49 protein-coding genes and 2 pseudogenes (1 of these 51 cut by a window edge) are annotated in these 57671 nt (G+C 61.0%); 11 read left to right on the top strand and 40 right to left on the bottom strand.

Annotated features, from left to right (window positions below):
• Positions 1–1195, top strand: the 3' portion of a protein-coding gene (locus BISU_RS02610) for an O-acetylhomoserine aminocarboxypropyltransferase/cysteine synthase family protein (protein ID WP_024462767.1). 116 nt of this gene lie to the left of the window's left edge; the window shows 1195 of its 1311 coding nt (coding positions 117–1311); the start codon falls outside the window, past its left edge; its stop codon occupies positions 1193–1195.
• Positions 1196–1372: 177 nt separating this feature from the next.
• Here the strand turns inward: BISU_RS02610 and BISU_RS02615 are convergent, their stop codons facing one another.
• The 4 genes from BISU_RS02615 to BISU_RS02630 form a co-directional block, all read right to left on the bottom strand.
• A complete protein-coding gene (locus BISU_RS02615; RefSeq protein ID WP_024462766.1) occupies positions 1373–2200 on the bottom strand; it encodes an ABC transporter ATP-binding protein in 828 nt (275 codons plus the stop codon).
• A complete protein-coding gene (locus BISU_RS02620) occupies positions 2197–3312 on the bottom strand; it encodes an ABC transporter permease (RefSeq protein ID WP_202805547.1) in 1116 nt (371 codons plus the stop codon). Before BISU_RS02620 ends, BISU_RS02615 begins: the two co-directional genes overlap by 4 nt.
• Before the next feature lie 183 nt (positions 3313–3495).
• On the bottom strand, positions 3496–4557 hold the full coding sequence (locus BISU_RS02625; protein WP_024462764.1) for an ABC transporter substrate-binding protein: 1062 nt from the start codon (positions 4555–4557) through the stop codon (positions 3496–3498).
• 381 nt (positions 4558–4938) lie between these two features.
• Positions 4939–5841 carry an SPFH domain-containing protein gene (locus BISU_RS02630; RefSeq protein WP_024462763.1) on the bottom strand — a complete coding sequence of 301 codons (903 nt, stop codon included), beginning with the start codon at positions 5839–5841 and terminating at the stop codon, positions 4939–4941.
• A 137-nt stretch (positions 5842–5978) separates the two neighbouring features.
• Here BISU_RS02630 and BISU_RS02635 point away from each other — a divergent pair, with 137 nt between their 5' ends.
• Genes BISU_RS02635 through BISU_RS13415 form a run of 3 tightly spaced genes read left to right on the top strand, consistent with a single transcriptional unit; the run spans position 5979 to position 6514 of the window.
• Positions 5979–6242, top strand: coding sequence for a type II toxin-antitoxin system RelB/DinJ family antitoxin (locus BISU_RS02635; protein ID WP_024462762.1), 264 nt, complete (start codon positions 5979–5981; stop codon positions 6240–6242).
• The gene (locus tag BISU_RS13410) at positions 6235–6414 is read left to right on the top strand and encodes a type II toxin-antitoxin system RelE/ParE family toxin (RefSeq protein WP_202805548.1); all 180 of its coding nucleotides are present in this window, start codon (positions 6235–6237) and stop codon (positions 6412–6414) included. The genes BISU_RS02635 and BISU_RS13410 overlap by 8 nt, the downstream gene beginning before the upstream one ends.
• Before the next feature lie 25 nt (positions 6415–6439).
• Positions 6440–6514: a hypothetical protein gene (locus BISU_RS13415; RefSeq protein ID WP_319020720.1), complete on the top strand. Its 75-nt coding sequence runs from the start codon at positions 6440–6442 to the stop codon at positions 6512–6514.
• Between the two features lie 136 nt (positions 6515–6650).
• On the opposite strand, the gene BISU_RS02645 is transcribed toward BISU_RS13415, so the two are convergent.
• The 9 genes from BISU_RS02645 to BISU_RS02685 form a co-directional block, all read right to left on the bottom strand.
• On the bottom strand, positions 6651–7010 hold the full coding sequence (locus BISU_RS02645) for a fluoride efflux transporter FluC (RefSeq protein ID WP_024462761.1): 360 nt from the start codon (positions 7008–7010) through the stop codon (positions 6651–6653).
• Entirely contained in the window at positions 7007–7657 is a 651-nt protein-coding gene (locus BISU_RS11925) for a fluoride efflux transporter FluC (protein WP_024462760.1), read from the bottom strand. Before BISU_RS11925 ends, BISU_RS02645 begins: the two co-directional genes overlap by 4 nt.
• Complete coding sequence (locus tag BISU_RS11465) at positions 7654–8310, bottom strand: universal stress protein (protein ID WP_024462759.1); 657 nt, start codon at positions 8308–8310, stop codon at positions 7654–7656. Before BISU_RS11465 ends, BISU_RS11925 begins: the two co-directional genes overlap by 4 nt.
• Positions 8311–8939: 629 nt before the next feature.
• Positions 8940–10346, bottom strand: a complete 1407-nt coding sequence (locus tag BISU_RS02660; protein ID WP_024462758.1) for an O-acetylhomoserine aminocarboxypropyltransferase/cysteine synthase family protein — start codon at positions 10344–10346, stop codon at positions 8940–8942.
• 227 nt (positions 10347–10573) lie between these two features.
• The gene (locus BISU_RS02665; RefSeq protein WP_024462757.1) at positions 10574–11311 is read right to left on the bottom strand and encodes an SDR family oxidoreductase; all 738 of its coding nucleotides are present in this window, start codon (positions 11309–11311) and stop codon (positions 10574–10576) included.
• Entirely contained in the window at positions 11308–13113 is a 1806-nt protein-coding gene (locus BISU_RS02670) for an ATP-binding cassette domain-containing protein (protein WP_024462756.1), read from the bottom strand. Before BISU_RS02670 ends, BISU_RS02665 begins: the two co-directional genes overlap by 4 nt.
• A gap of 6 nt (positions 13114–13119) precedes the next feature.
• On the bottom strand, positions 13120–14934 hold the full coding sequence (locus BISU_RS02675; RefSeq protein ID WP_024462755.1) for an ABC transporter permease: 1815 nt from the start codon (positions 14932–14934) through the stop codon (positions 13120–13122).
• Between the two features lie 212 nt (positions 14935–15146).
• Positions 15147–16322 carry an ABC transporter substrate-binding protein gene (locus tag BISU_RS02680; RefSeq protein WP_024462754.1) on the bottom strand — a complete coding sequence of 392 codons (1176 nt, stop codon included), beginning with the start codon at positions 16320–16322 and terminating at the stop codon, positions 15147–15149.
• Between the two features lie 107 nt (positions 16323–16429).
• The gene (locus BISU_RS02685; protein ID WP_024462753.1) at positions 16430–17482 is read right to left on the bottom strand and encodes a uroporphyrinogen decarboxylase family protein; all 1053 of its coding nucleotides are present in this window, start codon (positions 17480–17482) and stop codon (positions 16430–16432) included.
• A gap of 450 nt (positions 17483–17932) precedes the next feature.
• Between BISU_RS02685 and BISU_RS02690 the strand changes: the two genes are divergently transcribed.
• The 3 genes from BISU_RS02690 to BISU_RS02700 all read left to right on the top strand — a co-directional run bounded on the left by BISU_RS02690 (position 17933) and on the right by BISU_RS02700 (position 19902).
• Positions 17933–18757: a pyrroline-5-carboxylate reductase family protein gene (locus tag BISU_RS02690; RefSeq protein WP_024462752.1), complete on the top strand. Its 825-nt coding sequence runs from the start codon at positions 17933–17935 to the stop codon at positions 18755–18757.
• Positions 18754–19587, top strand: coding sequence for a VOC family protein (locus BISU_RS02695; protein ID WP_024462751.1), 834 nt, complete (start codon positions 18754–18756; stop codon positions 19585–19587). The genes BISU_RS02690 and BISU_RS02695 overlap by 4 nt, the downstream gene beginning before the upstream one ends.
• Positions 19588–19713: 126 nt before the next feature.
• On the top strand, positions 19714–19902 hold the full coding sequence (locus BISU_RS02700; RefSeq protein ID WP_024462750.1) for a hypothetical protein: 189 nt from the start codon (positions 19714–19716) through the stop codon (positions 19900–19902).
• A 48-nt stretch (positions 19903–19950) separates the two neighbouring features.
• On the opposite strand, the gene BISU_RS02705 is transcribed toward BISU_RS02700, so the two are convergent.
• From BISU_RS02705 to BISU_RS02720, 4 genes are all read right to left on the bottom strand, one after another.
• Positions 19951–21129: an ABC transporter substrate-binding protein gene (locus tag BISU_RS02705; RefSeq protein ID WP_024462749.1), complete on the bottom strand. Its 1179-nt coding sequence runs from the start codon at positions 21127–21129 to the stop codon at positions 19951–19953.
• Between the two features lie 208 nt (positions 21130–21337).
• Entirely contained in the window at positions 21338–22369 is a 1032-nt protein-coding gene (locus BISU_RS02710) for a uroporphyrinogen decarboxylase family protein (RefSeq protein WP_024462748.1), read from the bottom strand.
• Between the two features lie 240 nt (positions 22370–22609).
• Positions 22610–23779, bottom strand: a complete 1170-nt coding sequence (locus tag BISU_RS02715) for an amidohydrolase (protein WP_024462747.1) — start codon at positions 23777–23779, stop codon at positions 22610–22612.
• 280 nt (positions 23780–24059) lie between these two features.
• A complete protein-coding gene (locus BISU_RS02720) occupies positions 24060–25295 on the bottom strand; it encodes a trans-sulfuration enzyme family protein (RefSeq protein ID WP_024462746.1) in 1236 nt (411 codons plus the stop codon).
• Positions 25296–25784: 489 nt separating this feature from the next.
• Between BISU_RS02720 and BISU_RS02725 the strand changes: the two genes are divergently transcribed.
• Entirely contained in the window at positions 25785–26408 is a 624-nt protein-coding gene (locus BISU_RS02725) for an NAD(P)-dependent oxidoreductase (RefSeq protein ID WP_024462745.1), read from the top strand.
• A gap of 627 nt (positions 26409–27035) precedes the next feature.
• Here BISU_RS02725 and BISU_RS02730 read toward each other — a convergent pair.
• The 23 genes and pseudogenes from BISU_RS02730 to BISU_RS02835 form a co-directional block, all read right to left on the bottom strand.
• Positions 27036–27830: pseudogene (locus BISU_RS02730) on the bottom strand (YihY/virulence factor BrkB family protein); the annotation flags it as partial.
• A gap of 241 nt (positions 27831–28071) precedes the next feature.
• Positions 28072–29379 (bottom strand): MFS transporter, encoded by a 1308-nt coding sequence (locus tag BISU_RS02735; RefSeq protein WP_024462743.1) that lies wholly within the window; start codon positions 29377–29379, stop codon positions 28072–28074.
• A gap of 356 nt (positions 29380–29735) precedes the next feature.
• The gene (locus BISU_RS02740; protein ID WP_024462742.1) at positions 29736–31862 is read right to left on the bottom strand and encodes an elongation factor G; all 2127 of its coding nucleotides are present in this window, start codon (positions 31860–31862) and stop codon (positions 29736–29738) included.
• Between the two features lie 86 nt (positions 31863–31948).
• Positions 31949–32161 carry a hypothetical protein gene (locus BISU_RS02745; RefSeq protein WP_024462741.1) on the bottom strand — a complete coding sequence of 71 codons (213 nt, stop codon included), beginning with the start codon at positions 32159–32161 and terminating at the stop codon, positions 31949–31951.
• Between the two features lie 48 nt (positions 32162–32209).
• A complete protein-coding gene (locus BISU_RS12405) occupies positions 32210–32377 on the bottom strand; it encodes a hypothetical protein (protein ID WP_155803790.1) in 168 nt (55 codons plus the stop codon).
• A 375-nt stretch (positions 32378–32752) separates the two neighbouring features.
• Positions 32753–34227: pseudogene (locus BISU_RS02755) on the bottom strand (gamma-glutamyltransferase family protein).
• Between the two features lie 236 nt (positions 34228–34463).
• Entirely contained in the window at positions 34464–34640 is a 177-nt protein-coding gene (locus tag BISU_RS11930) for a hypothetical protein (protein ID WP_202805552.1), read from the bottom strand.
• 246 nt (positions 34641–34886) lie between these two features.
• On the bottom strand, positions 34887–36197 hold the full coding sequence (gene clpX / locus BISU_RS02760) for an ATP-dependent Clp protease ATP-binding subunit ClpX (protein ID WP_024462740.1): 1311 nt from the start codon (positions 36195–36197) through the stop codon (positions 34887–34889).
• A gap of 311 nt (positions 36198–36508) precedes the next feature.
• A complete protein-coding gene (locus BISU_RS02765) occupies positions 36509–37180 on the bottom strand; it encodes an ATP-dependent Clp protease proteolytic subunit (protein WP_024462739.1) in 672 nt (223 codons plus the stop codon).
• A gap of 1 nt (position 37181) precedes the next feature.
• Positions 37182–37781, bottom strand: a complete 600-nt coding sequence (locus BISU_RS02770) for an ATP-dependent Clp protease proteolytic subunit (RefSeq protein WP_033502454.1) — start codon at positions 37779–37781, stop codon at positions 37182–37184.
• A gap of 94 nt (positions 37782–37875) precedes the next feature.
• On the bottom strand, positions 37876–39237 hold the full coding sequence (locus BISU_RS02775) for a chloride channel protein (protein WP_152599019.1): 1362 nt from the start codon (positions 39235–39237) through the stop codon (positions 37876–37878).
• Positions 39238–39532: 295 nt separating this feature from the next.
• On the bottom strand, positions 39533–40912 hold the full coding sequence (tig, locus tag BISU_RS02780; protein ID WP_024462736.1) for a trigger factor: 1380 nt from the start codon (positions 40910–40912) through the stop codon (positions 39533–39535).
• 51 nt (positions 40913–40963) lie between these two features.
• Positions 40964–42247, bottom strand: coding sequence for an HRDC domain-containing protein (locus tag BISU_RS02785; protein WP_024462735.1), 1284 nt, complete (start codon positions 42245–42247; stop codon positions 40964–40966).
• Positions 42240–42962, bottom strand: coding sequence for a DUF3000 family protein (locus tag BISU_RS02790; protein WP_051245932.1), 723 nt, complete (start codon positions 42960–42962; stop codon positions 42240–42242). Before BISU_RS02790 ends, BISU_RS02785 begins: the two co-directional genes overlap by 8 nt.
• Positions 42963–43250: 288 nt before the next feature.
• Positions 43251–44156 (bottom strand): pyruvate formate-lyase-activating protein, encoded by a 906-nt coding sequence (gene pflA, locus BISU_RS02795; protein ID WP_024462733.1) that lies wholly within the window; start codon positions 44154–44156, stop codon positions 43251–43253.
• A gap of 307 nt (positions 44157–44463) precedes the next feature.
• Positions 44464–46839, bottom strand: a complete 2376-nt coding sequence (gene pflB / locus BISU_RS02800; RefSeq protein ID WP_024462732.1) for a formate C-acetyltransferase — start codon at positions 46837–46839, stop codon at positions 44464–44466.
• Between the two features lie 300 nt (positions 46840–47139).
• Positions 47140–47664, bottom strand: a complete 525-nt coding sequence (locus BISU_RS02805) for an ASCH domain-containing protein (RefSeq protein WP_024462731.1) — start codon at positions 47662–47664, stop codon at positions 47140–47142.
• Positions 47651–47848: a hypothetical protein gene (locus BISU_RS02810; RefSeq protein WP_024462730.1), complete on the bottom strand. Its 198-nt coding sequence runs from the start codon at positions 47846–47848 to the stop codon at positions 47651–47653. The genes BISU_RS02805 and BISU_RS02810 overlap by 14 nt, the downstream gene beginning before the upstream one ends.
• Before the next feature lie 110 nt (positions 47849–47958).
• Positions 47959–49674 (bottom strand): NAD+ synthase, encoded by a 1716-nt coding sequence (locus BISU_RS02815; RefSeq protein ID WP_024462729.1) that lies wholly within the window; start codon positions 49672–49674, stop codon positions 47959–47961.
• Positions 49675–49678: 4 nt separating this feature from the next.
• Positions 49679–50863: a M20 metallopeptidase family protein gene (locus BISU_RS02820; protein ID WP_024462728.1), complete on the bottom strand. Its 1185-nt coding sequence runs from the start codon at positions 50861–50863 to the stop codon at positions 49679–49681.
• A 151-nt stretch (positions 50864–51014) separates the two neighbouring features.
• Positions 51015–51698, bottom strand: a complete 684-nt coding sequence (locus tag BISU_RS02825) for a methionine ABC transporter permease (protein WP_024462727.1) — start codon at positions 51696–51698, stop codon at positions 51015–51017.
• 32 nt (positions 51699–51730) lie between these two features.
• Positions 51731–53008, bottom strand: a complete 1278-nt coding sequence (locus BISU_RS02830; RefSeq protein ID WP_024462726.1) for a methionine ABC transporter ATP-binding protein — start codon at positions 53006–53008, stop codon at positions 51731–51733.
• A gap of 190 nt (positions 53009–53198) precedes the next feature.
• Positions 53199–54176 carry a MetQ/NlpA family ABC transporter substrate-binding protein gene (locus BISU_RS02835; protein WP_024462725.1) on the bottom strand — a complete coding sequence of 326 codons (978 nt, stop codon included), beginning with the start codon at positions 54174–54176 and terminating at the stop codon, positions 53199–53201.
• Positions 54177–54704: 528 nt separating this feature from the next.
• Here BISU_RS02835 and BISU_RS02840 point away from each other — a divergent pair.
• The 3 genes from BISU_RS02840 (at position 54705) to BISU_RS02850 (ending at position 57555) form a co-directional block, all read left to right on the top strand.
• Positions 54705–55571 (top strand): Cof-type HAD-IIB family hydrolase, encoded by an 867-nt coding sequence (locus BISU_RS02840; protein ID WP_051245953.1) that lies wholly within the window; start codon positions 54705–54707, stop codon positions 55569–55571.
• Between the two features lie 130 nt (positions 55572–55701).
• Complete coding sequence (locus BISU_RS02845; protein WP_024462723.1) at positions 55702–56238, top strand: peptidylprolyl isomerase; 537 nt, start codon at positions 55702–55704, stop codon at positions 56236–56238.
• 282 nt (positions 56239–56520) lie between these two features.
• Positions 56521–57555, top strand: a complete 1035-nt coding sequence (locus BISU_RS02850) for a bile acid:sodium symporter family protein (protein WP_024462722.1) — start codon at positions 56521–56523, stop codon at positions 57553–57555.
• Positions 57556–57671: the final 116 nt, after the last annotated feature.

The following is a 57671-nucleotide window of genomic DNA, read 5'->3' on the forward strand; positions in this document are numbered from 1 at the left end:
CCAGCGAGGCCATAACGTCGCCAACGGCGACGAACCAGGGTACCTGTATTCGCGGGTGGCCAACCCCACGCTTACAGTGCTTGAGCAGCGCGTCGCGCAGCTCGACGGGGCGGCGGAGGCTGTGGCGGTGGCCTCCGGCATGGCGGCGATCACCTACGCGCTGCTGAACGCCGCCGAAGGAGGCGGCCGCATCATCGCACCGTACGACGTATACGGCGGCACCTTCGATTCGCTGCGCACGCTGCTGCCCAAGTTCGGCGTGACCACGACATTCGTGGAGGACATCAATGATCTGACTCATGTGGAGTCGCTGATTCGCGACGACGACAGCGTGAAGGCAGTCTTCGCGGAATCGGTGTCCAATCCGACCACGCATGTCACCGACGTCGACGCCCTCGCCGAACTGTCACACCGCCACGGCATTCCGCTCATCATCGACAACACGCTCCCCACGCCATACCTGTACCACCCCATCGAGCACGGCGCCGACATAGTCGTGTACTCGGCTACAAAGGCGCTGGGCGGTCACGGCAACGCGATAGGCGGCCTGGTGACATCCGGCGACCGCTTCGACTGGTCCACGCAACGCTACCCGCAGTTCAGCGAACCGGAATGGGTGCTCGGCGAAGCCGCAGGGCGTGCGCCTCGCAGCTTCGTCGAAGCGGCCGGGCCGCTCGCATTCATCAGGCGGCTGCGTTTGAAATATCTGCGTCTGACCGGCGCCGTGCTCGGGCCATTCGAGGCGTATCTGCAATTGCTTGGTTTGGAGACGCTGCAGGAGCGCGTATCCAAGGAAACCGCCTCGGCCCTCGAAGTGGCCAAGTTCCTCGACGCGCAGCCGCATGTGACCGCCGTCCACTATGCCGGGCTTCCAGGCAGCGAGCAGCGCGGGCTGGTGCCGCGAGACTACCCGCGCGGCGTGGGTTCGGTCCTGTCCTTCGAACTCGAAGGAGGAGCCGAGCAGACTGCCGCATTCATCAACCATGTGCGGCTGTTCCGTTATCTGGCGAATATCGGGGACGTGCGCTCGCTGATCGTCGATCCGGCGAACACCACCCACCGCGAATTCACCCAGGAAGCCCGTGCGATCGTGGGCGTGAACGCCTCGACCATCCGCCTTTCGATTGGGTTGGAAAGCCCTAAGGACCTGATTGCGGATCTCTCCCAGGCCTTCGAAGCAGTGTATCCGCGCTAGCGGAGCAATTGCGCATATCAAGGCGGCTGCATCGTTGGATGCAGCCGCCTTGATCGAATAGTCAGCAAGCGTTAGTCAACAAGCAACGATGCGGTGGCTTGCCCCAAAATCCGTAGCCAAATCCTTGGGGCAAGCCACCGCATTGTTATTTCGCGCGGCTTGTCTTTTCTATTTCTTCTATTGCTCTTCTCCCGAATGATTTTCGGCGGTCTTTTGCGTTTCGAAGTGCAGTTTGGTCAGCAGCAGCTTGCGATATGCCGCGAAATCGTCGGACACCCGATCGCGGTGCGCAAGATCGATAGGCACGATCTCCTTGATTCTCCCGGGCCGAGGCGTCATGATCACCACGCGATTGCCGAGATAGATCGCCTCGTCGACATCATGCGTGACCAGAATCATCGTCATATGGTACAGCTCCCACAAATCCAGCAGCGTATCCTGCAAATCGGCTCGGGTGAACGAATCCAAGGCACCCATCGGCTCATCGAGCAGCAGCACTTTCGGCCGGTCGATCAAAGCGCGGGCGATGGCCACGCGCTGCGCCATGCCGCCGGAGATCTGATGCGGGTAGGACTGCTCGAATCCCGTCAGGCCGACTTTGCCAAGGTACTCGGCGACTTCTCCCTTGCGCCCGCTGTAGACGCCTTGCGCCTTGAGCCCAAAGGCCACGTTCTCCTCGACGGTCAGCCAAGGAAACAGGCTGCCTTGCTGGAAGACGTATCCGCGTTCGGGATTCGGACCTTCGATGGGATGCCCCTTGAAGGTGACCGAGCCTCGCTGCGGCGCGTCCAAACCGGAAATCAGCCGCAGCAGCGTCGTCTTTCCGCAGCCCGAAGGGCCTATCACCGAGACCAGTTCCCCGGGGCGAATCTCAAGATTGATGTCGGACAGCGCCGTAACGGCCACGCCGTCAGGACCGACGAAATCGCGTCCGACGTGATTGATGCCAATCAGCGATTGCTCATGCACGAGATCATGCGCCTGTATGTCGCGTTCATCACTCATTTCACCAGCCCCTTCTGCCAGCGCAGCGCCCGGCCGCGCACCAGTTCGATCAGTTTCATAATCAGCGAGAACAGCACGGCCATGACCACGATCGCCGCCAGGATCTTGTTGTACGCCGACCAGACTTTTGCCTGATCGACGTAATATCCAAGCCCGCCGGGCTGCCCCATCATCTCGGAAATCACCAACGTCAGGAACGAGAGGCTGTTGGCCATGCCGATGCCCGTGAAGATGCTGGACATCGCATGCGGCACAGCGACGTGGAAGAGAATATAGGGCGTGCGTGCGCCGAGGGTGCGCGACGCCTCGATCAGCATTTTCGGCGTGCTCTGGATGCCTTGCGCGGTCAGAAACGCGACCGGGAACCACGAGCAGATCACCAGCAGGAACACGGCTGCGATGAACGGCGTGGGCATCAGCGTCAATGCGAAGGGCATCCACGCCACGGCGGGGATGACGCCGGTGATCTTCAGCAGCGGAAAGACCCAGTAATAGGCTCTGGCGAACCATCCGATCAGCACGCCCGTCGCCACTCCTAGGATGACGCCGACTATGAACCCTGTGCAGAAGAGCCGCAGCGAATAGAACGTGTTGATGGCTATGTAACCGCCTTCAGTCAGAAATGCTTCGAGCACTTGGGAAGGGCCTGGGAAGAATGGCTGCGGCAGCACTTGCAGCTTGGTGCCGGTGATATCCCAGAGGGCGAGCGCCAAGCCCATGGCGAAGCGGAATTGCGCCCGGCTGCGGAAACGACGCACGGTCTCAGGCTTTCTGCCATTGAGAACGCCTGCGATGGCGTATGCAGCGGCCAGCACGATGAGCAGCATGCGATACGCCTCTTCGCCATTCAGCAGGACGATCCACAGCCTGCCTTCTTCGAAGGTGACGGCCGCCCGCTGCGGGAAAGCGGCATTGACTGCTAAGGCGATGATGAAACCGGCGATGGTGAACAGCACCATCAGCGGATATGGCGGCGCGACGCTGAAACGGGGCAAGGCATCAGCGGGCGTCCTGCTCTTAGACCTCGATCCCTCCCCCGCCTCAGGACTGATCGCCAAATCAGGATACGCCGCCGCTGGCGTCGATGCGCTCCTGTCGGAAAACTTATCCATGAAACTCTTTTCCTATGAAAGGGGGCACGAACGAAAAGCATATTCGGTCTGCCGACTGCGCCCCTGAATGATTATGAACGAGAATGCGTTTCCCGGTCTCTTTGCGGTTTCCTTTGGAACTGGGTCAACCGCACCGGGCGGCAAGGCGCGTATCTTCGTCTCGCCGCCCGGCAAACGGTCTGCTCACTGATCGATATGCTTGTATATCCTCGTGGAGAACGCCGCAGGGTCGTTGGTCTTCAGGAAGCCGATCTTCTTCAGTCCTTCAGAGAAGTAGCTGACATCGCTTTGGATACGCTGATCCTCATTCGGCTGCACGGCATAGTCGTAGTCCTTGAACAGCTGCACGGCCAGCTTCTGATCGGTTATCGTCGAGTACTTCTTCTCGGTGATGATCTTGGCGGCTTCCTGCGGATGCTGCGCTATGAAATCGCGCGCATTGTTCAGCGCACGCAGGATGGCGCTCATCTTCTGCGGATTGTCGGCGATGACCTTGTTGGACCCGTACAGGAAGCAGCAGAAGCGCTTCGCGAATTTCGGATTCTTGCCAAGGTCGAAGATGATGTCGACGGTGCCCTTCTGCTCCTGGATGGTCGGCAGCGGATCCCACAGAGCGGCCGCGTCAATCTGACCGTTCTGCAAGGCCTGGAACTCAAGATTTGCATCATCGAAGGGCAGATACTTCACGTCGCCGTTCTTCTGATCGACATTGAGCCCGGCATCGCCCAGCCATAGGTTGGAGGCCATGTACGGCGTTCCGCCTATTTCGTCAACGCCGATGGTCTTGCCTTTGAGATCCTGCGGGTTCTTGATTGCGGAACCCTTCTTCACCGCGATTTTGATGCAGCCCTTGTGCAGCGCGCCCACGACGCTGGTTTTCACGCCCTGCTCAATGGACGGGAAGAACTGGAAATCGCCGTTGGTCACTGGAAATCGCCCGGTATCCAAGCCGATCTTACGTGTTTCGGTATCGGCCGTCACGAGCTTGGGATTGATTCCCTCCTTCTGGAAATATCCCCTTTCGACAGCGATGGCGATAGGCGAGCTGCACAACGACCCGGACTTCGGGAACTCCACGGTGCCGTATTTGTATGTGGCCGTCTTCGCGGATGCCGACTTGTCGTCGGACGCTCCGGAGGCTCCGGTCTGCCCGGTAGTGATGCTGCAGCCAGCCGCAGGCATCAGCATCAGCAGCGCACCAAAGATCGCGACGCCCTTCATGATATGTCGATATTCGGTTAACATATGCCTTCCCCTTCCCTCAGGATGCTTAGGTCTGCGCGAATATGCAAAACGACCAGACCGGCATGCTGATGGTGATGAATACGAGATTCTCTCTGTTATGTCAAGACCGGGATGATCGGCTTTCGCAGCGCTTGTGCATTGTTCCGTTGAAGTTGTGCAAGCCGATCCCCTCGGACTTGCTGCCAGCATAGCGACTGTTTCACGTGCGCATGGCGACGTTGCTATAGCGGTTGCTTATGAACGGATATCAACCTGCGACTTCGCCGTCTTCCGGCTGCTTTTGCACACTATGCAAAAAGGCGGCTGCATCGTTGGATGCAGCCGCCTTGATCGAACAGTCAGCAGAACCGGAATCGGCAGAAAGACTCTGCCGCCTGCCTACTATTTTTGTGTCTCGTTGACGGTGAGCATGGCGTTGGCGACCTGGTCGTACATGGTCTGGTAGCCGGCTGGCGTGGAGGCCGGCAGCACGACAGTTTTCGCGTTGTTCGACTCGCTCAGGTTGCGCAGCACGTCAAGATACTGGTTGAAAAGAACCACGTTGTTCACATCGGAGATATTCATGCCGACCGACTGCAGGCTCTTGATCTGGTCGACGATGCCGTTGGCGATCTCGCGGCGGTAGTTGGCTTGGCCCTCGCCCTGCAGCCTGGTTCTTTCGGCCTCGGCGGTGGCCTGCGTTTCGATCTGGATGCGTTGCGCGTCGGCCCGGTTGCGCGTGGCTTCCTTCTCGCGCTGGGCGGCGTTGATCGAATCCATGGCGGCTTTCACCGCATTGCTTGGGTCGATGGCGGTGATCAGCGTCTTGACGACAGTGAAGCCGTAGCGCACCATCTCGGCGCCCACGGTCTTCTGCACGTCGGCGGCGATATCATCCTTGCGAGCGAAGGCGTCGTCAAGCGTGAGAGCCGGGATGGCGGAGCGCAGCGCATCCTCCATGTAGGAGCGCAGCTGGCCCGAGGGGTCGCGCAGCTCGTAGAAGGCCGTCGCCACGTTCTCGGGATTCACCCGGAACTGCGTGGACGCCACGACCGTGACGAACACGTTGTCGAGCGTCTTGGTCTCAAGCTTCACATTGAGCTGATTGACGCGCATATTCGTCTTCATGGCGATGCGGTCCACCAGCGGAATCTTGACATGGATGCCGGCGAACTGCACCTTGTGCAGCTTGCCGAAACGCTCGATGATGTATGCCTGCTGCTGCGGCACGACATACAGCGCCGACACCAGCAGGATGACGACAAGCACCAGAATGATGATGAGAAATACGAATTGGCCGATCATGGCTACCCCCTTTGGGTTTTGCGGCAGGGCTGCCATCGCCCCGAGGCTTTGTTCCATCGTAGCAGTCGGGTGGCATGTTATAAAAGTTGCATATTCACCTTATTAATGAGTAAAATAGCCTCATCAAGGAGGCAAATATGCAGCAATTATCTCGTACTCGTATACAAATCAGCACGAAGACAACACTTAAAGAACAAGCCGATCAGCTTTTTGATTCGCTGGGAATCGACATCGGTACAGCAGTGAACCTTTTTCTTGCGCAATCAGTACGCGAAGGCGGCCTGCCGTTCCGCCCGACGACAGTGACTCCATTTGAGCAATCGGTACTGGATGCCGCCGCGGAGACGCCGGTTTACGTCAACAATCTGGATGAGATGAAGGAAATAATCCGCAATGCTTAGGCTGGCCTACTCACCTGCGTTTCTGCGCGATGTACGCCGTTTGAAACGCAAGCATTACGACCTGACGAAGATGGATGCTGCACTAGATGCGTTGATGGCGCAAAACGTCGATTTGCTCACGACACGATACCGAGATCATGCACTTAAGGGAAATTTGAAAGGGATTTCGTGAGTTGCATATCGAAGGAGGCTGGCTGTTGGTCTACAAAGTGACCAAAACAACGCTGACATTAACTCTTATTCGCACTGGAAGCCATGACACGGTTCTTTAGCCGAGATAGATTACTTTTTGTCACGTATCGGCCTCTTGCACAACACAAAAGACCTTCGCATAACCAATCAATTCAGGCGGGTTGCTCCTGCTGCGGCTCGCACAAACTGCAGCAGGAGCAACCCGCCTGTCACCGCCTACCCGATCACAAAGCCCAGCAGGGTTGCGGCCAAGCTGAGCACGAGCATGCCGCCGGTGTGCTGCAGGGCGCGCACGGGCTCATGCGCCTTGATGAGGCGCACGCCTTCGACGCTTGCGGTGCTGAAGGTCGAATAACCGCCCAGGAACCCTGAGGCAAGCAGCAGGCGCACGGTGTCGGAGCCGATGTGCGAGGTCACCCAGCCGGTGAGGATGCCCATGAGCAGGCAAGCGGTGATGTTAACGACGATGGTGCCCAAGGGGATGGTCAGGCGGTTGCGTTTGTTCACCCACGTATCGACGAGGAAACGGCTGGCAGCGCCAAGGCCGCCAAGCAATGCTGCGAGGACCAGCATCATGACCGCCCTCCTTTCTGCGCGTTCGCGCGAGCAGCAGCATGTCCAGCATCCGGAGCGCCGCTGTTCCCCGCATTGCCGCTCGATACATTGTCGTTCGACGCAGAGCCATTCCCTGCCGATCCTGTCGCATTAGGCCCGTCGTCGGCACCATGCGCTGTTGCATCGACTGTCGGCGTCGAAGCGCCAATTGTCTGGGCCACTGACTGGGCAGCAGGCAAGGATGCCGCGCGAGCGTTGCGTCGGTTTCCGAGCCGTTCTCCCGCGCTGATGCCCAGTCCGGCGCAGAACAATCCCACTACCACGCTGATGACGAGATAGCCCAAGGCCAGGGCGACGGCGTGGCCGGTTATGCGGGTATCGGTTTCCAGGATGAACGTGCTGTAGGTGGTGTACCCGCCGATGACGCCAGTACCCAGGCCGAGTCGCCAGATTCGTCTTGCGCCGATGTCTTCGCCCGTAGTGGCCAGATACTCCAGCAGACAGCCGAGGATGAACGACCCGGTCAGGTTGATGAGCAAGGTCATCCACGGCCACGACGCATCCGGGGCCTGCAGTTTGCTTAAGGAGATGCGGATGAGGGAGCCGACGCTGCCGCCTGCGAAAACGGCGGCGACGGATTGCAGCAGTACTCTAGTGCGTGAGTTCACTCGTCCTCCCCGACTCGCTGCTTGCCGTCGTTGCCGGTTTGCGCGAAGATTCCCGCAACGGCGCCATCAGCATCAACTCCAACGCTGCCAGCACCAGCTCCGCCGTCATACTTCCCCAGCGGTATCACCACGACTGGGATGCTTTGGCTGTGTTCAAGGCGCACGGAAATGGAGCCGCGCAGCCACTCTTCGACCGCAGCGACGGGACCATGCTCGCGCGTTCCCACGATGATCGCCTTGGCATCAGCGCGCCTCGCCTCATCAGACAAGCAACGCATGGGATCGCCGCCAAGACGTTTGAAGGCCACGGGGAATCCGGAGCTTCGCGCCATGCGATCGATGCGCTGCCCCAGCTCGAAGGCCTGCACACGTTGTTCCTCGTCCAAGCTGTCGGGATCAAGCGGCTCCCAGTGGCCATCGACCTGTATCAAGGTGGGATCGACGTAGATGGCGATCAGCCTGTCGAACAGGCCGGTCTTGGCCCAACGCAATGCGGTCCGCATAACCAGGTCAGGCTGGTCGGGCGCGATGCCGACGATCGCCACGCGAAGCGCCCCGGGCCTTCTCTCCCCCTGCGGCTGTTCCCGTTGGGGCGCTGCACCAGAGGGTTCACGCGCAATCGAATCGTCAGCAATGTCAGTAGTTTTCGCCATACCATAGCTCCTTTCAGCAATATGCCTAGCGGCATGGCAAAACGTCACGCCGTTACACGACAGATTGAGTAGGAACCATCAGCACTGTGTTTGTCGGCATTGCATTCATCAACGCCATGCTTGTCAACACTGTGCGGTTCGGACATGCGTCCAGGCGGGGCCCATCACCGTTCTGCCCGACAGCCTACCACTTCTGCGCACGCATTGCATTCGGGAGGACGCGATTGATGGTAAACGTCCAACTCGATGCCACATCACGCAGACCCAGCATGGATAATCACGAATATCACGGAAAACAGTCGTTATCTCACTCACGAGAGGTGCTGTTCATGCCTCGCTAAAATCTATCTGCGTTATCTGTAGCGTTATTCGAAGCTCGCGGAGGTCTATCTGCGTTATGTGAGGCGCTAATCCCACGACGCCCCAAGTATCACTGGCCGAAAATGACGGTTTCTGGCCGCCCGATACTCGACCCTCCAAGAAATAGCGCCACAGATAACGCAGATAGACCTCCGCAGCCAGCAATTAACGCATCACATAAGCGAGATACGTCTTCATGCGTTCGGCAACGTCTGATTCATCGGGCGATCGCGTTCTGCAATGCGCCCGAGTCGCGCAGCCATCCCCGCTCAGTATGCGCCGGCAATCGCCTGGTCAAGGTCGGCAATGAGATCGGCGGGATTCTCAAGGCCGATGGAGATGCGCAGCAGGTTGTCGTTCACGCCGGCCGACAAGCGGTAGCGCTCCGGGACTTCGCGGTGCGTGATGCGGGCCGGGTTGACGATCAGCGAGCGCGAATCGCCGATGTTAGGCACGTAGGAGAACAGCTTGACGCCGTCGACGATGCGGTTCACGTGCGATTCCTCGCCTTCGACCTCGAAGGAGAGCACGGTTCCCACGCCCTGCGGCAGGTATCGCGCGACCAGCTCGTGCTGCGGATCGTCGTCCAGACCGGAATAATTGACACGAACGATATGATCCACGCCGCGCAGATGCTGGGCGATGAGCTTCGCCGTGGCGACCTCCTGGCGCACGCGCTGCGGCAAGGTTTCCAAGCCGACCATCTGCAGATAGGCGTTGAACGGCGAAAGCACTGCGCCGAAGGTGCGCACGTATTTGGTGCGGATGCGCCTGATGAAGGCCGCATTGCCGAAGGCCTCGGCGAAGCTGCGCCATACGCCATTGCGTTCGTCGCTGATCACCAGCTCCTTGCGGGTGAGATGCGAGAAGCGACCGTTGGTCCAATCGAAGTTGCCTGCATCCACAATGACGCCGCCCAGCGCATTGCCATGCCCGGAGATGCCTTTCGTGGTGGAATGCACGACGATGTCGGCGCCGAATTCGATGGGGCGCAGCAGGTAGGGCGTCGGCACGGTGTTGTCAACGATTAGCGCGATGCCATACCGGTGCGCCAAGTCGGCAAGCGGCTTCAAGTCGGTGATTTCAGTAGACGGGTTGGCAACGGTTTCGGCGAAGATGGCCCTAGTGTCCGGACCGATCTTCGATTCGACCTCGGCCAGGTCGTTGATATCGTCCACGAAATCCGTGTGGATGCCGAACTGCGGGAAGAAGGTATCCATCGCATCCACCGAAGCGCCGTACAAATCAGTTGGCGAAATGATGCGCCCGCCGCCTTCGGCCGCGCACAGCAGCGCAAAGGATACCGCGGCCATGCCGGAGCCCACGGCAACCGCGCCGATGCCGCCTTCCAACTGCGCGATGCGCTGCTCCAACGCGTCCACAGTGGGATTGGCGACACGGGAGTAGGAGAAGCCGCTCACCTCACCGGCGGCAATCGCATCAGCATGTGCAGCGGAGCGCAAGGCGTAGGCGACGCTGGGATAGATTGGCGCACTGGCCGCGTCATGATTATCCGAGGTATCGTATCCGCCGTGAACGCTTGCGGTTTCGAAACCCACTGACGACGCAGCTGCCGGGTCTTCCGTCCCAATCTCTGCTACCGTGCCCACCTCGGCGGTCTGCTGCGCGAATTGCCTCCGACATGCATCATCATGCGTCGTCTTCCCTGTTGCCATTGCGAATGCTCCTGTTCCTATGCTGTTCTCTGTCGCGGTCCGGGCTGACGACGCTGCGTGCAGAACGTCATTAACGCACCATACTGAAGGTAACGTATCCGCCCATGGCCGCCACGCGCAGACGTATACCAAAAATCTATAGGCTATCCGCGATTTTTTCTTATATCAGCCTCCGCATCAGCCGCTAACAGCCGGCTTTTGATGAACCGACTTCCTGCAACTGTCCATCAGACGTTGAACTTGGCGGAGACTTCCTGCCTCGGGCGCAGATCCACATTGCTGATATGAACATCGGGAGTGGCATTCGCAACCCAGAGAACGGCATCAGCCACGGTCTGCGGATCGATATAGTCCTGCGGGATAAAATGCACGCCGAGCGCACGATCAATGCCCTCAAGCATCTTGGTGGCGATCTGCCCAGGATAAATCGTGCTCACGCGAATGCGGTGAACAGATTCTTCGAGACGCAGGGTATCGGCATATCCGCGCAGCCCGTGCTTCGAAGCGGCGTATACGGCATGATTGCCGACGGCGCGTTCGCCTGCGCCCGAATTGATAAAGACGATTGTCCCCTGCGCTTCGCGAACCGATTCTATGAGCGACCCCGTCAGCAATGCCGGCGCGACCAGGTTGGTGCCGAGCACCGTGTTCCAGTCGTGCACATCTGCCTGAGCAGCCGGGCCTACTGCTGCAACGGCGGCCGCATGCACTAGCAGATCCAGTCGGGAGTCGAAACGCTCGACGATCTCATGCGCGGCATCGGCTATGGCATCCGAATCGAGCAAGTCAAGCGTCAGCGCACTGACGCCTTCGATGCCATCAAGCTCATCGGCATGTGCCTGCGACCTGACGATGGCGATGACATTCCAGCCCTGCGCGGCGAGCGAGCGCACAAGCCTGCCGCCCACGCCGCCGCCTGCGCCGGTGACCACCGCCGTTCGCTGCCGTGCCTCATGATCGCTCATTTGTTGTTCTCCTTCGCTCCGCCAAGATAGGCTTCCTGAACGCGCGGATCATGAAGCAGCGTCTGCGCCTCGCCATGCAGCCGAATGCTGCCGTTCTGCAACACATAGCCATAATCCGCCACCGAAAGGGCGAGTTCCGCCTGCTGCTCGACGAGCAGCACCGAAACCCCGATTTCATCGCGGAGCTTGACGATCTGCTCCAAGACGTCCTCGACGAGCTTGGGCGAAAGGCCCATGGTGGGTTCGTCCATGCAGATGATCTTCGGCTTGCTCATCAGCGCACGAGCGAAGGCCAGCATCTGCTGCTCGCCACCGGACATGGTGCCCGCCTGCTGAGCACGCCGCTCTTTGAGCCGTGGGAAGCGTTCGTACATCTCTTCAAGGTCCCCGGCGATATCGTCGGAACGAGAACGCGTGTAGGCGCCGGAAAGCAGATTCTCCTGCACGGTCATCGCAGGGAACACCCGCCGAGCCTCGGGAACCGAAGCGATGCCTTCGATGACGCGATGGCGAGTGCTCAGCGAGGTGATGTCGCGCCCCTGATACTGAATCGAGCCGTTCTTGGGGTTCACCAGTCCGAGAATCGTCTTCATCGTGGTCGACTTGCCCGAAGCGTTGCCTCCCAGCAAGGAGACGATGGCCTTCGGCGGAACGTGCAGCGACACCTGCTGCAAGGCGTGCACCTGCCCGTAGAACACGTCGACATCATCCAGATCCAGCAGATCGGGCGTGGCGTTCTGCTCTGTTTCACGGCTTCGCGCGAGAGCATCGCCCTGAGCCGATTCCGTCCCCTCCTCCAGTTCCTCGATGGAGTTCTGCTTTGCGAGCACATCGGCTTGAGCGGTCGAAATCCGCGTTTCACGCCGCTTGCCGAGATACGCCTCGATAACCGCAGGCGTATTGCGCACCTCATCCGGCTCGCCGCTGGCGATGATCTTGCCGCCGTCCATCGCCAGCACCTGGTCGGATATCGCGGTGACCAGCTCAATCTTGTGCTCTACGAGGAGGATGGTATGGCCTTGCGCCTTGAGATACTGCAGCTGCTGGAGCACTTCGGCGGTCTCGGACTGATTCATGCCGGCCGTAGGCTCGTCGAGCAGCAGCAGTTTCGGCTCGCTGATATGCGCACGCGCTATCTCCGTGCGCCTGCGGTTGGCGTACGACAGCGTGTAGGCCAAATCGTTGCGTCTGGTCCCCAAGCGCTCCTTGAAGCGGTCGATCTCGCGCACCACGCGCTCATCGACCTCCTTGTTCTCCCTGGCTATCGCCGGGAACGGCAGCAGCGCGGCGCCGGTTTCGGCCAGCAGCGACAGCCAACGAATGATCGGGAAACGCTGCAGACCTTTGAAAGGCCGCTGGCTGCTGAGCTTCTTGTGATATCCCAGCGCGATGTTCTCGTCGACGCTCAATGCGCCGAACACCCTGCCGTTCTGGAATGTTCTGGCGATGCCGCGCTCGGAGACATTCGCGGATCCGCGGCCGGCGATCGGCTCATCCTCGATGTCGATGAGCCCCGAATCAGGAGTAAGGAATCCGGAGATCAGATTGATGGTGGTCGATTTGCCCGAGCCGTTCGGCCCGATGATGGATATGACCTCGCCCTTGTGCAGGTCGAAGGATACATCGTCCACGGCACGCAGTCCTTGGAAGGATTTCTTCAGTTCCCGCACGCGTAGGATCACCGGAGCCTGCGCCACGGCCCGGCGATGCTCCTGCGGATCGAGAATGACATCGACATCGCGATGAGGGTCCGACACTTTCGTCGCATCGATCGCGTCGCCCTGTTGAATGGATGCAGTCATGAGCAGTCAGCCTTTCCTCGCAAACAGTCCTTGCGGCCTGAAGAGAATGATGAGCACCAGCAGCACTCCGTAAAGCAGCACTCGGGTGTCGGAGGCGAAGCGCAGCAGCTCGGGCGCCCCTATCAGCACCAGCGAGCCAAGCACCGCACCGAGCGGCGAGTTCATGCCGCCCAGCACGATGATGGTCAAAATAAGCACGGACATATTCGCGTTGAAAATCGTCGGATCGATATACGTGTATTGATGAGCCAGCAGCGAACCCGCGATGCCTGCAAAGAACGAGGCCAAGGCATAGGCGAGCGCCTTGTATGCGCCGGTATGCACGCCGAGCACCTCGGAGGCGTCCTGATCGGAGCCTACGCCTTCGAACACCTTGCCCAGATGGGAGGATCGTATGCGCGTCACCACGATCAGCGTCAGCACCAGCAGCACCGCATCCAGCAGATACATCATCTGCGGCGTGTAGAGCGATATGCCGAAAATATTCGGGAAGGGGATGCCCTGTATGCCCAGCGAACCCTTGGTCAGCGGCTCCCATAGGCGGATGATGGCGACCATGACCGCACCGACGCCGATCGTCGCGATCGCCACGTAATGCCCGGAAAGCTTCCAGACCGGGAAGGTCAGTATGCTGGCGGCGATGGCCGCGATGATGCCGGCAAGCAGCAGAGCCGCGAGGAATGGCCAGTGCAGGCGAGTCGTCAGCAGCGCCGAAGCATAGGAGCCGACAGCCAGAGGCCCCGCCATGCCGAGAATCGTCTGGCCGGCGGAGCCGGATATCAACGTAAGTCCGACTGCGGCTATGGCATAGATCGCCACCTGAGTGCCGATTCCGGACAGATAGTCGGACAGGAAGAACGGGGAGGCGAGCAGCAGTGCCGCAAGTCCGACATTGGCCCACCATGGCAAAGTGATCGGTCGGCCGCCGCCCAGGAACGTTCCGGCGAGCGGCTCGTTCTTGACATCGTTCTTCGCGCCGAACAATCCCTGAGGCTTGACGATGAGAATGATCAGCAGCGCCCCGAAGGTGATGAGGTCATGCGCGCCATCGCCCAGCCATGAGATGCCGACCGCTTCGACCAAGCCTAGGACCAAGCCGCCCGCGACCGCTCCGGGAATCGACCCCAGTCCGCCTATGGTGGCGGCGACGAAGGCGGTCATGCCGATGCTGCCGCCGTTCATCGGATTGATATTGCCGTTGAACAACCCGATGAACACGCCGGATATGCCGGCGAGGATGGAGCCGATGACGAATGCGAGGTTACGAATGGATTTGACGGGGATGCCCATCTGCCGCGCCGCCTCCGGATCCTGCGAGGTCGCTCGGATGGCCTGCCCGGATTTGCCGAATTTGAGGAACGCCCATAGCCCCAGCATGGAGACGATGGCAAGCACCACCATGACGATATCCGAAGTGCCGAAGCGCACGCCGAACAGCTGCAGATTGTAGGTCGGCAGCAGCTTGGGGAAAGGACGCGTCTGCGGCCCGAAGATGATCTGCAGGCCGTTGTCGAGAATCTGCCCGATGCCGATCGTGGCAAGCAGCGCGGCAATGGGCTTGCGTCCTTCCAGCGGCGATATCACCGCGAAGTTCATGATAAAGCCAAGCACGGCGGTGACGAGGACCACGGCGAGCAGGGTGGGCACGATGCCCCAGCCAAGCGCCGACCCCAGCCACCATGAGACCATGATGCCGACCGCCACAATCGAGCCTTGCGCGAAGTTGGCGACATTGGTGACGCCGAAGATCAGCGACATGCCCACGGCCACCAAGGCGTAGGCGCTGCCGTGGATCAGCCCAGAAAACAGAATATCAATCATTGTGCAACAATCTTTCCTCACATCGTCAAAGCCTGGCTTGGCGAACGCAGCAGACGACTACTCGCCATGTTCCTGTGTGTGATCCCGTATACGTTCGTATGCGTCATGACGTCGGCTCGGACGACATCCGCCTTTGGCATGCATATGATGCAACGGATGTCATCCGAGCCTGTCGATTTCGGATCGGCGATCAGCCTGACCGACGCCTTCCGCTACTCCTCGTACTGTTCGAAGGCCCCGTTCTTGGCGATGAGTAGAATCGGATCGATGTTATCGGCCCTGCGCGTCTTCTGATCGAACTTGAACGTGCCGCCATTGCCCTGGTACAGCGGGAAGTCCGTCACGGTTTGCAATGCCTTCTGAATGCCGGCGCGGGTCGGCTCGGTTTTGTTGGCCGCATATGCCAGATCGATAATCGCCTGATATGCCGTCACCTCGAAGTTGCCGGGATTGTTGCCGTACGCCGCATTGAAGTCCTTAACGAACTGCTGCGCCTTCTTGTCCTTGGTGCCAGTGGCCGAGAAGCTGCCGGTGATGATCGAGCCTTCGGCGTTCTTGCCAGCCAGGTCGAGGAACTCCTTGGTCTCCTGGCCGCCGAAGTACGGTCCGGTATAGCCCAGCTTGTCACGCAGCGTGTTCAGCACCAGCGCACCATCAGGGCCATAGCCGATATCCACCACCGCGTCGGGCTTGGAATCGCGCGCCGGGATGAGAATCGGCGACAGATCGGTGGAGTCCGCCAGATAGGACGAGCTGTACGCTATCTGCACGCCCTTTTTGTCAGCTTCGGCCTTGAAATACTGGAACGCCTGCTTGCCCCAGTCGTTCTCGATGTAGGTCACCGCGATCTTCTTGTATTTCGTGGCGATGAAGTCGGCAATCTTGGCCTGGTATTTGTCCTGGCCGATCTGCGGCGTCCAGACGTGGTCGCCCGATTCGGTGAAGGTGGGCGAGGAATTGTTGAATCCATAATGGACCAGTCCGGCAGTCTGGAAAGTCGGAGAGGCGGCCGAGGAGGCGGGCGACGCGTAATCGCCCACCACCGCGATAATCGACTTGTCGGCCACGAGCTTGGGTGCCACCGCAGCATCCTGCTTGGGATCGGACTGCGTATCGAAATACTTCAGCCCCAGCTTCCTGCCTTTGATGCCGCCATCGGCGTTGACGTGCTTGACTGCAAGGTCGAAGCCCTGCTCGAACAGCCGTCCGTACTCGGCGTACTGGCCGGTCTTGGGGTAGATCACCCCGATATTCACCGGTCCGGAGCCGCTATTGTCGCTGCTCCCAGAGCTTGAGCTGCCGCCCAGACCGCAGGCGGAAACCCCTACCAGCGTTGCCGCCGCGACGAATGCCGCAAGCGTTGCGCGCAATTTCTTGTTGATGGTCATGATGTTCTCTCTCTTTGTGTTCTATACGATGCCATGCTGCGAGTCAATCCGGAAGTCAGCTCATGGAAAGGATTCGCAGCACGGCAGGAATGAAATTTCGGGCGATCTCAGGCGATGCGCGCATCACTGAGGGCACGCAGGGCATTGTCGTTCGCAGGCGTGGGAACGGTGCAGCTGGGAGCCAGCAGGAACGGCCTGCCCTGATGCTGCGCGACGGTCTGCGTTATCTCCTTGCGCACCTGTTCCTCCTCCCCGGAGCCATTGGCGAACAGCTCCCAGTTCGGGCCGGCCACGGGAACCGCATTGAATGCGGAGTCATCCTTCGGATTACCCGGAAGATAGCGATCCCAATGCAGCAAGTCGACGCCGTCGACATCGAACCATTCGGGATGCGATTCGGCGCGACAGGTGTGCAGCAGCACCACGGCATCCGGATTCTCGTCATGGACCGCATCAATGACGAGGCGATCGTACGGCTCGGAGAACTCGCGATAACGGTCCGCATCGAAATACCCCTCGCTCACCGTGCCGGTCACTGCGTAGAAAATGCCATCCAAGCCCGCGCCGCCCTGTGCTTTGGGCCGCACGAGGCGACGCGCATAGCCCGCGAGCGTGCGTGCGATGTTGCCCAACGCCTGCTTGGCGACTTCTGGCTGGTTCAGCACGGCATCTTCCACGCTGATCTGGGGAGTGGCATAGGCATCGCCCGGGTACAGGGGCAGATCGGCGATCTGCAGCAGCACGGAAAGCGGCGAGAACACGGTCTGCACGACCGCCCTGTCCTCAAGGCCGTCCCGGATGAGCGAAGCTGCATCGAAGGCTTCGGCAAACGACGCGTTCTGCGCCGGATCGAGTTCGGCGATGTCTGCGACGTCTTCGGGAGCGACGATGGCGGAGCTGATCTTCTTAGGCAGCGGCGCGTCCGAAGCATAGTCATGCGAATCGTAGCGCGATCCCCATGCCTCGGCGTAGTAGACGGCTCTGGGATTGATCTTGACCCATTCCCAGTCCCATCGATGCACGAATTCGATATAGGCCTCGGCGAACTCCTGAGCGCCATATTCATGGCCGACCAGGTGCTGCCACCCACCGACGAGGTATGGCGTCTGCGACGCGCCGCGGACTATATCGCGGAACGTCTCACGACGGGTTTTCGACATAATGGACAACCTTCCAAAATTCTCATTCGACTGGATGCAAGCGTCTTCGAACCGCGTGACGCTTTGACGATGTATCTAAGGTAAGCACATGCTCGTTACGTTCGCACCGGGCGCGTCACAGGCGTTCGTTATATCGACTTATCAATCAGAGCAATAACAAGAGCATCATCTTATTATTCGTGCCGCCATCAATGCACCGCACTTTCGTCGCGGCTGGCGGTGCAAGAGCATTCAATGGGGAGCAAAGCGCGGGATACTGCCCATTTTGCACGGGCTATCGGTTATTGGTATGACGCGAAAGGCCATAAAGCGAATGCCGCTGAGGTCGTGCCCGTTACTGTGGAAACACGACGATCGATTCCAAGGAATCGTCGTTTTCGTTTGCACTATGCCTACGCGACGTCCGCACATGCGTGGCTGCCGCAGTATGTTAAGGAAAGGGAGGATGTCTTGGCCAGCAATCTGTACTTCATAGGAGGCGGCAACATGGCGGAGGCCATCATCACCGCGGTAAGAAAACATGATGACCGCTACCCTGTGGACCACATCTATGTCGAAGACATCAGCGAGGCCCGCCTCTCCTATCTTGAAAAGACCTACCAGGTGACCCCGGCCACGCCGCGCGACACGCCTGACAACGTGGACATCGCGGTGATTGCCGTACGCCCGCAAGACGACGTGACTGGCGTGGCCACATCGATCGTCAATCGCTTCGACCAGCGCACGACAAGCGTGGTCTCGATCGTCGCCGGCTACACCATCGCTCAGCTCGAGCGCACGCTGGGCGGCGAGCGCCGCATCACGCGCATCATTCCCAATACGCTGACGACCGTGGATTACGGCTACAGCGGAGTGTCGTCCAACCAGGCAGCGGCCGATGCCCCGGATTCGGTCAGGAAGGGCCTTGACGCCTGGCTGAGCACCTTCGGCAAGCCGCTGCATGTCGAAGAGCGTCTTATCGACGTCATCACCGGATTCTACCCGCCGAACCTCGTCTACCACTTCATCGACGCCTACGTGGACGCCGGCGTGCTGGCCGGACTGCCCCGCGACATATCCAAGGCCATAGCACTGGACACCGTCATCGGCGGCACCGAGCTGCTCAAGCAGCGCGACGTGCTGCCGCAAGTGCTGCTCAACATCAACAACTCCCCCGGCGGCGTCGGCATCACCGAGGCCTACACCCTGAACAAAACGGGATTCGCGGCAGCCATCCAATCGGCCGTGCTCGCCGCCGTGGAGCGCACGACGAAGCTGGGAAAGGAAGCGCAATGAGCGAGCAGACGCTAGCACAGGCGCAAGCGCCGGAATTCATCTGGGATCATACCGTCACCGTGGTCAACGACCTGAACGAGGTCGAGCGCACCTTCGCCGACCACGGGCTGACCGCCGCGTATGGCGGCAAGCATGTCGGGCACGGAACGGAAAACGCGCTGGCCTACTTCGGCGTGAACTATGTAGAGTTTCTCGCACTCTACAATGCTCACGAGGCCGCTGCGGAAAGCCCCGAGCAAGGCCTGCTGTTCCGCGAGGCCGCACAGCTGCTTCCCGGCCGGGAGCGCTTCTATCGACCGGGCCTGCGCGTGCACGGCATCGAGCAGGTGGCGCAGCATCTCCATAGCAAGGGAATCGTCACCGGTCCGGTGATTCCGGGGAACCGGACGACATCCGACGGCCAGGAAATACGCTGGAAGCTGCTGTGGATACTCTCCGACACGCAGGCAAGCGTTCCCGGACCACGCTATCCGTTCATCCTCGACTGGCTGGAAGACGAGGAGACGCATCGCGAGACGCTGGAGCACAGCGGTCTGTTGCATCGTCACCCGCTCGGCGAAGTGTTTACGCAACGTGCGGTGTTCACAGTCAGCGAGCCTGAGGCTGTGGCCGCCCGCTGGTCCGAGGTCTTCGGCTTCGCCAAGCACAGCGGCAACGGCTACATTGATCTCGATGTGGCGGAAGGCCGGCAGTGGCGTTTCGTCAAAGGCACTGACAAGGATCCGGATACCGGCGACGACATCAATGAAATCACCGAGCTGCGCTACCAGGTGCCGCAAGGCGCTTCCTTCGACATCGCGCTAGGTTCGGCAAGGTTCGCAAGCCTGTAAATCATGCTGCGGCATCGCATGAGGCTGCCGATTAGGCGCGGTCGGATCGCATGAATCCGACCGCGCCTAACGCTATCCAGATGTTGGTCATCTGTCTATTCGCATCTCTGCATCGTTGGAGGAATCATGGGGATCATCGACAATATTCTGCGCCTCGTGGGATGGAGCGATAGCGCATCATCTCAGCCAGACGAACCGTGCGGGCAGCCCTATATCACGGTGCTGCCCGCCGTCCCCGGCGATCTTTCGCAGCCCGTCACCGTGCTTCGGCGTACGTACGAACGCAAAAAGCGGAGCATGATCAACAGCTGCTGACCATGCTCCGCTCGATGTCCGGGCGATATCAAATATGCTCTTCCTGCATCACCCGTTGTACTGCTCGAATTTACCGTCTCGCGCGATTTCGAGAATCGGCTTGATATTGGCGGCCCTGCGCGTCTTCTGATCGAACTTGAACGTGCCGCCATTGCCTTCATACAGCGGGAAGTCGGTCACGGTCTGCAAGGCCTTCTGGATGCCGGCGCGGGTCGGCTCGGTTTTGTTGGCCGCATATGCCAGATCGGTGATCGCCTGGTAGGCACGCACCTCGAAACTGCCAGGATTCTCACCATACTTCGCCTTGAAGTCCTTGACGAACCGCTGCGCCTTTTTATCCTTGGTCCCTGTGGCCGAGAAATTGCCGGTGATGATCGTGCCTTCGGCGTTCTTGCCCGCAATCTCAAAGAATTCCGGCACCTCCTGTCCCCCGAAAAAGGGGCCGGTGAAGCCGAGCTTGTCGCGCAGCGTGTTAACCACCAGCGCGCCATCAGGGCCATAGCCCAAATCCACCACTGCATCGGGCTTGGCATCACGCGCCGGGATGAGAATCGGCGACAGATCGGTGGAATCCGCCAGATACGACGAGCTGTACACGATCTGCGTGCCGTTCTTCGCCGCCTGGGCCTTGAAGAACTCGAAGGCCTGCTTGCCCCAGTCGTTCTCGATATACACCACGGAGATCTTCTTGGCCTTTTTCGCGACGATGTTCGCATTCGCCTTTTGCAGCGTATCGATGCCGATTGCCGGGGTCCAGATATGGTCTCCGGTATCGGTGAAGGTCAGCGCGGAATTCGTGAACCCGTAATGGACCAATCCAGCGGCTTGGAACGTCGGCGAAGCGGCGGAAGAAGCAGCAGATGCGTAATCGCCCACCACCGCGACAATCGACTTGTCGGCCACGAGCTTGGGTGCGACCGCGGCATCCTGCTTGGGATCGGACTGCGTATCGAAGTACTTCAGCCCCAGCTTCCTGCCCTTGACTCCACCGTTCGCGTTCACCTGCGCCACAGCGAGGTCGAAGCCGCGCTGGAACATCTGCCCGTATTCGGCATATTGGCCGGTCTTGGGGTAGATCACCCCGATATTCACCGGACTGGAATTGCTTGTGCTGCTGCTTCCCGATGACGCATTTGCGCCGAGGCCGCATCCTGCGGTGCCCAACGATACGCCGAGCACCGTCACGATGGCGGCGGACAGGGTTGCAATCCTTCTTCTTGCGTTCATAGCGATTCTCTCCTCGTATATTTCCGCGTATGGTTGCCTGTGCGATATCTCACAGTGCCCTCACCATAATTCGCCTTCTCAGAACCCACACCGTAGCGGTAACAGGGGTTAGCTATGACGCATTATCATTGCCAATGATTGCCTTGGCTCTTGTACGTGCCATCACAATTTGCTATATCGCCCGTGCAATGGCAGCGCCACGCGCACATCACGCCTGACGCAGTAATCTCAGGTTCTCGTCTCCGGGATTCGGCGGAATCGTGCAGCTCGGCGCCAGGAGGAAGGGCTTGCCTGCACGGGCTTCAGTGGTGACAGTCAGCTGCCTGCTCAGCTCCTGAAGATCTCCGTCTTTGCCAATCAGCGCGGCATCCGGTCCGCTCACCGGAACGGAACCGTAAGCGTCAGTGACCGGCGGGTTGCCTTCTACGAAGGAATCCCATTGCAAGAGGTCGATTGGGTAATCCGCGAACCACTCAGGGTTCGAATACTCCTTGCAGGTGTGCAGCAGCTTCACCGAGGAATCGGCAGCCTGCAGCACAATGCGGTCATACGGCTCGGAGAACTCCGTGAAGTGCTCATGGTCGAAGTACTGGCGGCTCGCCGTTCCCGTCACTGCATAGAAGATGCCGTCAGCACCAGCCCCGCCCTGCTCGACCGGCGCAACAAGCTGTTTCACATAATCCGCCAAGGTCCGAGCAATGGCATTCAAAGCCCGCTTCGCCTCGTCGGGGCGCTCATAAAGCAGCTCATCGCGACTGAGCGTCGGCTCATGTCCATAAATCGCACGATGGTTGATGCGCGGCAATGCGGCAAGTCCCAGCAATACGGTCAATGGAGAGAACACGGTCTGCAGAACGACACGATCAGGAAAAGCCTGATGCACACCACGAACGATACCGGTCTCTTCGCTCAGCGCCGCAGAGGTCTCAGGATCGACGTAGTCGACGTTGCGCAGGTCATCGAGTTGCTTTACGGGCGGGGTGATTAGTTTCGGCGAGCGCCCGTTGCCGTAATCGTCATGGTCGAAGACGCCTCCCCATGCCTCGGTGTAGTAGGCGCTGCGCGGGTTGATCTTGATCCAATCCCAATCCCATTTCGTCACGAAATCGGCGTGCGCGCGTACCTGCTCCTCGACACCGTATTCGTGATGAACGAAGTGCTGCCACGCCGAAGTCAGATGAGGCACCGTCCCCTCACCGGCAAGGATGTCATGAAAAGCCTGTTTCCTGTCAAGAGCCATGAGGTTCTCCTTAATTGTTTGTTTGGCGCTGCAATCGCTTGGTCAACCAGCTATTATGAGGGTGCAGTGTCGTAATTCTGTTATGAATTTTTTGACCAAATATGTACTGCATGGGGCTTTTCGAGTCGTTCTGTCTGCGTGTCGATTTCGTCATGCAACGGAGACGCTTTATGGCTGCGGCGGGTGGAATGCCCGCAGCAATGCCGGCATTTGCACATGCCGCAGCGCAGCCATCAACGCTCACAGCTCCTTCAACGTGCGCAGCGCCACCGTGGCCAGCAGGTCCGCGCCACTCGCCAGCGCATCGAGCTTGGGGAAGAACGTCGGGCCGTGCATGGGGCGGTCAGCATTGCCGACGCCGATGTGAATGAAAGCGCCGGGCGCCTGCTGCAGATAGTACGAGAAGTCCTCGCCGCCCAGCGACGGGTGCGGAGCGGCAACCGTGAAGCCCACGTCGGTCGCGGTCGATGCGGCGAGCGCCGACCAGTGCGGGTCGTTCATCACGGACGGCGAGCCATATTCCCATTCGAAATCCGCTGTGACGCCGTATGCGGCGGCGACGCCATCGACGACTGCCTGCAGCCGATCATGAATCACTGTCCGGTCTTCGGGGAACGCGGTGCGTGCGGTGCCTTCAAGGAACGCCTGCGCCGGAACGACGTTCCATGTGCTTCCCGCCTCGACATGGGTGACGGTAACCACGCGCGGATGCGCCGGATCCACATCCTGGCCGGCGATGGACTGGATGCCCTCGATGATGGCGACAGCCGGGCGAATCGGGTTGAGACCGCCTTCCGGATGCGCGGCATGCGTGCCTCGGCCGTGCACGGTGATGCGGAACTTGTCGACTGCGCCGCTGTCCGGCCCCGAGCCGATGATGACGGTTCCCGGCTCAGCCTCGTTGGTGTCATGCGTGCCGTAGAACGCCTCCACGTCGGCGAGCACGCCGGTGTCAAGCACGGCGACGGAGCCGGTGGGCGTGTCCTTGTCGGCCGCGACTTCCTCTGCCGGCTGCAGAATCACCTTGATCGTGCCGGCGAAGTCCTTGCGCCGCTCGTTGATGATGAGCGCCGCGCCGATTGCGGTCGTCATGTTGTAGTCGTGTCCGCACCCGTGCAGATAGCCCTCATTGAGCGAAGCGTAGGGCAAGCCGGTCTGCTCGGCGATGGGCAGGGCATCGATGTCGCCGCGCACCGCCACGACATGGCCTTCCCCCGCGCCCGCGCCTTCGCCCTGAATCACGGCGACCAGACCGGTTTTCAGCCCGGAATCCAAAATCTCGATGCCGTGCTCATCGAATATCTGCCGTATCCGCCCGGTGGTCTCGAACTCCCGATACGAGGGTTCGGGATGCTGATGGAACCACTTCGCATATGATTCCAGTTCCTGCTGCAGATCGCGCTGAGACATGAGCAGCTGCCTTCCTATGTTTTCCAAATGCACGGTTTTCCAAATGCACGGTTTTCCGAGTGCACGATACCGCCGTGCCGAGTGATGCGGCATTGAGCGCTGTGTTGAATGCCATCGTGCTGCAACACGCACGCCATCCATATCATTCTGCATCGATTTCGTATCGAGACACCGAACGAAATTCATGCACGCTGTCGTAACGCTGATTCATGACGTCGGCACATATCGCATACCTCGTGCGTCCCCTCTGCGCACGATTTCCGCTTTACGTACGTACCCCTTACGCAAACGCGCCGGATCGCAGCTGGCTTTCGACGTCTTCGGCCGGAAGCTCCTCATACGCCTTATCGAAGGCCTGACCGAGGTCCTCGACGAGATCGCTGACGTCTTCGATGCCGACGGACAGGCGAATCAGCTCGTCGGTGATGCCGACTTTGAGGCGCTCCTCGCGCGGCAGCTCGAAATGCGTCATGCGACAGGGAAGCTCAGCAAGGCTTTCGACCGCGCCCAAGCTGACGGCGAGTCGGAAGACGTGCAGGTTGTCGAGCACGGTCGACGGATCGACGCCCGGCACCACTTCGAAGGACAGCACGCCGCCGAAGCCGCGCAGTCCCTTGGCTGCCGCGTTCTCCCCGCTGCCCGGAAGGCCTGGGTAGTTGACTTTGCGCACCAGCGGATGGGCCAGCAGATACTGCGCGATGGCCAGAGCATTGTCCTGCTGGCGCTCCATGCGCAGCGACAGGGTCTGCATGCCGCGGCGCACCGCATCGCATTCGGCCGGGGCGAGCACGCCGCCGATGCGGTTCTGCGCGAAGTAGATGCGCTGCGCGAAATCCTCATCCTTTGCCACGACGAGGCCGGCGATCACATCAGAATGGCCCGCGAGATACTTGGTCGCCGAATGAATCACGACATCCGCGCCCAGATCCAACGGCTGTTGCAAATACGGCGTGACGAAAGTGTTGTCCACAATGACATGAGTGCCATGGCGCTGCGCGATCCGCGCGATGGCTTGCACATCGTTGACCTGCAGCAGCGGGTTGGTCAGCGTCTCGAAGTACACGGCCTTCGCCGGCGTGGCCTGTTTACCGCCATCATTGCCATCGCCATCATTGCCTGCGATGATCCGTTCCAACGACTCAAGATCGGCGGTGTCAGCTGCCTCGATGCACAATCCCCAACGACTGAAAAACTCATTGAACAGCGAGTAGCTTCCTCCATAGATGTTCTTGCCCACGACGATGCGATCCCCCGGCGAGAAGGTCGAGAGCACCGCGTGAATCGCCGCCAGCCCGGAGGCAAAGGCGAAGCCGCGCACCCCGTGCTCAAGCTGCGCGATCTGGCCTTCGAGGAAATCTCGGGTCGGATTGCCGCTGCGGGCGTAGTCCCAGCGGGGCATGGCGTCAACCGATTCGAAAGCATAGGTTGATGAGTTGTAGATAGGCGGATTCACGGCGCCGGTGGTGTTGTCATGCACCGGCAGCCCGTGGACCAGTTGCGTATTGAACCTCGTCATAGGCACCTCCTGGGACTTGTTTCATGCGGAATCCTGGCTGGATACGACCGCGACTCCAGCCACGCTAAGTCTCATGAGCAGCATGCGGCAAGCTGGGAGGCATACACGTTATTTATAGGATGCTCAAAATCGTTGGAAACACTTGGCTACGCCGCTCTCTAGCCGGCTGGTTCAGTGCCCAGTGAACGTCCCACGACACGCCAAAGCTCTATTTCCACCGCCGCGGCACTCTGCCGATTGCTTTCACAACGGCATCGCATAAGCCGAGTCGTGCGATGGGCCTTCGCGCATGGCCGAAAAACCGTGCGGGCGCTGGCGTCTTGCGCAATGCGGGCTACGATGAGGTGAAATCGAACGCGGCGGGATCGGCCGTGACTTTGCACGAGGAAATTGATGTTGGATTCCCGCGCTGCACGACCAATCACAACGAACCTGCTGCACGAATCAACTCTGCAAGTCAACAACACAATCACACAAAGGGAGCATGACATGACCGCAATCGCTGTTATCGGAGCCAATGGACGCGCCGGAAGCCGCATCGTCGACGAGGCGCTGAACCGTGGCTTTGACGTCACCGCCGTAGTGCGCGGCGCGAATCGCACACGCGCCGGCAAGACCATCGTCAAGGACCTCTTCGACCTTAAGGCTGAGGATCTTGCTGGCTTTGATGCGGTCGTGGACGCCTTCGGCGTATTCGACCCCGCTAAGCTGCACGAGCACTCCACTTCGCTCGCCCATCTCGCCGAGATCCTGTCCGGCTCTCCGGTTCGGCTGCTTGTCGTGGGCGGCGCGGGCAGCCTGTACACCAATGCCGAGCACACCGCGCAGCTCAGCGACGGCTTCCCCGAGGACATCAAACCGGTTCCGCTCGCTATGGGCAAGTCGCTGGACGAACTGCGGCAGCGCGACGACGTGCGCTGGACCTACATCAGCCCAGCCGCCGATTTCCAGGCCGACGGCGAACGCACTGGCGCGTACACCCTCGCAGGCGAGGATTACAGCACCGACACGAACGGCGTCAGCGCGATCAGCTATGCGGACTATGCCATCGCCGTAGTCGACGAGATCGAGCACGGCTCGCATATCGGCGAGCGCATCTCCGTGCGCTGGTAGGACGAAACGTTGCGTTTACGGCGTCACCATTGCCGCTATGGCTTTGGCATAAGCCCGCAGACGCTATACCCGCTGTGACCCGGCGCGAAAAATCAGGGTATCTGCGTTGTGTGAGGCGCTGTTGGAATGCTGCGGAGGTCTATCTGCGTTGTGTGAGGCGCTATTTCGAGAAGGCCTGAGTATCAGGCGTTCCAAAGCCGCCATTTTCGGCCAGCGATACTCGGGATGCCAGAGGATTAGCGCCTCACACAACGCAGATAGACCTCCGCGTAGCCAAGTTAACGCCTCACATAACGGAGATAGCCGTACAAACCTGAAAAACAACCATTGCGGAACGCGCAGTATCGTCTATGCATCCGTTTTCTGCGCGCCGCCCGATGCGGCCTTGCCATCGCTCTGCGCTGTTGCAGAATTGGAGACCATGCCGCTGTCGTCCGAGCCGCTCAATTCGTATGGCTCCCCTGTTCCATCCAACTGAGCGTCATCCGGCTGAGTGCCATCCAGCTTGTCCGACCGAAACGCATCCTTCGCCGCTTCCACGCGTTCTGCCTCGCCGGCGATCATTGTGCGCATATCCGCGTTGATTCGGGCGAACAGTCGTGTGCCGCTGCGCGTCTTGAAACCATACTGGTGGCGGGACTGGGCGATGAAAGCCGCACAGAACATAATCACCTGGGCCATGAGGTTGAACCAGACCAGCACGCCGATGATGGCCGCGAAGGGCGCGAGCAGCGGATTCTTGGTCGCGCCGGCCACCAATCGGCCACCCAGCAGCTGCATCACAGAAAAGGCCAGCGCCCCGATCATCGATCCCAGCAAAATGAAGCGTCCGCGGCGAATATGGGCCACTACGCGCATCAGCATGAAGAACAGCATGAGATTAAGCACGAAGCCGGTCAGGAAGCCGACCACGTCGAGCAGCAGCCAGCTTGCAAAGGAATCCGTGGGCAGACCGACCAGTTGCAGGCCAGCGTGCACCACGCCGCCGGAAACCGCGCCCGCGACGGTCGACAATATCAGCAGAAGGAAGACGAGCAGCACGCCCAAGCTGTCGCGCAGCTTCGTTTTGATGACGTCCGAGGACTCGTCCTCCCCGTCGAACATGGCGTGCACGGCGTTGCGCAGCGAATCCATCCACCCGGTGATGCTCCACCAGAATGAGGCGAGCGTCACCAAGCCGGTCCAAGTCAGGGTGCCGGAGATCTTGCCGAGCGCATTCGTCGATTCCAGCGTATGCGCCAACCCAGGCACCAGATTGCCGACGACGGCAATCACTTTGTACTGCAATCCGCTGCTGCCCGACACCACGAGGCCGAGCAGGCTGAACAGAGTCCAGAGACCGGCGAAGAAGGCGAACAGCAGGCCGTACGCCAGACCGTTGGCCAACAGCCCGCCGCGGCGCGAGGAGTAGCGCTCGATCATGCCGCCGAGCAGCGAACGCTTCCATACGCCGAGCAGGGCGTTGATGAGTTCTCCGATTCGCTTCATATCTCGACTATACGCGGCTGGCTCGGAGCAGGCCCGATTCGCTCGCCGCTAGACGAATGACGCAGTCAGGCGGCAGCGTCTGCGTCGTGCGAGCATGGAAATGATGCTTAGGCGTTATCCCGACGGCTCCGGCCTTTGTGCGGCAAAGCTTGCCGCACAATGCGACGCCAAACGATCAAGCTCCCTGAATCTCCTGAACCTGCGGCCCTGACCCGGCATCCTGCGCCTGCTGCAGACGGCGCTGCAAGCGCCGGTCGTACAGTCGCGCGGAGGGAACGGCGAACATCAGGATGGCCGAGAAAATCGAGCCGATGCCCGAAATGGTGAACAGCCATTGCACGCCGACCGCGTCCGCCAACGGGCCTGCGAACAGCAATCCGACCGGTCCGGCAAGCCCTGAGAACGCCATGGTCACACCGAAGACGCGGCCCAGCTCCTGGGGAGGGAAGGACTGCTGAATCATCGCCATCGACAGCGCCATGGGGAATGCGACGGCCAAGCCGGCGAAAGCGTTGAGCACTGTGAACATGACGAATCCTGCCATGGTCGGCGGCAGAAAACCGCTTACTGCGAATGCCGCGCCAAGCACGGCTATCGAGACGATGATCGCCGGCATGCGATCCTTTTGCACGCCGAATATGCCGATGAGCGCACCGCCGAGCAGCGAGCCGGCCGACCAGACCATCTCGACGATGCCCGCTTGGAATACGGTGCCCTTGAAATACCCCAAGGTCATAAGCGGGTACAGACTTCCGGCCGGCATGAACATCAGCGTGAATAGCGAGCTGATAAGCAGCACCGACCATAGGCCTCGCACCGTGCCGATGCGTTTGAAGGCGAAGACCATATCAGCGAGTATCTGCGGCTTTTCGTCCACCTGCGCGAGGTTGGAGGGAATCGCGATGAACATGAGCAGGCCGATGCCGAGCGCCGCGCCGAGCACATCCACCAGAATCAGGTAATTGATCGGAATGAAGGCGTACAGCATCGCCCCCAGCGCGGGCGAGACGATCATCGTGGCGGACTGCACCATGCCGAGCTGGCCGTTGATCTTGGTGACTTCCTCGTCCGGGACGATGGTCGGCAGAATCGACTGGATCGTGGGCATTTGGAAGGCCTGCGCGAGCGAGCGCACCAGCAGCGACACGAACACGAGCCACAGCGGGAAGGTGTGGTTCAGCGTGCCGACCACCGAAAGCGCCACGGCGAAGGCCGCCGCCACGATATCGGGCACGATGAGCAGCGCCTTCTTGTTCCAGCGGTCGATGAAGGTGCCGATGAACGGGCTGACCAGAATCATCGGCAGCATCGCCAGCAGCGTGGCCAGGCTCAGAATGGTCGCCGAACCGGACTGCTGCGTGAGATACCAGATGATCGCGTACTGCACGATCATGGAGGTGATGCCCGTCGCGAACTGGCTGAGCAGGAACAGGTAGCTGTTGCATCGCCAATAGAGGCCGATGGCCGGAGTGGTGCCTGTCATGATGGGCCTTTGCAATGTCGAAGGGGCGGTCGGAGGTACGCGGTAAGCACGATGACGTTGGCACGATCCGCCAGACAGTCAGATGGCCATATGGCCAAGCGGTCAGGTGCTCTCGCTTCGGTCTGATGCATGCTCGCGCCGACTCGGTTAGCACCATGATATATGACGGCGAACGGCGAAACTTTCAGATTCTCCGAATCTCGGGCCGTGCATCGCCATCGGCGTAACGCGCAGACCAGTACCGTGACACCTAGGCATTCACCGGTTTGGCGAGATCCATCGAATTGCAGGAGGCGCGTCGCTGCTGACGTTCACGCCGCCGGCATGCATCCTATCGGCATGCGTGCCACTGTCACCTATGACACGCCGTCGATATACGCACCGCCATCAACATGCATGAAGTCCTCGACCCGATTCCACTTGACCGTGTACCCGGCTCCGTGCGCGCAGAATACGGAATCCGGCGTGTTGTCGAGGTCGTTTTCCGGGTCGTAGCCCGCCTGCGCGATGACTTCGGCCTCGTTATGGCATGGCCGATAGCCCGCGAATACGCAGGTGATGCTGCCCTGCCCGTGGCTGTAAGCATTGAACTGGGCCGTGTAGTCGCGCATTTCGCTGACCGGCGCCTCGCCCTCCAGCACCACATAGCCGCCGTCGATCTGCGGCTCCTCGAAGCTGCCGCTCATGCGCTGGATATTGGCCATCGCGCGGCCCAGCAGATCCTGCGGCAGTTCGAGCCGGAAGCGATACCACGGTTCGAGCAGCCGGCACTGCTGTCTACTGTTGGCCTTCATCAGGCCCTGGCGCACGGCTCGATAGGTGGCCTGGCGGAAATCGCCGCCTTCGGTGTGCTTGAGATGGCCGCGACCGGTCAGCAGCGTGATGCGCATGTCCGCGATTGGCGAACCGATGAGCACGCCCAGATGCTCGCGTTCGCGCAGATGGGTCAGAATCAGCCGCTGCCAATTGCGGTCGAGCACGTCTTCGCTGCACGCGGAGGCGAACTGCAATCCGCTGCCGCGCAACGCAGCTTCGAGCAGCAGATGGACTTCGGCGTAGTGGCGCAGCGGCTCGAAATGGCCCACGCCTTCCACCGGCTGCGTGATGGTCTCGCGGTAGAGGATGCCGCCCGGGCCGAAGCTGACGTCAAGACCGAAGCGGTCGTGCATGAGCTGCTGCACGACTTCGAGCTGCACCGCGCCCATGAGCTGCAGTTGAATCTCCTGCAGCCGCTCCTGCCAGCGTACATGCAGCATCGGATCCTCGTCTTCGAGCGTGCGCAGGGCGACGAGGGCCTTATGAGTGTCGAGGGCCTTGTGCGTGTCGAGCGCGTTGGTCGCGTTGGCGCTGGATTTCTTGGCGTCGGCACCGCTGCTATTGGTTGCACTGCTGTCAGCGCTGCCAATGCCAGAGTTGCCGACACCCGCTTGCCCGAAAATCACGGTGTATGTGAGCACGGGTTCGAGCACGGGCGCTTCGGCATCCGGCTCGAAGCCCAGGCCTTCTCCCGGGAAGGTCTGCGTCAGCCCGGTGACCGCGCATATCGAGCCGGCCTGCGCCGCGTCGCTCAGCGTGAACTTGGCTCCGGAATACACGCGTATCTGGTCGGCCTTCTCATGCCACGGCTCAGTTGCAGGCGCTTGATTCATACGCTCGTCAGCAGCTTCGGGAGGCCTGCGAGCATTCGTCAGCATCGCCTTCACCGGCAGCGCTCCCCCGGTCACTTTGAGCCAGGTGAGCCGATTGCCTTGGCTGTCATGCGATATCTTATAGACTTTGGCGCCGAAATCCTGCGGATAATCAGGCTGCCGCGTGGTGCGCTGCAACCCGCCGAGCAGCGTATCGATGCCGTCGAGCTGCAAGGCCGAGCCGAAATAGCACGGAAACAGCAGCCGTCGCGCGATCATCGATTGCACCGTGGCGTCGCTCAGCGTCTCCCCGTCCAAGTACTCGTCCATCGCATGCTCGTCGAGCGTGGCGATGTCCTCGTATTGCGCGGCGAGCTCGTCCGGATCGTCGAAAGCCATGCAGCCGTCGCTGCAATGCCGCCTGAGCTGGGCGAGCATGGCGGCACGGTCGGCACCCGCGGCATCCATTTTGTTGACGAAGATGAAAGTCGGCACCTGGTAGCGTTCCAAAAGCCGCCAGAGGGTCTGCGTATAGCCTTGCACGCCATCGGTGGCGCTGACGACGAGAATCGCGTAATCCAGCACGCCGAGTGTGCGCTCCATTTCGGCGGAGAAATCGATATGTCCGGGCGTGTCCAGCATCGTTATTTCAACATCATCATGCTGGATGATGGCCTGCTTCGAGAAGATTGTGATGCCGCGCCGCTTCTCCATCGCATCGCTGTCGAGAAAAGCGTCGCCGTGATCGACCCTGCCCAGCGTGCGCAATTGCCCGGAGCGATACAGCAATCCCTCGCACAGCGTGGTTTTGCCGGCATCGACGTGTGCCAGCACTCCTAATACCACACGCCTCATGCCGCGCCTGTCGCCATCATTGTCTTGCCGTCTATGGGTTGATTATGCGTATTGCCGGTTGTCGAATTCCCGCTTGCGGCTATCGCCTATTGCACGTTCTGCTGCGCGTCGAAACTTGACGGCTGCGATGTCGCCGCATCGCCATCGTGGCTCCAATCAAGGCCACAGGCAAGACCCAGCACACCTGCGATGAGCCCGCAGATGCCTGCCGGGAGCGCCGCGAAGAACGACAACGCGAAGCTCACCGCGCCAAAGGCCAATGCGATTGCCCCCACGATGGTTTTCGGCTTGATGACCATAATGCGCCCCCTGCTTTAGCGTTATTTTGCTGTATTTCCTGATGTGCTTCAGCTCTTCTTGGTGAATATACCCTTGACGAACGAGAAGACGAGCGTCGCAAGGAACAGCACAAGCGATACCCAGAACAGCCACAGCAAGCCCTTGAGCACCAGTCCGGCGATTCCTCCGATAATCCACAACGCCAACAGCACCAATACGAATGCAACCATTGTCATCAGCCTCCTTTGGGTTTGAATGTATTTTCACCTTAACAGCTCCGACATGGCAGCACGGCTCAATTCGCTGTGATATGAATCTCTTCCGGCAGCAGGAAGCGAGTGGTAGGGACGTGCAGCGTGCGCACTACGCATGTCGCGATTCGCGTAGTGCGCACGAAACGAACATCGAGGGCTCTGATGATTCTGGCCACAATGGCGCAATCGCAAGGCTCATGGCGCAACCGACACCATCGGGCGTGTGCGTTTCGTGCGCACTACGCAATAGAGACAACGCGTGGTGCACAGTTTCGATAGGGTATTACGCCGTGCGACGCCTCGCGGCGGCGACGAGGAGCTTGGGTTCGCCTAGGCCATTGACCGAGGCGGCGTCAACTATATACAGGCGATGTTGCTGTCGGTGCGCGATTCCGTGCCGCCGATGAGCACGCCGTTGTCGTTGCGCACGATCATCTGCCCGCGTCCGAAATCGGCGCTCTCCATGCTGATCGAGACCTGATACCCGCGCTCCTGCAGATCATGCATGATGTCGGCGTCGAAGCCCAGCTCCATGCGTACGTCGCTGGCCTTGTCCCACTTCCAGCGCGGGGCGTCCAGCGACTGCTGCGGGTTGAGGCCGAAATCGATGTAGTTCATGGCCACCTGCACATGGCCTTGCGGCTGCATGTACCCGCCCATCACGCCGAAAGGCCCCACTGGCCTCCCGTCCTTCATCAGGAAGCCCGGGATGATCGTATGATAGCTGCGCTTGCCCGGCGCGAGCGCATTCGCCCGCTTGGGATCAAGCGAGAAGTCGGCCCCGCGGTTCTGCAGGGCGATGCCCGTGCCGTCCACCACGATGCCCGAGCCGAAGCCCATGTAGTTCGACTGGATGTAGGACACCATATTGCCCTCGCCATCGGCGCAGCACAGGTACACAGTCCCGCCGTCCGCAGGCGTCTCAGGGTCCGGATCTCCGCGCCCTGGCCGATCCGTGCGGCCCGATCCGCCCCGTAGACCGGCGAGAGATACGATTCGATATCCATATCGCGGCCATCAGGATCGGTCACGAACTCGAAGGCGTCGGCGAACGCCATCTTGACGGCCTCGATCTGCCGGTGGCAGGTTTCGGCGTCCTCCTTGCGCACAAAATCGAAATTGGAAAGGATGTTGAGCGCCATCAACGCGACGATGCCCTGGCCGTTGGGCGGAATCTCACACACGTCGTAGCCGCGATAATTCACATGGATCGGGTCGACCCACTGCGGACTGTATGCAGCCAGATCGTCATATCTGAGGTAGCCACCGTCCGCTTGGCTCGCGCGGTCGATCGCACGCGCCAAATCTCCTTGGTAGAACGATTGCGCATTGCTTTCGCCGATGGCTTGCAAGGTATCGGCGTGATCGGGCAATCGAATGATGTCGCCGGGCGCAGGCAGCGCTCCCCCAGGCGCGAAAACGCGGAACCACTCATCGAACCGTCCATTATCATTGCTGTGCGCGTAACGCCGCGCGGCGCGCGCCCAGAATTTGGCGAGATTGGGATTGCAGGCGTAGCCGTCGCGCGCATAGGCGACTGCCGGAGCAAGGTCCTGTGAAAGGCAGAGCCTGCCGTAGCGCCCGGCCAGCGCTGCCCACGCCGCAGGGGCTCCGGGCACGGTGACCGGCGTCCAGCCGAGCAGCGGCATATGACCCGCATCGTCACGGCCATCAGCGCGCAGACTGTCTATGGATATGCCCGCAGGCGCGGGGCCGCTCGAATTCAGCCCCACCAGCCGCTGCTCCTTGGCGCTCCACGCGATGGCAAAGGCGTCGGCACCGATGCCGTTCGCTGTCGGCTCCACCACGCTCAGTGCAGCCGCTGCGGCCACTGCGGCATCAAAGGCGTTCCCGCCTTTCAGTATCGCCCGGATACCTGCCGACGAGGCCTCGAACAGTTGACCATCGCGTCCTTCGCGTAGATGGGAAAGCGCCGCGAGGGATAATGCTGCGACAACGGGTTGAACATATGCTGCTTCTTTCTGCCGTCTCCAATCCAAGGGAGAATCCCCTGCCGGCCACTTCCAAAAAAGGCTTCACGCCAATTGAGCGAGGATAATCAAAGCCGTTACTCGCTTTTCTTCTCTTCCTGCTGCTTCTTAGTGCGGCCTTCCTTGCTCCGTTGCTTGTTCACGGTCGCCGCTGCTATCTCTTCGGCCCGGTCGTTGCTGTGGCCTTGGTCAAGCTCGCTGTCCTTCACATGCTGATACTGTTTTTCGTCTTTCTTATTCCAGGCTTTTGGCATTGCGGTCTCCTATCGATGAGTGCGGTCTATAAGTTCACATGCTTGGCTCAGTATTATAATGAGGCGTGCGCACTACGCTCATCTCAGGTTGCGTAGTGCGCACGAAACGAACATAGCGAACCTGATGCTTCTGGCTGAAATGGCGCAATTGCAAGGTTTGCGAGGAGGCCTGCGTCACTAGGCGTGTGCGAATCGTGCGCACTATGCAATGGGGGCAACGCGTAGTGCGCAGTTGCGCGCGGCGTCTTACGCCGTGCGACGCCTCGCGGCGGCGACGAGTTTGGGCTCGCTCAGGCCTTTGACCGAGGCGGCGTCGACGATGGCCTGCTCGACGTCGTCCAATTGCGGCAGCCGGAACATCGTAGATTCGAGGGTCTTTTCGATGATGGAACGCAGGCCGCGCGCGCCAGTCCCCTGCCGCATCGCCGTCTGGGCGATAGCCGTGATGGCTTCGTCGGTGAACGCCAGATCCACCGAATCCTGCGCGAAGAGCTTGCGGTACTGCTTGGTCAGGGCGTTGGCCGGCCTGACGAGAATATCCTCAAGATCCTGCTCGGTCAATTCCTCCAGCACGCTCACAACAGGCAGGCGCCCGATGAACTCAGGCAGCAGGCCGAAATCAGACAGATCATCCGGCCCGGCCTGCGCGAGCAGTTCGCGCCGCGATATTTTGCGCTCGCGCCAGGATGCGGAGAAACCGCTTTCATGCGTGCCCAAACGCTGCTCCACGATGTCGTCAAGGCCGACGAATGCGCCGCCGCAGATGAACAATATGCCGCTGGTGTCCAGCTGCACCGTATCCTGATCGCGGTGCTTGCGCGTGCCCTCCAACGGCACCGCGGCGATGGTGCCTTCGAGGATTTTCAAGAGCGCCTGCTGCACGCCTTCACCGCTCACATCGCGGGTGATCGAAGTGTTCTCGCCGCTTTTGCGCGCGATCTTGTCGATTTCGTCAATATACACGATGCCATGCTGCGCACGACTCACATCGCCATCCGCCGCCTGCAGCAGCCGCTGCAGCACCGTTTCGACGTCATCGCCGACGTATCCAGCCTCGGTCAGCGTCGTGGCGTCCGTGATGACGAAGGGCACGTTCATCACACGCGCCAAAGTCTGCGCCAAGTAGGTTTTGCCTACGCCCGTAGGACCCATGAGCAGGATGTTGGACTTCGAGACCTTGACGTCGCGCAGCGGGTCGACTGAGTCCGCTTTCGAGCGTACGTTGCGATCGGAAAGCTGGTTCGCCGCCTCGCGCAGCTCCATGTTGACGCGCTTGTAATGGTTGTAGACCGCGACCGACAGCGTGCGCTTGGCCGCAGCCTGCCCGATGACGTATTCATCCAGATAGTCGTAGATCTGCGTGGGCTTGGGCAACTTCAGCACGCTGACATCGGCGTCGCGCTGGCGCTCCTCGGAGATGATATCGACGCACAGCGCGATGCACTCGTCGCAGATGGCCGCGCTGGGGCCGGTCACGAGCTTGCGCACCTGGCGCTCCGTCTTGCCGCAGAAGGTGCAGCGAGGCGCATCCTCGTTGTAGCTGATCACGCGTCCCATACGTCGCTCCTTGATCCGTTTCCCGCCAGTTTCAGTGGTCTCTGCGGCATGCGCTGTGGGAGGCTCACGATGCGCGGGATATATGCTATGCATCGCGGGCAGCCCTCTGATCGCGTTGCACGCAGTCGCGCCGCAGACGTCCGCTTACGACGATACCCCCAACACAGGCGTGTCAGGGGCATCGGATTGTGGAGATTAACGGTGGAGATCGCAGCAGTGGAAACCAACCGTGGAGCCAGTGGCGATTCGCCGATACGATTATCGCCGAAATCCGCCTACGAAAGCTCCCGTCACATCACCCAGCCTACTTGCTACTTGCGCGAAGCGAGCACCTCGTCGACGATTCCGTATTCCTTGGCTTCCGGAGCCGTGAGGAAGGTGTCGACCTCAATGTCCTTGCGCACTTTTTCGGCCGTTTGGCCGGTGTGCTTGGCGAGCGTGTCTTCCAGCCATTCGCGCATGCGCAGCATCTCCTTAGCCTGGATCTCGATCTCGGTGGCCTTGCCGAAGCCCTGATCGATGGCCGGCTGGTGGATCAGCACGCGGGCGTTGGGCAGAATGAGCCGCTTGCCCTTGGTGCCGGCCGCGAGCAGGATGGCGGCTGCCGAAGCGGCCTGCCCCAGGCACACGGTCTGCACGTCAGGCTGAATGTACTGCATGGTGTCGTAGATCGCGGTCATCGCGGTCATGGAGCCGCCGGGCGAATTGATGTACATCATCACGTCGCGGTTCGGATCCTGGCTTTCCAGCACGAGCAGCTGCGCCATGATGTCGTCGCATGAGGTGTCGTCCACCTGCACGCCCATGAAGATGATGCGATCCTCGAACAGCTTGGTGTACGGGTCCTGCGTCTTCATGCCGTACGGCGTCTTCTCGCTGAACTGCGGCAGGATGTACCGGTCCTGCGCCTGCAATCCCGTTATTCCACGCGGCCCGGCCAGACGCTCGGCGCGGGATATGAATTGTGCCTCCTGTGAAGCCATGTCACTCCCCTTCCTTGCCGGCTTTGTCGGCGCTCATGGTATCCGGCGTGGTCACGAGCTTGTCGATGAAGCCGTATTCGAGCGCCTCCTGCGCGGTGAACCAGTGATCGTACTCGTTGTCGCGGTAGATCTCCTCGACCGTGTGCCCGGTCTGTTCCGCGGTGAGCTCGGCCATGGTCTTCTTCATATCCATGATGAGCTCGGCGTTGATGCGCACGTCGGTGGCGGTGCCGCCGATGCCGCCCGAAGGCTGGTGCATGAGCACGCGCGCATGCGACGTGAGGAAACGCTTGCCTTTGGTGCCGGAGCTCAGCAGGAACTGCCCCATCGAGGCGCACATGCCTAGGCCTACGGTCGCCACATCCGGCGCTATGAGCTGCATGGTGTCGTAGACGGCCATGCCTGCGGTGATGGAGCCGCCGGGCGAATTGATGTACAGCCAGATATCTCGCTTGGGGTCTTCGGCGGCGAGCATGAGCATCTGCGCGCAGATGACGTTCGCATTATCATCCTTGACCTCGTCGCCGAGCCAGATGATGCGCTCCTTGAGCAGCCTGTTGAAAATCGGGTCCGTGATGGACGGCCCTTCGCCCTCTTGCATTGCGGGCGATGATGTCAGAAAGTCTGCCACCAATATCTCCTTGATCTTGCGTTACGTGAATTACGCGTTTCGTACCGTTAGAACAATACCGCCTTTAAGCGACGGCCCGCCCAGTTTTGCGCTCACTGCGAGAAAAGGCGGCATTGCAACGTTTCAGCACCCAGCGCGAGACGACCACAGCAGCTGCCGAAGCCAGCGCGACCGGCACGAAATACGTTATCGGGGCCGCGCACAGCTCCATCACCAGGCACATGGCCATCAGCGGAGCCTGCTGCGAGGCGGAAAGCAGCGATGCGGCGCCTACCAGCGCGCATGCGGCGATGGGAATCCCTGCCGCGGGGAACGCCGCAGCCCACAGCAGTCCAAGCAACGCACCGGCTATGGCGCCCAGCGCGATGCCCGGCTGCAGCACGCCGCCCGACGCGCCGGAACGTATCGTCAGCAGCGTGACGAGCGCCTTGGCAACCAATGACACGATCAAGACGGCCACAACCATGATGAGCGGCTGACTTGCCGAAGTGCCGAACAGCGAAAGGCCGGGAGCCTGAGCAAGGCGGGAGATGAGCGAAGGATCGAAGGACAGCTGCGCCGAGGCACGCCCGTTGCCCATCACTTGCGGGATCCAGATCGCCACGACGCCGGTGAGCAGTGCCGCCGCAGGCATCTTCCACAGGATGCCGGCATCGTTGCGCGGCCCTTTCTCGGCCCACTGCGATCCCAATCGGAACAATGCGCCGAGTGCGCCGAAGACCACGCCGCCCACCAGCGCGAACAGCATCAGGCTCGGCGTGTTCTCGTGCAACAGCCCGGGAAGATGGTAGAAGACCTTCTGCCCTTTGATCAGCGAGGCCACGTAGGCCGCCGTCGCCGACATGCCGAGCGAAACCGCGACCTTTTCCAGCGTGACATCGGCGAGCAGGATCTCGACGGTGAAGAACATCCCGGCGAGCGGGGCGTCGTAGACGCCGGCCAGGCCAGCGCCCGCGCATACCGCCACCAGCATGCGCTTATCGGCGCCAGTGAAGCCGATTACGCCGCTGAAACGCTGGCCGAGCATCGCGCCGAATTCGCGCGGCGCGACCTCGCGGCCGATCGACGAGCCGGAGCCGACGATGAGAATCTGCAGCAGCACATGCACTGTGGTCTGCCATACCGGCATCGTTTCACCGTTCACGGCCTTGGTGACCGAAGGCACACGGGTGGTTTTCGTGCGCAGCAGCCACCAGATAACCGCCGCGATGAGTGCGCCGCCGACGACGCCGAGTATGCGCCGGAGCGCCGGAACCGTGAAGGGGCCGGGCAACGAGCTATGTTCGGTGTAGCCGAATGCGAGGTATTCCACGCCATAGAGCATCTGCGAGAGCAGACCGGCAGCTATGCCGATCGCTATGCCGAGCGTCAGCACCGCCACGATGAGTCTGGCGGTTCTCGTGCGCGTGGAAGTGGCGTCTGCCATCATCGCTCCTTGGTGTGTCTCGTGTCAGCAGCGTTGTGCTGCAGTGTGTTACGTTGCCGTGCCGTATTGCCGGTGTTGTGCACCGGTGTTGCCGATGCCGTACCCGTCTCGTGCATGTCCGCACGACGCTGCTACCAACATGCCGATTATCACCATGCCCAGCAATCGGGCATGGGCATAAGAATACGGCCCGGAACCTTACGCAAGGTTTCGGGCCGTAGCATTCACGATGCGCGGGGTGCCTGACGCCTCAGCCGTGCATCAGCGCCGCAAGCCGCATATCAGCGCAGGGCGCTCACTCGCTGTCTGCGGAGGCGTCCACGTTGGAGAGTTCGTCGGCGACGGCTGCGGCTGCGGAAGCCGCCTCGACGCTTTCGGACTCCTCTTCCTGCGCCTCTTCGCCGAGGAAGGCGCTCAGGTCGAGCGTCTCGCCTTCGGAGGTGAAGGTGACGGCGCGCATGCCGGCGAGCAGGCCCTTCGAGCGGCCGACTTCCTGCACGGCGGAGCCGAGCTGGCCGTTGTTGACGATCGCGTTGATGAACTCGCTGGGATCCATGCCGTACTGCTGGGCGATGGAGGCCAGGAAGTTGGTCACATCGGCCTGCGAAACCTGAACCTCAAGCTTCTCGGCGAGCGCATCGAGCACCATCTGATCGCGCAGTTCCTTCTCGGCGCTCTCTTCAGCTTCCTTCTTCTGCTCAGCAGTGGCCTTCTCCGGGCCGCCAGCCGCACCCTTGAGGTGCTCTTCGACCGTCTGAGCCTTGACGCCCTTGGGCACCGGAATCTCGGCGCCCTCTTCGAGCTTGGCGATGAACACGTCGCGGGCTTCGGTGGCCTGGCGGCCTTCGGCATCCTTCTCGCTCGTCTTGCGGATGTCGGCCTTGAGCTCCTCAAGCGTATCGAACTCGGAGGCATCCTGAGCGAAGTCGTCGTCAAGCTCAGGCAGCTCCTCGGTCTTGACCGAGTTGACCTTGACCTTGACCTGCGCCTTCTCGCCTTCGTGGTCGCCCGCTTCGAGCGTGCCTTCGAAGGTGGTCTCCTCGCCGGCAGACAAGCCGTCGAGCGCCTCGTCAAGACCGTCGAGCATGGTGTTGGAACCCAGCTCGTAGCTCACGCCCTCCTGGGAATCGACGACTTCGCCGTCGATCGTCGCTTCGAGATCGATGTTCGCGTAATCGCCCTTGGCTGCCGGGCGGTCCACGCCCACGAGCGTGCCGAAGCGCTGACGCAGCGCCTCAAGCCGCTTGTCGATGTCCTCATCGGTGATTTCCGGCTTGGCGACCTCAAGCTCCAGGCCTTCCAGCTCGGGCAGCTCGATGTCGGGGCGACGCTCCACGGTGGCGATGAACTTGAGCTTGGTCTCGTCCTGCGCGGAGGCGGGAACCTCCTGCACGTCGAGCTCGGGCTGGGCCATCGGGCGAATCTTCTTCTCCTCAAGCGCCTTGGAGTACAGATCGGGAACGGCGGCGTTCACCGCTTCCCCGGCCACCGAGGCGAAGCCGATGCGCTGGTCGATGATTTTGCCGGGAACGTGTCCCTTGCGGAAGCCAGGTACGTTGACCTGCTTGGCGATTTCCTTGCGGGCATCATCAAGATACGGGTCGAACTCTTCCGGGTCGACGGTGACGGTGAGCTTCACCTTGGTGGGCTCGAGATTCCTGACGCTGATTTTCACGCTTGCGCTCCTGAACTACGGTATGCAACTATTTCTGCCATAAGGCAACCGTTATATGATAACGCGACTCAGGGACTCGGCCACAAGCCTGATCTGCCACCCTCTGGCGCCTTGCGCGGCAAGGAATCGCACCACATCGCGGCGCTGCGGCTCGTCGGTCCAGCACAAGTTGCGCACGATCTGCGGCTTCACGATCATCTCGGCGGGCGTGCGCGTGTCTTCGGCGATGGAGTTCAGCATCCGGCGCGCAGCCTGCAGGCGGCGGAATCGTTCGGGATGGCGCGAAGACCACAGTTTCATCGATCGTGGCGCGTTGCCCTGCGCATCCGCCGACGGGACCGGCATGGTCGGCCATTGTTCCTCGGGCAGCTCAAGCGCCTGCTGGATGACGCCCTTCCATACGGAGGGCTTCACTTCGCGCTGAATCGGTGCATAGCGTTCGAACATCTTGTCCTGCTCGCCGCCGGTGTGGACTCTGACCCGCTCGTTCAGCGCTCGTATGGCGCGAAATTCCCTGCCATTATGCGGCTTTTTCTGAGCCGCCGTGATGATCGCCGAGTCGGACAGCAGCAAGGTCGGCGCGATGTCATAGTGTCTGGCCAGCCTGTCTCGCTCCTCCCATAAGGCCTTCGCCACCGCCTGGCCTTGTCCGTCATGGTTCAGCGCGGTGATATGCGAGATGCGCAGCCACGGCACCGGATGTGGTTTGCGCGGCGTCATGCCTTTGCTCAGCGCATGGGCGAATTCCTCTTCGGCCCATTCGATTTTGCCCTGGCGATTGAGATCCCTGCGCATCGTCATTTCCAGCTCGATGAGCAGCTCGACATCGAGCGCCGCATAGTTGCGCCAGTCTCTGGGAAGCGGGCGGTACGACCAGTCCGCCGCGGAGTGCTCTTTAGCCAAAGTGAGGCCAAGATAGTGCTCGGTGACTGCGGCCAGCCCGAAATGCCGCATGCCCAGCAGCCGCGCCGCTATCTCCGTGTCGAAGAGACGCTGGGGACGCATGCCCAGATCGGCGAAGCCGGGAAGATCCTGCAGCGAATCATGCAGAATCCACGTCGCGTCGCCAACGGCGTCGTTGAACTCGTTCCAATCAGCACAGCAGCGGCCTAAGGCAATCGGGTCGAACAGCGCGATGCCGGCACCTTCGCGCTTGAACTGCACCAGCCAGTCCTCGTGACCGTAGCGAAACCCCGATGCGCGTTCCGCGTCAGCCGCCACGGACCCGTCAGCTGCGGCGAAACGCTCGCAAGCCTCGTGAAATCCCGCAAGCGTGTCGATGACGTCAGGAACTCCCCCGCGCGGTTCCGCCTGCAATCGTGGTTCGTCAGCCAAGCGCGATTTCCTCCTCATTCCCGGCATTTCCGGTCACCGCCATGGACATGGAGCGCAGGAACCCGGTCCATGCCTCGATATGCGTGCCGATCTCGTCGGCGATTTCCACGCCCGGCACCCCGGCAGGCGTCCACGATACACGCAGCTCACAACCGGCCGCAGCACGTTTCGACCCTCGCCCCGATTCCCCAGCTCCATCCGGTCCATCTGCCGTATCCGGCCCGTTCAGGCCGAATGACCGGTCCCGCGTCACGCTGACGGTGCCGGACGGGATGACCTCCGACAGCGGCTCCATGGCCATGCGCATCTCATCCCACACCATCTGCGCCGCCAAGTCGTCATTCGCGCAGTCGTCATAAGGCACGCGGGCGTATGCCGTGCAGCGCCAGTGAGTGCTCCATGCCGTGCCCAGGTTTCGCGTGTACAGCGCCATAATCCATCCCGAAGCGCCAAGCAATCCCTCGGAACGATTCTCGGCGCAACGCAGCGAAACGCCAATGCCGAAATCAGCCAAGGCGCGGGGCACCTCGATCTCCCGGTATTCGATGCCTCCCAGACGCTGCATCGCCATCACCGACAGCACCGCCGACCACACCTCATCAGGCACATCAGCGGGGCGGGGCAAGCCGATTCGTTCGCCGGAGTTCCTGACACCCTCGGCACACCCGGCACCTTCGACGATCGGAGCATCGGGAAACGCGTAGACATGGTTCATAGCTCTAGGCTACGAAACCGCAGCGCCGCATTCGGGCATCGCCACGCCCAAAGACGCGCGAATTATGCCGCACAGCCGGTTCGCGCACCGCGGAACCTCGTACACCACGACATTCGCGTACCTGTGCTGCCCAATGCACTGTGATGCGCATGCGCCGGGCAACTTGCCGCATGGCGACTGGCGGCATGATGACTGGCGGCACCATGTCTTATTGCACAGTCTGGCCACGCAGTCTCACTGCGTCGCAGTCTTATTACAGAGTCTTACTTACACGCTTACACGCGAAATTTAATACACTTTGAAGCCATGGGCCTCGAACTGCTTGACGACGCGGTCCTTCAGCGCTGCCGAGGGGCCTTTCTGGTTTTCCAGCGGATACGGAATGCGCAGCTCATGCCATTTCGGGCGGCCGAGCTGATGGAAGGGCAGCACGTCGATATGCTCCACCGCGTCGCCAAAGGTCTCGACGATGTTGGCGATGTTCTCGATGTTGTCTTCCGGGTCGGTCAGCCCGGGAATCAGCACGAAACGCACCCAGATCTTCTTGCCTCGGGCGGCGAGGCGCTGGCCGAATGTGATGGTCGGAGCCAGTGTGCCGCCGGTCAGCACCTTGTAGCGCGCTTCGTCGCCGGCCTTGACGTCGAGCAGGCACAGGTCGATGTCGTCGATCATCTCGTCCGTGTAGTTCTTGTTGAGGAAGCCTGCGGTGTCGAGGCAGGTGTGCACGCCCATCTCCTTGGCCGCGCGGAAGACGCGCGAGACGAAGGCCGGCTGCATCATCGATTCGCCGCCGGAGAAGGTGATGCCGCCGCCGGTCGCCTTGAACAGGTCGGCATAGCGCGCCACTTTGCTAATCATCGCGTCGAGGTAGACCGGTTGGCCGTCGCGCATCTTCCAGGTGTCGGGATTCTGGCAGAACTGGCAGCGCAGCGGGCATCCGCTCATGAACACGGTCATTCTGGTGCCGGGGCCGTCCACGGAAGTATTGATGTCCCAGGAATGCACGAAGCCGATGTCGCCGGTTTTCAGGGCTGCGATGCGGTCGCGGCGGTCGAGACCGATGGGCGATTCGAACCCGGACAGCCCGCCCATCAGCGTCTGGCGCGCGTACTCGCGCGAGCCTTTGAGCATATGCGGCTTGGTGGTATGGAACGCGGTGTGGAGTGCCTCATGGAATGTCGCTGTGTCAGACATCGTCGTCCTCCTTTGGATTCCCTGCGGATGATGGCCCTATTTCCATGATACTGAACATAGGTGCGTCGGCAGGCCGCAGCTGGTGTGCCGTCGGCAAAACATGACGTAGGTCACGCTTGCGCAAGCCGCCGGAACAAGGGCTCGTGCCGGTGACGGCAATGAGGTCAAATTATGGATGGCCTGCCGTGGCCTGACGCTCGGGCAGCATGCAGCCATGAATAAGGGGCACGGCCAGCAGCCACGCCCCTTACTTTGTATTCGTTCAATTCCGCCGTTTACTCAATGCCGTTTCAGGCGGAATCTGGCATCAGTCGACGACGGAACCTTGGTGGAAGGTACGCGAGATCACGTCGAGCTGCTGCTCGCGGGTGAGCTTGACGAAGTTCACCGCATAGCCGGAGACGCGCACGGTCAGGTGCGGGTACTTGTCCGGATGCTCGACGGCGTCCTCCAGCTGCTCCTTGCGCAGGACGTTGATGTTCGCGTGGTACAGACCATGCCCATTGCCGGCGTCGAGAATGCCGACCAGGTTGTTCACGCGCTCCTCCTCGTCGCGGCCAAGGCCGTCGGGGGTGATGGTGTTGGTCAGCGAGATGCCGTCCAGCGCGTCGTTGTAGTCGATCTTGCCGACCGAGAACATCGAGGGCAGCATGCCGTGGGCGTCCATGCCGTTCTCCGGGTTCGCGCCCGGGGCGTACGGCGTGCCCTTCTTGTGCCCGGACGGGAAGGAACCGGTGTTGGTGCCGTACTCCACATTCGAGGTGATGGTCAGGATGGACTGCGTCGGCACCGCGTCGCGGTACACCGGCAGGCGCTTGATCTGGCCCATGACGGTGCTCACGACCCAGGTCGCCAGCTTGTCGGCGCGATCGTCGTCGTTGCCGTAGATCGGGAAGTCGCCTTCGGTGCGGTAGCCGACCACCAGGTCGTCTTCTGCGCCTTCAACGTACTCGGCCTCGTGGCCCTCGATGTTCTTCGCGTCCTTGTTGTAGATCGGGTAGACCTTCGCATACTTCAGCGCGGAGAGCGAGTCGGCCGCGATCGACAGGCCGGACATGCCGCAGCCCAAGGTGCGGTAGATCTCCTTGTCGTGCAGCGCCATCTCGATGGATTCGTAGGCGTACTTGTCATGCATGTAATGGATGATGTTCAGCGCTTCGACGTAGGTCTCGGAGAGCCACTGCAGGGCCTTCTCGTAGTTGTTCTTGACCTTCTCGAAGTCCAGTGCGCCGTCGGATTCGGGAGCGATCGGCTCGATCACGCCCTTGTCGATGACCTGCATGCCGGTCATCTCGTCGCGGCCGCCGTTGATGGCGTACAGGAACGCCTTGGCGGAGTTGACGCGGGCGCCGAAGAACTGCATCTGCTTGCCCACGCGCATCGGCGAGACGCAGCATGCGATGGCGGCGTCATCGCCCCAGTGGGCGCGGATCTCCTTGTCGGACTCGTACTGGATGGCCGAGGTGTCGATGGAGATGCGGGCGCAGAAGCGCTTGTAACCTTCCGGCAGCTTCGGGTCCCAGAAGATCGTGATGTTCGGCTCGGGGCCGGGTCCAAGATGCTCCAGCGTGAGCGTGTTGAGCAGACGGAACGAGGTCTTGGTGACCATAGAGCGGCCATCGTCGCCGAAGCCCGCGTCGGACCAAGTGGCCCAGTACGGATCGCCGGAGAAGATCTTGTCGTAGTCCTTGGTGCGCAGGAAGCGCACGATGCGCAGCTTCATGACGATCTGGTCGATGATCTCCTGTGCGCCGCTCTCGTCGAGCGTGCCATTCTTCAGGTCGCGCTCGAAGTAGGCGTCGAAGAAGGCGGAGTTGCGGCCGAAGCTCATGGCCGCGCCGTCCTGGCTCTTGACGGAGGCGAGGTAGCCCATGTAGGTCCACTGCACGGCTTCGCGCGCGTTTTGCGCCGGGCGGGTCAAGTCCAGGCCGTACTCGTTGCCGAGGTTGACGAGCTGCTTGAGCGCCTTGAGCTGGTCGGCATGCTCCTCGCGGAAGCGGATCCAATGCTCGATCTCAGGCTCGGTGAAGTCGTTGCGATACGGCACGGACTCCTTGTCCCGCTTCTTGAACTCGATGAGCTTGTTGACGCCGTAGAGCGCCACGCGACGGTAGTCGCCGATGATGCGGCCGCGGCCGTAGGCGTCCGGCAGGCCGGTGAGGATCTTGTTGTGGCGGGCGACTTTGATGTTCTTCGTGTAGACGCCGAAAACGCCATCATTGTGGGTCTTGCGGTAGGTAGTGAAGATCTTCCTGATCTCGGGGTCAGGCTCCTTGCCCGCCTCCATGATGGCCTGCTCGACCATGCGCCAGCCGCCGTTCGGCATCATGGCGCGCTTGCAGGGCACGTCGGTCTGCAGGCCGACGATCACATTGTCGCTCTCGGGACTCTCGATGTAGCCGGCCGGGAATGCGTCGATGCCGGCCGGGGTGTGCGTGTCGACGTCGTAGACGCGCTGCTTGCGCTCGACGGCAAGGTAGTTCTCGTCAAGGTACTTCCACAGATGCTTGGTCTTCTCCGTGGCGTCAGCCAGGAAGGACTCGTCGCCATCATAGGGCGTGTAGTTCTTCTGGATGAAGTCGCGGACGTCGATGTCCTGCTGCCAGTTTCCGCCTGTAAAGCCGTCCCAAGCCTTCGCTTGGAGTTCCTCAGGGGAGAGAGCGGTTTCGTCAACTGCTGTCATAGTCACTCCTTCGTGTTTTGCCGCAACGCGACTGCATAGCTTTTTGTACATCCGCGTTTTACCTCATTGTATGCGCGGGGCCTTATGACTTGTCCGCGTTTCAACGTGAGCTATATCACATTCATTGAGTGTCCACAAGAGGGCATTACCGCAAATTTCTGCTACCCCTGGAAACCCGCGAATTTTCAGGGATTGAGCGTTGCCCTTCAGCATAGAACCAGCTGCGCTTTACGCCGATAAAAGAAAAACAAAGAAAGCTCTTGACGAAACGGACACTATGTCGCAAAAGAGTCTCACGGCTTACAGCCGTTGGATCAGTTCGAAGCGCTCACACACGACCACGGTGTCGTCGTCAAGACGAAAATCCGGGTCATCAAGCTCGACGATGAATTCTGGACTCGACCAGAAGGCTTCGTGCGCCTTGCGCCACTGCGCGACTGTGCGATACTCTTCTCCCTCGTTGATCGCGTGTTCAAGGGTCACATCGGCCAACCGGCATGTGTACGGTTCTTCTTGACGCAGCACGCAGACGGGTTTGCCTTGCGAATCGATGGGGACGGAAAGCGCGCCAACTGGCGAAAGCTGGTCGCCATCCTTAAGATATTCGGCGAGCAGACTGGTCGTTGTGGTTTTGGAGCCGTCGAGAATCGACGCAATAAGCTTGTCGCGCAGCGGGCCTGGATAGGCGAATTCGTCGCGCGGCAGCGCATCGACGTCGATGGTGCCGAGAGCAATGCGTGCCCGTGCGGCAACGGCTTGCACGGTCTGCGACAGTTGCTTGCGGCGTTTCGCAAGCGTCATGGCAGCGGCGTCATTGTTTCTCATCCCACTGGTTCCACTGCTTGTCGTCATTATCCCATTCCCTGTTGCGCCGCCTGACGATATCCCAGGCATGCAGCGCGTCCTCGCGCGAAGCGTAAGGGCCCATGCGGTGAGATGAGGGCGAAATCATGCCCTGCTCGGGCTCGCCGGTAACCGTATTGAAATACCACTGCTGCTCTTCTGCCACGGCAGGCCTCCTTCGTGTCGATTCCTCTGCTTATTGCTTTATTGTCTATGCGATTGTGCTGTGGGCATTGTGTTTCAGGCCTGGCGTGGCGCGTTTGCCGTCTGCACCCGCTACTCCCGGAAAGCGTTGGTGATGGGCAGTCGGCGGTCGCGGCCGAAGGCGAGCGCCGTGACCTTGGGACCCAGCGGGTATTGCCGGCGCTTCCATTCCGCTCGATCGACCAGACGCATCACCGTGTCCACCGTCGTCTCGTCGAAGCCGTCCGCCAGCAGGTCGGCGCGGCCATGCGCATGCTCGATGTAGGCGGCAAGCACCTGATCGAGCAGCGCATACTGCGGCAGGGAATCGGAATCCTTCTGGCCGGGGCGCAGCTCGGCGCTCGGCTCCTTCTCGATGCTGCTCACCGGGATGAGCACGCTCGGCAGCGCCTTAGCAGCTGCCACTGCCGCCGAATCCGACGACGCAGCCTCATTGCCGACAATCGGCAGCATGCCAAAGCCAAGCCCCTCCTGCGCCGCCTTGTTGCGCCAGCGCGAAAGATCCCACACCCGGGTCTTGAGCAGATCCTTGATCGGCGCGTATCCGCCGACCGCGTCGCCATAGATGGTGGAATACCCGCAGGCCAGCTCCGACTTGTTGCCAGTGGCCAGGGCGAGCAGGTTCCTGCTGTTCGAATACGCCATGACGATGACGCCGCGGATGCGTGCCTGCAGGTTCTCCGCCGCGATGCCACCCAGGGTGAGCTGCTGCTGGAAGGATTGGAACAGCGGCTCGATGGCCTGGACTTCGTAATGGGCGCCGAGGTTCTCAGCCAAGTCGGCAGCGTCATCCTTGGAACCATCGGAGGAATACTGGCTCGGCATGGAGATGCCGCACACGTTCTCGCCCCCGCAGGCGTCGGCAGCCATAGTGGCGACCAGCGCCGAATCGATGCCGCCGGAGAGCCCCAGACACACGCCGCTGAAATGGTTCTTGGCCATGTAGTCTTTCAGGCCCAGCACGCAAGCGCAGTAGACTTCCTCATCGCGCTCCATCTCGGCAGCTATGGTGCCGATCTGCTGACGCTCGGCCTGCTTGTCGAAATCGAAATAGCTCAGATCCTCGACAAACATCGGCGAGCGCTCGAGCAGCGTGCCGTCCACGTCGACCACGAAACTGCCGCCATCGAAGACCAGATCGTCCTGGCCGCCGACCTGATTGAGGTAGATCATCGGGGCGTTGACCTCGTGCGCCCGCCTGACCGCCAGATCGTAGCGCGTATGGGTTTTGCCCTCCTCGTAGGGCGAGCCGTTGATAGTCAGCAGCACATCGATATGCTGCCCGGCAAGTTCATCAACCGGGCCGCCGTCCTGCCAGATATCCTCGCATATCGCCAATCCGACGCGCGCGCCATCGATATCGAGCACGACGGAGCGCTGCCCGGAGGAGAAAATGCGGAACTCGTCGAACACGCCGTAATTGGGCAGGAAATGCTTGTCGTAGCCGGCCCACACCACGCCGTCGTGCAGCACCACAAGACGGTTGCGAGGCTTGTCGGACTCCGTATCAGTGCCGACCGTGCCCGCCACGACATACAAGCCGCCCAAGCCATCCGTCGCGAGCTGCTTGGCCATGGCGTTCGCCTTGTCCCATGCGGCTTTGCGGAAGGTGGCGCGGAAGGCGAGATCCTCAATCGGATACCCGGTCAGCGACATCTCCGGAAAGACCACGACTTGGGCATGGTGTGCGGCGGCACGGCGCGAATAGGCCATAATCGCCTCGGCGTTGGCGTCGAGATCGCCGACGCGAGTGTCGATTTGGGCCAGAGCAAAACGCAATTGAGTCATGGCTTCATACTAGCGCCACCCGGTTCACAGGCGATTTGCGCAACTCAACCAATACACGCAGCGCAGCATTCACATAGAACTCGGCGGCGGGCTGCAGTTCGCCGTCCAAGCCGACGAAATGCGGGCTGTGCAATCCGTAATGGCCGGGTGCACCATTCGAGCCGATGAAGGCGAACAGGAGCCGGGTGCGCTGCGCGTATTCGCAGAAGTCCTCCCCCGCCATCGAGGGATGGATCGGTTCAAGGCTCGCATATTGCAACACATCCTGCGCCACGGCGGTAGCCAGCGAGGCGTCCGAGACCAGCGGATCGGCGAAATCATCCCATTCGACATCAGCCGTAATACCGTACGCTTCGGCCGTCGAGTCGACGATCTGCCGGAAGCGGCGTTCGACCAGCTGCCCGTCGTCCTTGTAGAAATACCGCGCAGTGCCGAGGAATCCCGCCTCGGCCGGCACCACATTCCATACGTCGCCGCCATGCACTTCGGTTATCGAGACGACCAGCGGATGGAAGGGCGTGGCGTTGCGGCTCACGATGCTCTGCACCGACAGGATCATCGAGGCCAACGCCTCGATTGGACCGGTGCCCATATGCGGGTAGCCGGCGTGCGTGCCCTGCGCGTGAAGGGTCACGGCGAATTTCACGCATCCGGCCATCATCGGCTCGGTTCCGACCGCGATTTGACCGGGCAGATAGTCGGGGTTGTTATGCGTGCCGATGATCGCGTCGACGCCGTCGATGATCCCGGCATCGACCACGGCCTGCGCCCCTTGCCCGGTTTCTTCGGCCGGCTGGAACAGCAGCATGATGCGGCCCGCGATGCGCTCGCGGTGCTCGGCCAGCCAGAACGCGGCGGCCAGCAGCGAGGTCATATGCAGATCATGGCCGCAGGCATGCATCACCCCCTCGTTGCGCGAAGCGTAGTCCAGCCCGCTGCGCTCGGCTACGGGCAGCGCGTCGATATCGGCGCGCAGCGCGATGAACGGGCCAGGCCGTTCACCTTCAATCAATCCGATGACGCCGGTGTGCGACGGCAGTGGATTGTCGAGGACCGCAATGCCATGGCTGCGCAATTGCTCGGCAATGAATCGGCTTGTGCGCTCCTCGTGGAAGCCGAGCTCGGGGTCGGCGTGCAACCGCCGGCGGATGTCGATTAGCTCCGGTCCGATAGCCAGATGCTCAACCATGAATAGCTCCCCATTTCTCGAATTGCTTCGGACGCGACCGGCGAATGCGCCACGCCCCATTCTGCCGTCGCTCGCTGCGCTGCTTCGTTCACTCGCTCCCAAGGCCGGTAATCAGCCGTTCCCGTGCAGACTACGCACTGCGAACACCAGGTCAGGAGCGCTGCCGCTTGAGCAGGCGCTTGGCGAAAGCGTTCGCGATGCCCTGCACCACCTGCACAAGCACGATCATAATGACGACTGCGGTCCAAGTCACCGTGGGGTCGAACTTCTGGTAGCCGTAGGCGATGGCGAAGTTGCCCAGCCCGCCGCCGCCGATGTAGCCGGCCATAGCCGACATGTCGAGCACCGCGATGAACAGGAAGGCGTAGGCGAGAATCAGCGGGGCAAGCGCCTCCGGAATCAGCACCGTGCGGATGATGGTGATCTTCGAAGCGCCCATCGAGCGAGCCGCCTCGATGACGCCGGAATCGACCGGCACGAGATTCTGCTCGACTAGGCGCGAGGTGGCGAAGGTGCACATCACGACCATGGGGAACACCGCCGCCATCGTGCCGATCGATGTCCCGACGACTTTGATCGTCAACGGCTGCATCGCCGCCAAGAAGATAATGAAAGGAATCGGCCGCACGATATTGACCACGATGTCGAGCACCCGGTAGACCGCCGCGTTCTCGAACAAGTTCCCCGGGCGCGTGCCGTACAGAATCACGCCAAGCACCAGCCCGAACGCGCCGCCGACGATCAGGGTGATGAACACCATTTCCAGCGTCTGGGCAATGGACTGGAAGAGCATCGGCTTGAGCACGGTCCAATCGCCTTGCCCTGCCAGAACCATGCCGGAGCGCCCGGCCGCGATAGCAATGCCGCTCATCGTTTGCTTCCCTTCGTATCGCTGCCGTCCGTGTTTTCTACGCCTGCAAAGCTTGCAACGCCTGCAACAAGCGGCTGCTGAGCAGCCGCTTGCTCTGCCGCCACGGCATTCACCGACGCAACGGCCTGCTCATAGGCAATCGGATGGCTCGCCGTGCCGAAATCGACCACGTCGCTGTCATAGATAAGCTCGTCGAAGAACGCTTCGAAGCCCTCCTGCTGGTCATCGAATTCATAGGTAAGTGCGCCGATGGCGGAGCCGCCGACCGTGTCGATGCCGCCGTAGAGCATGCTGCTGGCGATGCCGCGGCTCGCGATGAGCTGCGAGATGCGCTGGCCGGAAGCCGGCACGGCGGGCGGCCTGTCACCGCCGTTTTGCCCACTACCGTACCCATCGCCGCGGTTTTCTTCACTGCTCAGCACATCACGCTGGCGAATGAGCACCGTCACGATCCTGCCCGGCCAGTCGCGGTGCAGCTGCTCGACGCGCTGCTCCTGCGGCACGCCGGACAGCGCGGTGGCGATGAAACGCTTGGTGACCGGCTGGCGGGGCGCGGCGAACACGTCGTAGACGTCGCCCTGCTCGACGACGCGGCCCTGGCTCATGACGGCGACCCGGTTCGCGATGTTCTGCACCACGCTCATCTGGTGCGTGATGAGCACGATGGTGATGCCGAACTGCTCGTTGACCCGCTTGAGCAGCGCCAGCACCTCGTCAGTGGTTTCAGGATCCAGCGCGCTGGTCGCCTCGTCGGCCAGCAGAATCTGCGGATTGGTCGCCAGCGCCCGGGCGATGCCGACGCGCTGCTTCTGGCCGCCGGAGAGCTGCGCCGGGTAATCGTCGGCGTGATCGCGCAGCCCGACGAAATCGAGCAGCTCGGCCACGCGCCTCTCCTGGTAGTCCTTGCGCCAATGATCCAGCTGCAGCGGGTAGGCGATGTTCTCGCTGACCGTTTTGGTGGAGAAGAGATTGAACTGCTGGAAGATCATGCCGATCTTCTGGCGTATCGGGCGCAGCTTGGATTCCCCCAGCGCAGTGATGTCAGTGCCCAGCACGCTCACGGCGCCGCTGGTCGGCCGCTCAAGCGCGTTGATCATGCGCACCAGCGTCGATTTGCCTGCCCCCGAGTAGCCGATGATGCCGAAGATGTCGCCGCGGTCCACGCGCAGACTCACATCGTCGACCGCGCGGGATGCGCCGGACCGCTTCCCTGAGCCGCCGCGCCTATGGAATTCCTTGACCACATGGTCAAGCGTGATAATCGCCTCTGCCATTCCTGCCGCCCTATTCGTCGTTGTCTCTCGCACTGTCTCGTTGCATCCGGCGCAGCTCGATGCCGAAATGAAAACCGCTCTTGTTATAGAATATTATGCCGCCGTTGCCACGCTACCTGCCTGCGCGGGGCAGATGGCGTGGCAACGTCTGTTTTCGCCGGCTACCGGGTGTCCGATCAGTCGGCGAATCTCACTTGCTTGCCTTGGCTTCCTTCTCGATGGTGGCAAGGAATCCCTGCAAGTCCTGGGCGCTGTACTTGTTGGCGAACGCCGCGGTGCCGCCGGATTCGCTCTGCAGCGCATCAAGCACTTCCTTGGATTGGAAGATCCTGACCAGCTTGAGATAGGTCTCGTTGTTCACATCGGCCTTGCGCGAGACGAATACGTTGATGTAGGGGCGCGCCGATTCGGTTTCCGCGTCATCCGAGTAGATGGCGTCCTTCGGGTTGAGGTTCGCGTCCTTGACATAGTCATTGTTGATCACGCCTGCCGCCACCTTCGGGTCCTTGAGCGAGTTGGCCACCTGCTCGGCCTTCAGCGGGGCGACAGCGACCTTCGAGACCGCGGTGTCGATGTCGGCTGGAGAGGTGAACGGCGTCCATGCGCCCTTGAGCTTGACGATGCCGGCCGACTTGAGCACGCCGATGGCGCGGGCCTGGTTGGTCTCATCGTTCGGAATCGCGACCGTGCTGCCGGCCTTGATGTCCTTGACATCCTTGACCTGATCGGAGTACAGGCCCAACGGATAGACCGCAGTGCCGCCGATGGGCTGCAGATTCTTGTCGTTCTGCACGTTGTAGTTCGCCAAGTACAGCAGGTGCTGGAATTCGTTGAGATCGAGATCGCCGGAATCGAGCGCCGGATTCTCCGAGGTGTAGTCCTGGAAATCGACGATGTCGACGTAGATGCCCTCCTGCTGGGCTTTCTTCTCGAAGGCGATCCACTGCGGCTTGGTCTTGCCCACGACGCCGATCTTGACCGGGTTGGACTGCGAGCCCTTCGCGGAGGAATCGGACTTGCCCGCGATGGCACGGTATCCGAAGAAGACCGCCACGGCGAGAACGGCGATCACGACCACTGCGATGATGATATTGCGCACGGTGTGGTTGACTCGCACCGGTTCCTGATTGCCGTTTGCGTCAGCTGGCTGCTGGTTTGAAGAAGTCATAGCTTTCTTTCCCTCTGTCTCTCTGGTGTTCTTCACTTGTTCTCTTTGTTGATCCGCGTCGCGCGACCTCGCGTTGGCTTCGACTATGCGGCGTTCGCTGCACGAAAGTCCCCTTGCGCCTCGCGGCGGCCGGATGGCCCTCACTACGATACGAGGATGGACGCGGCCAAGCGAGCAAAAGTAGCAATCCCTCTATACATATTCGTTATAGCTTGTATTCGATCCGCGCCATCCCGCGCATTCGCCCTGCAGCTCCCAACGAGACGAAACGCGCGGAGGAACCGGAAGGACCATGTGTATAGCCATCGCCCATGCCGCTGGACCGCATGGCCATAAGCAAGGTCTTCCGTTCTCGTTCGCCGACCGCTCAAGCCGCATTCATGCCCGCTACACTGGAGCCGTAAGGGATTGAGAGGCACACTCACGGCACCCGCGCCAAATGGAAGGCTTGACAGCATGACAACCGGTGACATCACCGCAGACCAACGCACACCCGCCTATGCGGATTCGCAAACGCCGCACGCATACATGTCCACGCAGCCGTCCTACGATGCGAATCCGTCTCGCAGTGCGGGTCTGCCGCATGCGGATACCCGCAGTCCCGACACCAAAGCCGCGTTCTTCGACATCGACGGCACGCTGACCAGCTTCGAGACCCATATCGTGCCCGACTCCACATTAGCGGCGCTGCAAAGCCTGCGCGAGGCCGGCGTGAAGATCTTCATCTGCACTGGGCGTTCGCCCTCCCAGATGGACGTAGTGCTTGACACCATTCCGATAGCCTTCGACGGCGTGGTCGCGATGAACGGGCAGTACTGCTTCGACAGCCAAGGTTTCCTTGAGACCGAGTCCATGAACAGACAGGACGTGGGAATCATCACCGCGTGGCTCGACGAGCACCCCGACGTCGTGGCGAGCTATTGCGAATACGATTACGTCTACTTCAATCAAATCACCGAAACCATGCGCGAGACCTGGCGGCAACTGGGCAAAACCGCGCCGAAGGCCTTCATCGACAATCCGCACACCCGGCCGCTTGACCACCCGACTTTCCAGATCAGCCCGTTCATCAGCAAGGAACAGGAGCACGAGCTCACCGCGCTGTGCGACAACGTCAAGGGCGTGCGCTGGCATCCGTCCTTTACTGATCTGATTCCTGCCGACGGCGGCAAACCCGTTGGCATACAACGTTTTCTGCGGCACTATGGTTACACTCGGGAGCAGTGCATCGCCTTCGGCGACGGCGGCAACGACATGACGATGCTGCAGTTCGCCGGCATCGGCGTAGCGATGGGCAACGCCTCCGGGTTCGTCAAAAAAGTCGCCGACTATGTGACCGATGACGTGGACCACGACGGCATCATGAACGCCTTGCGGCACTTCGCCATTCTGTGACTCCCGATTCTGCAGGATGCGCCTATCCGGCATCCGACGCTCGCTGCAGCGTACCCGTTTCGGACTGGACAGGACCTTTGCCTCCGCCGCTCGCGGTTCCCGGTCCGACTCGCATGACAGACTGGAACGCATGAGTACTGTTGTTATGCACACCTCCGAAGGTGACATCACCATCAACCTCTTCGACGACGAAGCGCCGAAGACCGTCGAGAACTTCCGTTCTCTGGCCACTGGCGAGAAGGAATGGACCAATCCGCTCACGGGCGAGGCATCCCACGACCCGTTCTACGACGGGCTGACCTTCCACCGCATCATCAAGGATTTCATGATCCAAGGCGGCTGCCCGCTGGGCACCGGCACCGGCGGCCCCGGATACGACTTCGATGACGAGATCGACCCCGCGCTGACCTTCGACCGGCCCTACCTGTTCGCCATGGCGAACGCCGGGCTGCGCCGCGGCTCCGACGGCAAGATCCACGGCACGAACGGCTCGCAGTTCTTCATCACCACCGTGCCCACTCCGTGGCTCAACGGCCATCACACGATTTTCGGCGAGGTCGCCGACGACGAGTCCAAAGCCGTCGTCGACAAGCTCGAAGCCGTCCCCACCGACCGCTCCGACGCCCCGCTGGAGCCGGCCATAATCGTTTCCATTGAGGTGCGCTAAGAGCAGCTGACCTGCTGGCCTGCCGCCAATCCGCTGCTTCTTGCCGGCGCTTCCTCATCCATATCCGTATATCTATGCAATTCCCTGCTCTGGCCGCTGCGCACCAGAGCAGGGAATTTTGCGTTTCATGCCGCGAAAGCTGCGCTGCGCATGGTGTTGCGCGTGAAATCCGTCAAATACCGCCCGCAAGACGTTCACAACATGAGACGCGCGGGCATAACGGCATGGCTGTCTTTAGGATATGTCCTTGTGACACATGTCACAAGAGAGGAATGTCAAGAAATGGGAACAGTGAAGAAGGTCGCCGACTGGCTGACCACATGGTTCACGCTTATCGTGATCGCATGGGCTGCATTCAATTATTTCGTGCCCGCCACCAGCGTATGGGCAAAAAGCTACACCGGGTATCTGCTCGGCATCGTGCTGTTCGGCATGGGGCTGACGCTGTCGCTTGAGGACTTCGCGCGCATCTTCAAGCAGCCGCTGATGGTGATCGTCGGCACGGTCGCCCACTACGTGATCATGCCGCTCGTCGCCGTGCTGCTGTGCTGGATCTTCCGCCTTGAGGGGCCGCTGGCCGTAGGCGTCATTCTCGTCGGCTGCTGCCCGTCCGGCACGTCGTCGAATGTGATGAGCTTCCTGTCACGCGGCGATGTCGCGCTCGACGTCTCCATCGGCCTGCTGTCCACGCTGCTCGCGCCCTTCATGATTCCGCTGCTCATGCAGCTGCTCGCTTCGAAGTACATCGCGATTCCGTGGCAGTCGCTGCTCATCAACGCGTTGACCGTCGTGCTGCTGCCGATTGCGCTTGGCGTGCTCTGCCATATGATTTTCAAGGAGAAAATCGCGAAAATCACGGTCGCGCTGCCCATCGTCTCGCAGGTCGCGATTCTGCTGATCATCGGCGTCGTGGTCTCCGCGAACCAGGCCAAGCTCTTCAGCGCCGACACGCTGCTGGCGATTCCAGTCGTCATGCTGCACAATCTGTCCGGCTACGGCCTTGGGTACGGTTTCTCCAGGCTCATGTACAAGGTGTATCCGAAGGGCTTCGGATACGCACAGCAGAAGGCGATCACCTTCGAGGTGGGCATGCAGGATTCCGGCCTGGGCGCCACGCTGGCCCTGACCTCCTTCGCCGCAGCCCCGATCACGGCGATCCCCTCCACCTTCTTCAGCGTGTGGCACAACATCTCCGGCTCCGTGCTCTCGGCGTGGTGGCGCAAGCACGACGACAAGCTCGGGCTTGCGCAGGAAGCGGGCGCTTCAACCGAGGCGGGGACCTCGAGCGCAAGCGCTGCAGCTGCTGTGACCGCCTGAAACAGGGAGCTGCCGTGTGAGCGATGGGCTTTCCCGCCGTTGAGCAGCCACATATAGCCACAGTGGGGAGGAGACGCAAATCTCCTCCCCACTGTGTGTTATTCCCGACGTTCTTC

Origin of the sequence: Bifidobacterium subtile (assembly GCF_000741775.1) — a bacterium.
Classification (GTDB): Bacteria; Actinomycetota; Actinomycetes; order Actinomycetales; family Bifidobacteriaceae; genus Bifidobacterium; species Bifidobacterium subtile.

Coding starts and splice junctions, on each gene's coding strand:
- BISU_RS02615 (WP_024462766.1), bottom strand. CDS start 2,200: ATGAGTGATGAACGCGACATACAGGCGCATGATCTCGTGCATGAGCAA.
- BISU_RS02620 (WP_202805547.1), bottom strand. CDS start 3,312: ATGGATAAGTTTTCCGACAGGAGCGCATCGACGCCAGCGGCGGCGTAT.
- BISU_RS02625 (WP_024462764.1), bottom strand. CDS start 4,557: ATGTTAACCGAATATCGACATATCATGAAGGGCGTCGCGATCTTTGGT.
- BISU_RS02630 (WP_024462763.1), bottom strand. CDS start 5,841: ATGATCGGCCAATTCGTATTTCTCATCATCATTCTGGTGCTTGTCGTC.
- BISU_RS02635 (WP_024462762.1), top strand. CDS start 5,979: ATGCAGCAATTATCTCGTACTCGTATACAAATCAGCACGAAGACAACA.
- BISU_RS13410 (WP_202805548.1), top strand. CDS start 6,235: ATGCTTAGGCTGGCCTACTCACCTGCGTTTCTGCGCGATGTACGCCGT.
- BISU_RS02645 (WP_024462761.1), bottom strand. CDS start 7,010: ATGATGCTGGTCCTCGCAGCATTGCTTGGCGGCCTTGGCGCTGCCAGC.
- BISU_RS11465 (WP_024462759.1), bottom strand. CDS start 8,310: ATGGCGAAAACTACTGACATTGCTGACGATTCGATTGCGCGTGAACCC.
- BISU_RS02660 (WP_024462758.1), bottom strand. CDS start 10,346: ATGGCAACAGGGAAGACGACGCATGATGATGCATGTCGGAGGCAATTC.
- BISU_RS02665 (WP_024462757.1), bottom strand. CDS start 11,311: ATGAGCGATCATGAGGCACGGCAGCGAACGGCGGTGGTCACCGGCGCA.
- BISU_RS02670 (WP_024462756.1), bottom strand. CDS start 13,113: ATGACTGCATCCATTCAACAGGGCGACGCGATCGATGCGACGAAAGTG.
- BISU_RS02675 (WP_024462755.1), bottom strand. CDS start 14,934: ATGATTGATATTCTGTTTTCTGGGCTGATCCACGGCAGCGCCTACGCC.
- BISU_RS02680 (WP_024462754.1), bottom strand. CDS start 16,322: ATGACCATCAACAAGAAATTGCGCGCAACGCTTGCGGCATTCGTCGCG.
- BISU_RS02685 (WP_024462753.1), bottom strand. CDS start 17,482: ATGTCGAAAACCCGTCGTGAGACGTTCCGCGATATAGTCCGCGGCGCG.
- BISU_RS02695 (WP_024462751.1), top strand. CDS start 18,754: ATGAGCGAGCAGACGCTAGCACAGGCGCAAGCGCCGGAATTCATCTGG.
- BISU_RS02700 (WP_024462750.1), top strand. CDS start 19,714: ATGGGGATCATCGACAATATTCTGCGCCTCGTGGGATGGAGCGATAGC.
- BISU_RS02705 (WP_024462749.1), bottom strand. CDS start 21,129: ATGAACGCAAGAAGAAGGATTGCAACCCTGTCCGCCGCCATCGTGACG.
- BISU_RS02710 (WP_024462748.1), bottom strand. CDS start 22,369: ATGGCTCTTGACAGGAAACAGGCTTTTCATGACATCCTTGCCGGTGAG.
- BISU_RS02715 (WP_024462747.1), bottom strand. CDS start 23,779: ATGTCTCAGCGCGATCTGCAGCAGGAACTGGAATCATATGCGAAGTGG.
- BISU_RS02720 (WP_024462746.1), bottom strand. CDS start 25,295: ATGACGAGGTTCAATACGCAACTGGTCCACGGGCTGCCGGTGCATGAC.
- BISU_RS02725 (WP_024462745.1), top strand. CDS start 25,785: ATGACCGCAATCGCTGTTATCGGAGCCAATGGACGCGCCGGAAGCCGC.
- BISU_RS02735 (WP_024462743.1), bottom strand. CDS start 29,379: ATGACAGGCACCACTCCGGCCATCGGCCTCTATTGGCGATGCAACAGC.
- BISU_RS02740 (WP_024462742.1), bottom strand. CDS start 31,862: ATGAGGCGTGTGGTATTAGGAGTGCTGGCACACGTCGATGCCGGCAAA.
- BISU_RS02745 (WP_024462741.1), bottom strand. CDS start 32,161: ATGGTCATCAAGCCGAAAACCATCGTGGGGGCAATCGCATTGGCCTTT.
- BISU_RS12405 (WP_155803790.1), bottom strand. CDS start 32,377: ATGACAATGGTTGCATTCGTATTGGTGCTGTTGGCGTTGTGGATTATC.
- BISU_RS11930 (WP_202805552.1), bottom strand. CDS start 34,640: ATGCCAAAAGCCTGGAATAAGAAAGACGAAAAACAGTATCAGCATGTG.
- clpX (WP_024462740.1), bottom strand. CDS start 36,197: ATGGGACGCGTGATCAGCTACAACGAGGATGCGCCTCGCTGCACCTTC.
- BISU_RS02765 (WP_024462739.1), bottom strand. CDS start 37,180: ATGGCTTCACAGGAGGCACAATTCATATCCCGCGCCGAGCGTCTGGCC.
- BISU_RS02770 (WP_033502454.1), bottom strand. CDS start 37,781: ATGCAAGAGGGCGAAGGGCCGTCCATCACGGACCCGATTTTCAACAGG.
- BISU_RS02775 (WP_152599019.1), bottom strand. CDS start 39,237: ATGGCAGACGCCACTTCCACGCGCACGAGAACCGCCAGACTCATCGTG.
- BISU_RS02790 (WP_051245932.1), bottom strand. CDS start 42,962: ATGAACCATGTCTACGCGTTTCCCGATGCTCCGATCGTCGAAGGTGCC.
- pflA (WP_024462733.1), bottom strand. CDS start 44,156: ATGTCTGACACAGCGACATTCCATGAGGCACTCCACACCGCGTTCCAT.
- pflB (WP_024462732.1), bottom strand. CDS start 46,839: ATGACAGCAGTTGACGAAACCGCTCTCTCCCCTGAGGAACTCCAAGCG.
- BISU_RS02805 (WP_024462731.1), bottom strand. CDS start 47,664: ATGAGAAACAATGACGCCGCTGCCATGACGCTTGCGAAACGCCGCAAG.
- BISU_RS02815 (WP_024462729.1), bottom strand. CDS start 49,674: ATGACTCAATTGCGTTTTGCTCTGGCCCAAATCGACACTCGCGTCGGC.
- BISU_RS02820 (WP_024462728.1), bottom strand. CDS start 50,863: ATGGTTGAGCATCTGGCTATCGGACCGGAGCTAATCGACATCCGCCGG.
- BISU_RS02825 (WP_024462727.1), bottom strand. CDS start 51,698: ATGGTTCTGGCAGGGCAAGGCGATTGGACCGTGCTCAAGCCGATGCTC.
- BISU_RS02830 (WP_024462726.1), bottom strand. CDS start 53,008: ATGGCAGAGGCGATTATCACGCTTGACCATGTGGTCAAGGAATTCCAT.
- BISU_RS02835 (WP_024462725.1), bottom strand. CDS start 54,176: ATGACTTCTTCAAACCAGCAGCCAGCTGACGCAAACGGCAATCAGGAA.
- BISU_RS02840 (WP_051245953.1), top strand. CDS start 54,705: ATGTCCACGCAGCCGTCCTACGATGCGAATCCGTCTCGCAGTGCGGGT.
- BISU_RS02845 (WP_024462723.1), top strand. CDS start 55,702: ATGAGTACTGTTGTTATGCACACCTCCGAAGGTGACATCACCATCAAC.
- BISU_RS02850 (WP_024462722.1), top strand. CDS start 56,521: ATGGGAACAGTGAAGAAGGTCGCCGACTGGCTGACCACATGGTTCACG.